Origin of the sequence: uncultured Pseudophaeobacter sp. (assembly GCA_905479575.1) — a bacterium.
Classification (GTDB): domain Bacteria; phylum Pseudomonadota; class Alphaproteobacteria; order Rhodobacterales; family Rhodobacteraceae; genus Pseudophaeobacter.
The window spans coordinates 1-46,914 of record CAJQNB010000022.1; the positions used below are offsets into that span (position 1 = coordinate 1).

Consider the following 46,914-nt stretch of genomic DNA (forward strand, 5'->3'; position numbering starts at 1 on the left):
GTGACACCGGATAGTCACCCGCAGCGATGCTTTCGGTTGTTGGAACAACACCATTCATTGTGGCCACCTGCAGCAGGTTCGTGTTGTTCTCGTAAAAGGACAAACCGAATACGCCGATACCGTTGCTGTCGGCCTCGATGCGGGCCAAAGTTTCGGTGTAATCACCGTCGATATCAAATGACCGGCCATCGGTACGGATCGCCATGCACTTCTGCTCGGCAGTATCTTCGTCAACGCCGCCTGCAAGCATGGCTTCATAGAAACCACCGTCTTCACAGCCCGCAAGGATAACCTGTTCTTCAAACACTTCACGTGTGCCGTGCTTGGTACCGGGGATAAAGGCCTGGATTGGCTGCGCCGGGAAATCGGGGTTTACTTGGTCCCAAGTCTCCAGCGTATTTGGCACCAGCGCGCCATCGATATAGTGCTCGTTTGCGATTGCCATGTACCAGTCTGTTGGCGTGAAAGCGAATGCGCTGCCGTTGATGTCAGAGGCAAAGACGATGCCATCATAGCCGATGCGCACTTCGATGATGTCGGTGACACCAGCCTCGGCGCAGGCTTTGATTTCTTTTTCCTTGATGGCGCGCGACGCGTTGGCGACGTCGATGGTGTTTTCGCCAACACCTTCACAGAACCGTTTCAGACCAGCAGAAGAGCCACCGGATTCAACAACAGGGGTTGGGAAGTCGAAGTTTTCGCCAAAGGCTTCGGCAACGATGGAAGCATAGGGAAGAACGGTCGAGGAGCCAGCAACCTGAACCTGGTCACGCGCAGTGGCAGCCGTCGCAGTGGCGGCAGCAATGGTCAGGGCAGAAGCGGTCAGTTTCACAAAGGACATGAGAGTCTCCACGAGAGATTAAATTGTGTGACCATCCACACGATGATCATGTGCCGGTCCTAAAAGCTGCACATGAGGCTTTTGTGACGTGCATGTAACAGCTGTATGACAAAACCGGATCAGCAGCGATTTTTGTCACAAATCCCGCCCCTGCGTTAATCTTTGGCCCGGAATTTCTGGCAGCTGCGCCAGACAGCACCTATAAAGGCGCGCCCGTTCAGGCCGCGCGCCGGACTGTGCGCGTTGCAAAAGATGGACAAAGCCAAAGAGGATACCCCCAAGAGCAGCGATTTCAGGTCCGCAATAAGGGCCGGGATCAGATCTGAGGTTTCGCCTTCGGATCAAGACGGGGTTCAGGAAAGGGGCAAGGTCACAGAAAAACAGGTTCCCGCGCCAAGATCGCTTTCGACCCGCAACCTGCCACGGTGGCGGTTGACGATGTGTTTGACGATGGCCAGCCCCAATCCGGTGCCCCCCATTTCGCGCGAGCGATGATTGTCAGCGCGGTAAAACCGCTCTGTCAGCCGTGGCAGGTGAATCGGATCAATGCCCGCACCATTGTCAGTGACCTGCACCCGCACCGCCGGAGCGCGCAGCGAAGGATCCCGTTCCAGCAGCTCCAGAGTCACTTCGACCTGATCGCCGCCATATTTAATGGCGTTCTCAACCAGATTGATAAAGACCTGTAGCAATTGATCCGGATCGCCAATGATCATCACCGGCACTTCAGGAGGGCTAAAATTCAGGCTGACATTGCCGGCGTCGGCAAGGGGCTGCATGGTTTTGAGCGTGGAGCAAAGATGTGCCACCAGGTCCATCTGTTCCTTGGGGCGAATGCGCTCTTTGCTCTCGACCCGGTTCAGGGACAACAAATCGCCCACCAGACGGTTCATCCGGCTGGCCTCGCCTTCCATGATGGTCAGAAAACGATCCCGCGCCGCCGGGTCATCACGTGCCGCCCCGCGCAGGGTTTCAATAAACCCCATCAGGGCGGTCAACGGTGTGCGCAATTCGTGGCTGACATTGGCGACAAAATCCCGGCGCATCTGGTTGGCCTGTTCGCGCTCTGTCACATCCTGAAAGGTGATCAGCACCGCGCCACCTTCGACAGCGCCAATGCCGACAATATAGCGCAGGTCAACCTCGTAGGTGGTATCCTGCGCCCCATCGTTTGACAGATGCCGCGCACTGCGATTGCCGCGGTCCTCCAGACATTTTTCAATTGCCGCAGTAACATTGGGTTGCCGCAGGATTGTCGCAAAATGACGTCCCAGGATCTGCTCCCCCAACAGGGTAAGCCCAGGTTTGTTGGATCCGATAAAACGCTCAGTTTGATCCACCAAGACGCAAGGCATTGGAATTGCCTCAAGAAAACTCTCGATTACCTCTTGTTTCATGGCGAACCCCTGTTGCAATCCGCTTCCAATATCAGGCGAATGTAAAGCCTATGTGGCAACGCATCGCTTGCATTGGAACCGGGGGCTTTGGTCAGACTGGACGCATCTCATCCCGGAAGCGGCGCATGTTATCCTGATAATGCAGGGCGCTCTGGGTCAGGGTCTGGGCCAGCTCCGCAGAGACCTCGCGCACCACTTTGCCCGGCGCGCCCATGACCAGAGAATTATCCGGTATAACCTTGTTTTCGGTGATCAGCGCCCCTGCCCCGATCAGGCAGTTCTTGCCAATCTTGGCGCCGTTCAGAACAGTCGCCCCCATGCCGATTAGGCTGTTTTCGCCGATGGTACAGCCATGCAGCATGACCTTGTGGCCAATGGTGCAATTCTTGCCCACGGTCAGCGGGAAGCCCGCGTCGATGTGCATGACCACGTTTTCCTGCACATTTGCGCCCTCGCAGATGCGGATCTCTTCGTGATCGGCGCGAAGGGTGCAGCCAAACCAAACCGAGGCCCCGGCCTCCAGCACCACTTTGCCAATCAGATTGGCATCCGGTGCAACCCAGGTATCGGCATGCAGGTGGGGTTGGTGTTCACCAAGAGCGTATAATGTCATGTCATGTCCTCAAATTCGCTTTGCAACAGGCGCACATGATCCACCAGCTGCGGCTGCTGAATACGGCGCAAACGGGTGGAGGTGATGATGGTTTTCAGCGCTTCTTCGGTGGCATCCAGATCATCATTGATCAACACATTATCATAGCTGCCCCAGTGGCTGATCTCGTCCCAGCTCTTCTCCATCCGCCGTTTGATGGTCTCGGCATCGTCCTGTCCCCGGCTTTCCAACCGGCGCCGCAGCTCGGTGATCGACGGGGGCAACAAAAAGATCGACAATGTGTGCTGGCCCAGCTCAGAGTTGCGGATCTGCTGCGCCCCCTGCCAGTCGATGTCAAACAGCACATCCTGGCCGTCCTCGATGGCGGCGCGTACAGGCCCTTTGGGGGAACCATAAAAATTGCCAAAGACATGGGCATGTTCCAGCATGTCATTTTCTGTAACGGCAGATTTGAAATCATCCACGGAGACAAAATGGTAATCCTGCCCGTGCACCTCACCGGGGCGAGGGTTGCGGGTGGTGGCCGAAACCGAAAACGAAATACTGTCGTCCCAGGCGCGCAACCGCTTTGCCAGAGTGGATTTGCCCGCGCCGGAGGGCGAGGACAGGATGATCAAAAGGCCGCGCCGATCTGCCATCAGGTCTTCTCCTTTGGAGTTATTCTATATTTTGCACTTGTTCGCGCATTTGGTCGATCACTGCTTTCAACTCTAGACCCACGGAGGTCAAGTCACTGTTAAGCGCTTTTGAACACAGTGTATTGGCCTCGCGGTTGAATTCCTGCATCAGGAAGTCAAACTTGCGCCCCACCGCGCCGCCAGTGGCCAGCAGATCCTCAGCGGCGGCCACATGGGCTGCCAGCCGGTCGATTTCTTCGGTGACATCCGATTTTACCGCCAACATCGCCAATTCCTGGGCAACCCGGTTGGCATCGGCCCCGTCCGCGTTTTCCAACACCTTGGCCAGATTGGCCTTAAGCGCCGCAGCCACCAGGGGTTTGCGCGCTTCGGCGCTGTCTGCCGCAAATTGAGTCAGGCGGCTCACCTCGGCCAGTTGGTTGCGCAAGACCTGCTCCAATGCAGCCCCTTCGGTTTCACGCATTTGAACGAATTCAGACACAAGGCTTTCGAATTCCTTTTTCAACTCAGCAACCAATGGCGCCGGGTCATCTTCGATTGCTGTGGTTTCCAGTACCCCGCGAATAGAAAGCAAATCCGCACCAGATGTGACCGACAAATCCACCCCGGCCGACTGCGCCAGCGCCTCTGCCTCTGCCAGGGCGGTGAGCACCGAAGCGAGCAGAGGTTTGTTCAGAGTGAGGGTTCCAGCCGCCTCCTCTCCTCGGCTGATCCGCAGCCCCAGCGAGACATTTCCCCGCGCCAGTGTGTTGCCCATGACCTTGCGCAGGTGCACTTCCAGCCCATCCAGCCAGTCCGGCACCCGCAGGCGCAGATCCAGCCCCTTGGCGTTGACCGACCGCATTTCCCAGCTCCAACTGTGGACCCCAAGACGCCCCTGTCCCGAGGCAAATCCGGTCATGCTTCGAATTTTCATAAACTTGTCCTTATCCAGCCAATCGCCAGCAAAATCAGGCCCAAAACAGTGTCCTCAGCAGTGCCGGCACGCGCAAAAGGATAGGTGGTTATACAAAGGCGTTAACCATTGCTTTAAGTTTTAGTCCAAATTTGAATAATATTATGGCATGTTAACTGCAAGGTAACCATCTAAACGGTACGAATAAGGCAGTCGGCAGATTGTGTTGCGTACAAGATGGCAAATGGACCGGACAACGTAAGGAAAAGCACATGTTTTTTGGCGGCAGCAAAAACTCTAGCCAGGACAAGGGTCACAACAAGGTGGTTCCCATGACGAATTTCCGTAACACCGTTCCGGTTTCCCCCATGCGTCAGGCCGAGGCCTATTGGACCGCGCTGCGTCGCGGCGACGACATTCCCAGCCGGTCACAGATCGATCCGCGCGGGTTGGAAAACATTCTGTCGCAGACATTTATACTGGAGCGTGTTGCCCCAGGTATCGCCCGCTTCCGCCTGGCCGGCCAAAAGGTCAATGAGATGGCAGGCATGGAGGTGCGCGGCATGCCGATTACCGCCTTTTTCACCCCCGATGCCCGCAAACAGATGAGCGCCGCGCTGGAGCACATGTTTGAAGCGCCTGCCATTGTTGAGATTGAGATGCAGACCGAAGGGTCACGCCTGCGTGGTCGCCGTGAGGCCCGCATGTTGCTGCTCCCCTTGCGCAGCGACCTGGGCGATGTGAGCCGTGCACTGGGTGTTTTTGTCTCTGAGGGTAACCCGAACAAAACATCGCAGCGCTTTGCAATCACCTCGATCGAAATGCGGGCCGTTGCCAAAAACACCGATGATACCGAGTTCAAGGCAAAGTCGCGCGACGCGGGTGATGTGAACAAGCCAAACCCTAAGTTTGCAGAGTTGCAAGCGCGCCTTGCTCCTGAGCCATCCATCCTGCAAGAAGCGCGTGATCTGGCCGATCTCAGGTTGAAAAAACCGGCGCGTGACACTGCGCGGACAGATGACAAAAGCAAATCGAAAGGGGCACATTTGCGGCTGGTCTCCAGCCGTGATGAAACGCCCGTTTCCTAAAATTTTAGCCTATTTCTAGTCTATTTGGTCATAGTCTAGCAATGATCGCCCCGCGGAAGAATTCCCGGGGCGTTTCCCTTTTAAACACCCCTTCAACATCGCATCGCAACACATTGTAGTTAAACAAAAACCGCCCCAGTCTCCTGGAGCGGTCTTGATTTTCTACGGGCCATAGAGCGTGGCTCAGCTGGCTTCAGCGCTGCGTGCGCGACGCTTATTGCGCAGGTTTGACAATTCTTCTGCGACCAGAAAGGCCAGTTCCAGGGATTGGCTGGCGTTGAGACGCGGATCACAGGCGGTGTGATAGCGATCGCTCAGGTTTTCGTCCGTTACCGCGCGAACACCGCCGGTGCACTCGGTTACATCCTGACCGGTCATCTCAAAATGTACCCCGCCCGGAATGGTGCCTTCGGCGGAATGGACCGCAAAGAAGTCCTGCACTTCGCGCAACACGCTCTCAAAGGGGCGGGTTTTGTAGCCGGTAGAGGATTTCACGGTATTGCCATGCATCGGATCGCAAACCCAGGTGACATTTGCGCCCTCGTCCTCGACCGCCTTGACCAGTCGCGGCAGATGTTCTGCCACCTTGCCGGCACCAAAGCGCGCGATCAGTGTCAGCCGCCCCTCCTCATTTGAAGGGTTCAGGCGCTGCATCAGCACCTTCAGGTCATCAGCCGATGTTGTGGGGCCACATTTCATGCCGATGGGATTCAGCACTCCACGACAGAATTCCACATGGGCGCCGTCGGGCTGGCGGGTGCGATCCCCGATCCACAGCATATGACCGGAGCCTGCCAGCCAATTGCCAGAGGTCGTATCAAGACGGGTCAGCGCCTCTTCGTATTCCAGCAGCAGGCCTTCGTGGCTGGTGTAGAATTCTACCGTCTGCAACGCATGCGCCGCATCATTGTTCACCCCGGCTGCTTTCATGAAATCCAGCGTGTCGGTGATGCGATTGGCCATTTCGCGGTAGCTTTGGGCTTTTTCACCTTCGGTAAAGCCCAGGGTCCAAGAATGCACCTGGTTCACATCCGCATAGCCGCCGGTGGAAAAGGCCCGCAGCAGGTTGAGGGTTGCCGCCGCCTGGGTGTAGGCCTGCAACATCCGCTTGGGATCGGGAATACGCGCGGCTTCGGTGAAACCAAGATCGTTGATGATGTCGCCGCGATAGCTGGGCAGCTCCACCCCATCCAGGGTTTCAGTAGGCGCGCTGCGCGGTTTGGCGAATTGGCCGGCCATACGGCCCACTTTCACCACAGGAACCTTGGCGCCATAGGTCAACACCATGGCCATCTGCAGCATCACCTTGAAGGTGTCGCGAATGGCATCCGCGCTGAACTGCTCAAAGCTTTCGGCGCAGTCACCGCCCTGCAGCAAAAATGCCTCGCCGCGGCCCGCCGCTGCAAGATGTTGTTTCAAGCGCCGTGCTTCGCCGGCAAAGACCAGTGGAGGATAGCTTGAAAGCTGCGCTTCTACGGCGCCGAGCGCCGGGGCGTCGGTGTAATCGGGCATCTGCACGCGGGGTTTGTTGCGCCAGGATGCTTTTTGCCACTCACTCATAGCTTTTCTCCGCTTAAGAGGTCTTAATAATAGAACGGAAGCCACCTATACAAAAACGCACTCGTGCTGACCAGTTTAGATTTGCCCCTCTTGACCCGGCTTCGAACCTATGGTCACGGTTTTCTGGTCTCACGCGGGGCTGACTTATTAATGGTCTCTCCCGGTGCATTCAAAAATTGCCAAGGATGTGCCCCATGCAAACCCAAAGAAAACCGGTCGAAACATCAAAAGAGGTTTCATCCACAAGACGATATGTATTTGTTTTGCTAGAGAGATTCTCGATGCTCTCTTTTGCCTCAGCGGTTGAATGCCTGCGTATCGCCAACCGTATGGCCGGTCGCGAGGTCTATAGCTGGACTTTGCTTGGCGAGGGTGGCGAACAAGTCACCTGCTCTGCCGGCACCACCTTTGCTGTGGACGGTGATTTTGGTGATTTGCAACGCGATGACAGTATTCTTGTCTGTGCAGGGGTTAACGTTCAGGCCGCAACCAGTAAAAAACTGCTGGCCTGGCTGCGCCGTGAGGCCCGCAAGGGCGTGATGATTGGCGGCCTGTGCACCGCCTCCTATGTTCTGGCGAAGGCTGGATTGCTGGACGGTAAAAAGGCAACCATCCATTGGGAAAACATTGACAGCTTTGCCGAAGAGTTCGAGGAAGTCACCCTCACAAAATCCGTTTTTGTAATTGATAACAATCGCTTGTCTACGGCGGGTGGGACGTCGTCGATTGATTTGTTGTTGAAACTCATTGCCAATGACCACGGCGAGGATCTGGCAAATTCCGTAGCGGACCAGTTGATCTATTCTTCTATCCGCACCGATCAGGACACCCAGCGCCTGTCGGTCCCGACTCGGATCGGCGTGCGTCACCCGAAGCTGTCGATGGTAATCCAAATGATGGAAACCAATATCGAGGAACCCATCAGCCCCTCCGTCTTGGCGCAGAATGTTGGGATGTCGACCCGGCAGCTTGAACGTCTGTTCCGCCGTTATCTGAACCGCAGCCCCAAACGCTATTATATGGAGCTGAGGTTGCAAAAAGCCCGCAACCTGTTGATGCAGACCGATATGAGCGTGATCAATGTGGCGCTGGCCTGTGGGTTTGCCTCGCCGTCGCATTTTTCCAAATGCTACCGGGCGCATTATGACACCACCCCCTACCGTGAGCGCGGCAGCAAATCTGGCGGACAGTGATTCTACCTTGAGCAAAAGCGACTGATTCTCTGGCGAGAACAGACACTTTTGCCACTTGGGGGCCGACCCAGAGGGCTTGGCCTGTCACATTTTTTTGATCATTCTCACAGATCCTGCGCTGTGCCCGGCTTTTTTGGACACAGCAAAAGACACAGGCTTTGGCCGGTCGATTTCATCAACATATTTATTTTAAGCTTCAAGCACTTGCGGAAATCCACCGGCTTTGACCGGCCGCCAAACGGACATTTCCGCCGTCCAACGAAAGCCCGCGAGACAAAATCAACCCCAAAGGGATGCGACGAAATGGCCATTGTTTTCTTTCCCTCTGGCGCAAAAACCTGTAGAGCATCCGCCTCATCAGGCCAGCAAAACGCTGCTGGATAAAAACAGAGCAAGTGGACATCGGGAGGGTGTCGCGAGCCAAGGGGACTTTTCTTTTCAAATCGCCTTGCCTAGGGTTCCTTATGAACAGACTTGTTCCAATAAACTGGGAGAAATATGATGAAAAAATTGATGATGGCCACAGCGGCCCTCGCGCTGACTGCAGGCACCGCCTTTGCAGGCAGCCACGCCAAAGAAGTAAAGCTTGGCGTTCTGATCGGTTTCACCGGCCCCATTGAATCGCTGACCGCTGCCATGGCAGCTGGCTCGGAAATGGCGATGGATGAGGTCACCAAATCCGGCCTGCTGCTTGACGGCGCAACCGTAACCTCTGTGCGGGCCGATACTGGCTGCATCGACAACGGCCTGGCCGTAGCCAACGGTGAAAAACTGATCGCAGAAGGCGTAAACGGTATTGTTGGTGGTGACTGCTCCGGTGTGACCGGCGCGATTCTGCAAAACGTTGCCATTCCAAACGGTATGGTCATGGTGTCCCCTTCGGCGACCTCCCCTGGCCTCTCCTCAATGGAAGACAATGGCCTGTTTTTCCGCACCTCGCCCTCTGACGCCCGTGAAGGTCAGGTAATGGCTGAGATGCTACAGGAAAAAGGCGTTGAATCCATTGCTCTGACCTACACCAACAACGACTATGGCAAAGGCCTGGCCGATGCGATCAAGACCTCCTTTGAGGCTGTTGGCGGTGAAGTGACAATCGTGGCCGCCCATGAAGACGGCAAGGGTGACTATTCTGCTGAAGTGGCTTCGCTGGCCTCTGCTGGCGGCGACATTCTGGTTGTTGCCGGTTACCTTGACCAGGGCGGTCTGGGCATCATTCAGTCCTCGCTCGACTCCGGCGCCTTTGACACCTTCGGTCTGCCTGGCGGCATGATCGGTGACAGCCTGCCGAAAAACGTTGGCTCCGACCTGGACGGTTCTTACGGCCAGATCGCAGGCTCCGACAGCCAAGGTGCGGAGATCTTTGCCGAGCAAGCCAAAGCCCTGGGCTTTGACGGCACCTCTGCCTATGCCTCCGAGTCCTATGATGCGGCGGCTCTGATCCTGCTGGCAATGCAGGCGGCCAATTCGACCGACCCTGCTGAGTACGGCGCCAAGATCATGGATGTTGCCAATGCACCCGGTGAAGTGATCAACCCCGGCGAGCTGGGCAAGGCACTGGAACTGATTGCCGCTGGCAAAGACGTTGATTTCCAGGGCGCCACCGGCGTTGAGCTGATTGGCCCCGGTGAGAGCGCAGGCTCCTACCGTGAGATCCTGGTCAAAGACGGTGTGAACACCACTGTAAAGTTCCGCTGATCTCTTTTGTAGGATCATAAAGTCAAAGAGCAGCCCGGGAATTTCCCGGGCTGTTCCAAATTTAGTAAGCCGAAAAAAATAGCGGCAGGGGATAGAATGATATGATCGTCGTCGAGGACTTGCACAAGCACTTCGGCGGGTTCCACGCGGTTGACGGCGCCTCGCTTGAAATCGCCAAGGGCTCCATAACCGGTTTAATCGGGCCAAATGGCGCGGGAAAGACCACTCTTTTCAACGTAATAGCTGGCGTTCTTGAGCCCACATCCGGTCGCGTGACCATGGATGGGGAAGATATTACCGGCCTGCCGCCGCATGAGCTGTTTCATAAGGGGCTGTTGCGCACCTTTCAGATCGCACATGAGTTTTCCTCGATGACCTGCCGCGAGAACCTGATGATGGTGCCCGGCGCGCAATCGGGTGAAAGCCTGTGGAACACCTGGTTTGGCCGTAAGCGCATCGCTGATGAAGAGCGCGCCCTGCGGGCCAAGGCGGATGAAGTACTTGAGTTTCTCACCATCAGCCATATCGCCGATCTGCGCGCCGGCGAGGTTTCGGGCGGCCAGAAGAAGCTGTTGGAACTGGGCCGCACCATGATGGTGGATGCCAAGATCGTTTTCCTCGACGAGGTTGGCGCCGGGGTGAACCGCACCCTGCTCTATACAATTGCGGATGCCATCAAGCGTCTCAATGAAGAGCGTGGCTATACCTTTGTGGTGATCGAGCACGACATGGAGTTTATCGACCGCCTGTGTGACCCGGTGATCTGCATGGCCGAGGGCAAGAAGCTGGCCGAGGGCACTTTGGCCGAGATCAAAGCCAATGAGCAGGTGATCGAGGCCTATCTGGGTACCGGGCTGAAGAACAAAGACAAGTTGGAGAAGGCCTGATGGGGAATTGCAAAGAAAACCGGGGCTCTGCCCCCGCCGCTTCGCGGCTCCCCCGAGGTATTTTTGGCAAGATGAATAGGGGCGCCGCCCATGTCTGAACCCTTTTTGATTGGTGACAGCATGACTGGGGGATACGGCAAGGGGCCGGATATCCTGCATGATTGTACCATTGCTGTGAACCCCGGTGAAATTGCCGTGATTGTTGGCCCCAATGGGGCGGGCAAATCGACCGCGATGAAGGCGGTTTTTGGCATGCTGAATGTGCGCGCGGGCGCGGTGCGGTTGGGTGGTGAGGATATCACCAGTCTGAGCCCACAGGACCGGGTGATCAAGGGCATGGGTTTTGTGCCGCAAACCAGCAATATCTTTACCTCGATGACGGTGGAAGAGAACCTGGAGATGGGGGCGTTTATTCGCACCGATGACATCACTGGCACCATGGAGCAGGTCTATGATCTGTTCCCGATCCTACGCGACAAGCGCAACCAGCCCGCCGGTGAGCTGTCTGGTGGGCAACGTCAGCAGGTGGCCGTGGGGCGCGCGCTGATGACCCAGCCCAAGGTTTTGATGCTGGATGAGCCCACCGCCGGGGTGTCGCCCATCGTGATGGACGAGCTGTTTGACCGTATCATTGAGGTGGCCCGCACCGGTCTGCCGATCCTGATGGTGGAACAAAACGCCAAGCAAGCGCTTGAGATCGCGGACAAAGGCTATGTTTTGGTGCAGGGGCGCAATGCCTATACCGGCACCGGCCAAGAGCTGCTGGCCGATCCCGAAGTACGCAAATCGTTTCTGGGGGGGTGAAGATGGAACCGACCTATTACTGGAAACGAAATCTGACACTTGCTTTGGCGTCCTTTCTGTTCTCAGCTCAAACGGCGACAGCCCTAGAGTGCCAAGTCCAGAAAACATGCTCGATCTCACTTGAGTGCTCACCGTTTAAGGTCGAGTTTGAACTAATCGAGCTGGAGACCTCAGAATCTGAAAACCTTGTGCTTATTGCAAAGGTACCAAACCGAGAACGAACAGCCGTTATTCTCTCACCAGTAGATAGCTCTTCTCGATGGCTCAAAGGCGAAGTCAACGGTGAACCTATGGCGCTCTGGATAGATGAAACCCATGAGAATTTTCAGTTATTGCCAGTTGGAGAGAGTGAAGCAGAATTCGCTGCAGGGAAATGTGGTGTTGGTCTCACAAGGAATGAAAACCTGACGAACTCAAATGAAGGCTCCGGTTCCCCAAAACAACGTGCTCCCATCGACGGTGAGAGTTTGCTGCCACCGCCAAGCAGCAATTCACAGAATTCAGACTAGAGAGATACAACATGGATCTTCTCAACGCCCTTGTGGCATTCACGAACTTCGTTGGCGTACCCGCCATCGCCTATGGCAGCCAGCTGGCGCTGGGGGCGCTGGGGGTCACGCTGATCTACAGTATCCTGCGGTTTTCCAACTTTGCCCATGGGGACACCATGGCCTTTGGCACAATGATGACCATTCTGGTGACCTGGTTGCTGCAATCCTGGGGGGTTAGCTTTGGCCCACTGCCTACGGCGCTGCTCGCCCTGCCCTTTGGCATTTTTGCAACCATGGTGTTGGTGCTGGTCACGGATCGCACCGTCTATCGGTTCTACCGCGCCCAAAAGGCCAAGCCTGTGGTTTTTGTCATGGTCTCGCTGGGGGTGATGTTCATGATGAACGGCCTTGTGCGTTTTGTCATTGGGCCCGGCGATCAGCGTTTTGCCGATGGCGAGCGCTTTATCATCAAGGCGCGCGCCTTTAAGGAAATTACGGGCCTGCGTGAAGGGTTGGCGATCAAGACTTCTCAGGGCATCACTGTGGTGGCCGCCATTGTGGTTGTGGCGCTGCTGTTTTGGTTCCTCAACAAGACCCGCACCGGTAAATCCATGCGCGCCTATTCCGACAATGAAGATCTGGCGCTGTTGTCCGGCATCGATCCGGACCGGGTGGTGATGTATACTTGGCTGATCGTGGCCTCCCTGGCGACCATCGCCGGTGTGCTCTATGGCCTCGACAAGAGCTTTAAGCCCTTCACCTATTTCCAGCTGCTGCTGCCGATCTTTGCCTCGGCCATTGTTGGTGGTCTGGGCAGCCCCCAGGGTGCGATTGCGGGTGGGTTCATCATCGCCTTTTCCGAGGTCACTATTACCTATGCCTGGAAAAAGGTGTTGGGCTATCTGATGCCGGAACACCTAGAACCCGATGGTTTGGTACAACTTCTGAGTACCGACTATAAGTTTGCGGTCTCCTTTGCGATCCTGATCATCGTCCTTCTGTTCAAGCCAACAGGGCTCTTCAAAGGGAAATCGGTATGACTGATACTCTGAAACACAGTCTTTTGTTTGCGGTCGTGGCCGTGCTGATCCTGCTGGAAGGCCTCACCAACTGGAGCTTTTTCTCAGGCTCCTGGAACTCCTCACTGGTGATCCTCAACATGGGGCTGATTTCGGCCATCATGGCGCTGGGGGTAAACCTGCAGTGGGGCTTTGCCGGCTTGTTCAATGTGGGCATCATGGGGTTCACTGCTCTGGGCGGTCTCGCTGTGGTGCTGACCTCAACGCCGCCATCTCCAGGTGCCTGGAGCGCCGGAGGCCCGGGCGTTGTCATGGCACTGGTGATGGGGGCGCTGACGGTGATCTCGGCAGTTGCCGCAACCCGTTTGCTGCCCAAAGGTGGCCTGCGTACTGCGCTGATTGTGGCCATCCTGATTGTTGGATTTATCATCTATCGCGCCCTGTTTGACCCGTCGATTGAAGCGATCGAAGACATCAATCCGGCATTGGCGGGCAATATCGGTGGGCTTGGCTGGCCGGTGCTCTTGTCCTGGCCCATGGGGGGGCTGCTGGCGGCCGGAGCGGCCTGGCTGATCGGCAAAACGGCCCTGGGGCTGCGGTCGGACTATCTGGCGATTGCCACCCTTGGCATTGCCGAAATCATCATTGCCATCCTCAAAAACGAAGACTGGCTGTCGCGCGGCGTGAAAAACGTCGTCGGCCTGCCCCGGCCCGTGCCTTACGAGGTCGATCTGCAAAACGATCCCGCCTATGTGGACTGGTTTGCCAGTCTTGGAATGGATCCGGTTTTGGGGTCAACGCTCTACGTCAAGCTGGGCTATGCGGCGCTGTTTTCCCTGGTGCTGATCGCCTTGCTGTGGATGGCGCAGATGGCGCTCAAAAGCCCCTGGGGGCGGATGATGCGCGCCATTCGCGACAATGAGGTAGCGGCGCAGGCCATGGGGAAAAACGTCACCAAACGCCACCTGCAGATTTTTGTGCTTGGCTCGGCCATTTGCGGCATTGCGGGTGCGATGATGACCACCCTGGACGGGCAGTTGACTCCGGGCACCTATAATCCCTTGCGCTTTACCTTCCTGATCTGGGTGATGGTCATCGTTGGTGGCTCCGGCAACAACTTTGGCTCGGTGCTGGGCGGCTTCCTGATCTGGTTCCTCTGGATCAAGGTGGAACCGATGAGCCTGGAGCTGATCACCCTGCTGACCTCAGGCATGGATGAAACCAACATGCTGCGGGAACACCTGCTGGAAAACGCCGCCCATATGCGGCTGTTCACCATGGGATTGATCCTGCTTTTGGTGCTCCGCTTCAGCCCGCGCGGCTTGATCCCGGAGAAATAGCACAACAAAAAAGGGCCGCCCAGACACCAGGGGCGGCCCTTCGTTTTGGCCCATATTTCATGTGGCCCTAAATACTCCCGCCAAAGGCGGACCCTTAGGGGGCTGGCAGTTGCCGGCCCCCTTTTCACTTATCGTCCTTTGAACAAACCACCCAGTATGCCGCGCACCAAACGGCGGCCTGTGGTGCCTTTCAACTCTTTGATCACCGCTTCTGACATGGCAGAGGCAAAGGTATCTTTTGGTCTATGCCTGCGCGCAGACGAGCGCGGAACGCGGGCGCCAGAAAACCGCCGTGCTGCATTGAATTCCCGGGCCATCGGCTCTGGCGCCGCTTCGGCCTGAACCTCTGCTGCCTCAGCCTCTTGTGCTGCCTTGGCAGTGCGTGCCAGCAGAATTTCATAGGCAGAATGGCGATCTATGGGTTTGTCGTATTTCCCCGCCATATCCGATTGCTTGAGCACCTCTGCGCGCTCCGCTTTTGTCAGCGGCCCCAACTGGCTGCTGGGTGGCCGGATCAGGGTGCGCTCAACAATGCCCGGCACGCCCTTCTTTTGCAGCATCGAGGTCACCGCTTCCCCGACGCCGACTTCGCGAATGGCATCCTCGGTCGAGAACCGCGGGTTCTCCCGATAGGTCTCTGCGGCCAGTTTCAGGTTTTTGCGATCCCGCGCGGTAAAGGCGCGCAGCGCGTGCTGGATGCGATTGCCAAGCTGTCCCAGAATGTCCTCTGGAACGTCGCCCGGGCTCTGGGTGATGAAATAGATGCCAACCCCCTTGGAGCGGATCAGCCGCGCCACCTGTTCCACCTTGTCGACCAAGGCCTTGGGCGCGTCGTCAAACAACAGATGCGCCTCATCAAAGAAGAACACCAACCGGGGCTTGTCAGGATCGCCCACCTCGGGCAGCTCTTCAAACAGCTCGCTCAGCAGCCACAGCAGGAAGGTGGCATAAAGCTTGGGCGCAGACATCAGTTTGTCAGAGGCAAGGATATTGACCATGCCGCGCCCGGCGCTGTCTTGTCGCATTAGATCGCTCAGCGCCAGCGCAGGCTCACCAAACAGATCCGCGCCGCCCTGGTTTTCCAGGACCAACAGACGCCGCTGGATGGCCCCCACCGAGGCCGGAGAAACATTGCCATAGCGCAGTGATAGCTCGCCCCGGTTTTCACCAATCCAAACCAACAGCGCCTGTAGGTCCTTCAGATCCAGCAGCGGCAGGGCCTGTTCGTCCGCTAGCCGAAAGGCGATATTCAAAATCCCTTCCTGGGCTTCGCTCAGCTCCAGCAGTTGCGCCAACAGCAAAGGCCCCATCTCCGCCACCGTGGTACGCACGGGATGGCCCTGTTCGCCAAACAGATCCCAGAAGGTGACCGGACAGTCGTGGTATGTATAGGAGGAAAAACCGATTTTTTCAGCGCGGCCCACAAAGGCCGCATGGAGCTTATGGCTTGCTGTTCCCGCCTTGGCCAACCCGGAGAGATCGCCCTTTACATCCGCCAGGATTACCGGAACGCCGGCCTGGGAGAAGCTTTCAGCCAGGATTTGCAGGGTTACCGTCTTACCGGTGCCCGTGGCCCCGGCGATCAACCCGTGGCGGTTGGCATATTTGAAACGCATCTCTTGCGGCTCAGCGTAGCCTTCGCCACCGCCACCAATAAAAATCTTGTCCGTCATAGTCTTCCTTTGCCCGCCAATAGACGCCTCCAACCGGCCCCATGAAGGTACAGCCGGGAATCACCCCGGGCATGTGGACTTCAAGCAAGGCCCCTTGAAAACCGATTATTAACTTTTATATGCGATGAATGTCATGCTCGTCCTCTCTAATCGAGACCGCGACGGGCATTTCCTCCCTGTCAGACTGGCCGTGCCCTGGGCACGGCCTTTTTTTGTTGTCGCCTTTGAAGGCTGAGGGGCTGGCTTGTTGTTGCTGATCAATTTCTCACCGGTTTTGCCCTCTATTTGAGCGGCCAGAGCGGGGAAAACCTCCAGGTTTGGCGGCTTTGGGCAGAAATACCGGGTAAAGCAGCCAGGTGTCACATTTTTTTGCTATTCCATGTTGACCCGAGCACAGGCCTTTCGTAACGTCCTACTCAATAACTAAGTCGGCCAGTCCGACGGGGAGAACTAAACAAAAAGGGAAGCCGGAGAGCTTCCTTTTTTGCTTTTGTAGCAAACGCTTCACTTGTTATTAAACTGTTTTACAAATCCTTGCCGATTTCTTACCCGTGGCGGGATTGAGACCTGACACCCCAGTTGCAACATGGTAAAGGCTCTGCAAACGACCTGAGAATAATGAGGCATTCATGATCAAGTCCCTTACGCCAATGACCCTGGCCGCCCTGCTGGCGGTAACGAGCGCCGTGTCCGCCCAGGACAGTGAAACAACCACCACAGACACATCCGAACCGGTTGCGCAGGCCAACGAAGCAACTGCAGACCAGGTGCTGGATCTTGGTCAGCCTGTTGATGATGGCACCCCAAAGCTTGGAGATCGCTACGCCAAAGAAACCCATGGCGATTGGGATCTGGCCTGCATCAAGACCGAAGCTGAAACAGATCCCTGTTCTTTGCTGCAAATTCTGACGGATCCAAACGGCAATCCCATGGCCGAAGTCTCGCTGTTCCGGATTGATCAACCCGGTGGCCAGGCCGTTGCCGGTGCCACAATCATTGTTCCGCTGGAAACCATGCTGCCCGCCGGGCTGACCATTTCGGTCGATGGCGCCCCTGGCAAGCGCTATAACTACTCTTTCTGTAACCCGCTTGGCTGCGTCGCCCAAATTGGGTTGACCCAATCGGATATCGACACCTTCAAAGCAGGCGGCGAAGCCACCCTGTCACTGCGCCCCGCTCCTGCACCAGATCAGCTGGTTGAGATGAAAATGTCGCTCAAAGGCTTTACCGCGGGCTACAATGTTGTGGACGTGGTGCAGCAGTAAGCTGCGCTCTTAGGCGCGTATGGCGGTTTTTGCCCCGCGCCTATTCCAACCTCTGAACAAATAAAAACCACCGCAGGTCATTCGCCTGCGGTGGTTTTTTTCACGACAGATCTGCGCCTTTTGGATCTGGCGTGTTAAACACGCCCCAAGGCCAGGACAGCATTCAGGCCGCCAAAGGCAAAGGCATTGGAGAGCGCCACATCAATCCGCGCTTCGCGGGCCTGGTTTGGCACCACATCCAGAGCACATTCCGGGTCTGGTTCTTCATAACCAATTGTCGGTGCAATCACCCCGTCCTTCAGCGCCATGATACAGGCCAACAGCTCAACAGCGCCGGTGCCGCCGATCAGATGCCCATGCATGGATTTGGTTGAAGACATCATCAGCCGATCCGCATGGGGTCCAAAGACATCCGCCACCGCAGCGCATTCGGTTTGTCATTGGCCACGGTTCCGGTGCCATGGGCGTTGATATAGCCAACGCGCTCGCGGTCCACGCCGGCATCCTGAAGCGCGCCAGCGATGGCCCGCGCCGCCCCCTGTTTGCTGGGCATGACGATATCTGAAGCATCCGAAGACATGGCAAAGCCCAGAACCTCGCACAGGATTTCTGCCCCGCGTGCCTGTGCGTGTTCATATTCTTCAAACACAAAAATCCCGGCACCTTCGCCCTGAACCATGCCATTGCGATTGGCACTAAAGGGACGGCAGGCCTTTTTCGACATCACCCGCAGCCCTTCCCAGGCTTTGACACCGCCAAAGCACAGCATGGATTCCGACCCACCGGTGATCATCGCCGGGCTCATGCCGCTGCGCACCATCTGAAAGGCCTGGGCCATGGCGTGGTTGGAGGAGGCACAGGCGGTCGAGACGGTAAAGCTGGGGCCTTTGAGATTGAATTCCATCGAGACATGGCTGGCCGCTGCGTTATTCATCAGCTTGGGCACCACAAAGGGATGCACCCGGTTCTTGCCATCCTCATAGACCGAACGGTAATTGTCATCCCAGGTGGAGACCCCGCCGCCAGCGGTGCCGAGAACCACGCCGGATTTGGCAGACAGTTCACCATGGAATTCGAGCCCGGATTGCAAAATGGCTTCCTTGGCAGCGATCAGCGTAAACTGGGTGAACCGGTCATAGAGGCTCATTTGTTGCCGGTTGAACCGCCCCTCGGCCTCAAACCCGCGCACCTGGCCGCCGATCCGAATCGAGAGCCGCTCCACGTCGCGAAATTCAAGCTTGCCAATACCGCAACGGCCCTCGCGCATGGCTTCAAAGGTGGAGGCAACCGAATGCCCCAAGGCATTGATGGTCCCGGCTCCGGTAATGACAACGCGCTTCATGTCGTATTCCCCTAGGATTCAAGCGCTGATATCACGAGGGTTGTGACACTAACTTGTCAATCCCAGCGATGATGGCCGCGACATTTGAGATATCAAAATCGCTGTCTTCAGGTGTATTGGAGTTGAAGGGGATTGAGATATCAAATTCCTCTTCAATGGCAAAAATGCACTCCACCAGCCCCATGCTGTCGATCCCAAGATCCTCCAACGTGCTGGTAAGGGTTACATCCGATGGTTCAAGCAGCGCCTGTTCGGCGACAATTGCGATGACCTTGTCCTGAGTGCTCATTCCGGCCCCCTGATCTGTGATGTCGAGGCAGATGTAGCTGCTTCAATCCTATTTGAAAACAGCCTTTTTCAGGTTTTCGATATCCCGCATCAGCCGTGGCAAACGCCGCTGTGCCTTGTAGATTTCAGTATGGGTTTCCATTTTGACCGCCGGGTAGCCCATGACGACCCGCCCCGCAGGCACATTGGAGATGATTTTGGTAGCACCGCCGGCAATCACCCCATCGCCAATAAAGATATTGTCCGCAGCGCCACATTGCCCGCCCATGACAACATTATTGCCCACCTCAACCGAGCCGGACAGGCCACATTGGCCACAGATCAGGCAATCCCGGCCAATCCGGGTGTTGTGCCCCACATGCACCTGGTTATCCAACTTGCTGCCAGAGCCAATCTGAGTGTCGCGAATGGTGCCATTGTCGATGGTGCAATTGGCGCCAAGCTCCACATCGTCGCCGATCGTCACCGCCCCTAGGGAGTGTATGCGCAGCCAGCTTTGGGATTGCGCACCGCCCTGATCGCCAACGGTTTTGCGGACGTTTTCCACCCCCGAAACCTCTGGGGTGACATAGGAAAATCCGTCACTGCCAATACGGGCACCGGGTTGGGCGCGAAAGCGATCCCCAATGCGGGCGCGCGCCCCAATCGAGACCATCTCGCGCAGCTGTGCCTGAGCGCCGATTTCGACCTCGGCACCAATATAGCAATGCGGCCCGATGATTGAGCCAGCGCCGATTTTGGCGCCCGCAGCGATAATGCTCAGCGGGCCAACGGAAACATCTGCGCCCAGGGTGGCGCTGGGGTCGATCACCGCCGTGGGATGAATGCCGGGGGCAAATCCCTGCCCCTTATCCATCAACACTGAAACCCCACCCAAAGCCATGCGTGGACGGGTGGCGAACAGCGCCGCCTTCAGCCCCAGGGTCTGCCAGTCGGCCCCATCCCACAGCAAAGCCACCTGAGCTGCGCCGCGCGCCAAGCCTTCGGCATATTTGGCAGAGGTGGCCATGGCAAGATCTTGAGGGCCGGCATCCTGGGGCTCTGCCGCGCGGGCAATAACCAGATCCAGGTCACCCTGTGCCTCTACACCAATGGCCTCTGCGATCTCGCGAACTGTGTACATATCTAGGGGCCCTTTCCGGCTCAAGCTCCTGATCGGGCCCCAGATTTACCCCTGAACGTCTGACAGTGACACCCCAGCCCGCTCCAGTGCAGACCAGACCTTGGCATCACGCCCATAAACATCCCGGCGGAACTCGGCCCGGCCTTTGTTGGACACATATGCGGTTCGGTAGATAATGTGAACAGGCACCTGCTGATCCAGCTCCACCTTGGTTTCCTTACCGGATTTCAAAATGCGGTGGAAAAAGTCGATTGGGTCTTCGGTTTGTTTGGCCAGCAGCGCATAGGCAAATTCAAAAGGTTGCGCCAAACGAATACAGCCATGCGAAAAGGCGCGGACTTCGCGTTTGAACAGGCTCTTTTGTGGCGTGTCATGTAGGTAGATGTTGTATTTGTTCGGAAACATGAACTTGACCAGGCCAAGCGCGTTGCTCCGGCTGGGCGGCTGGCGCATCGCATAGGGAAAGTTGCGCGCAGTAAACTGAGAAAAATCCGTATTGGCGCGGTTGACCACCCGGCCACGGTTGTCGGTGATCTGAATATGTCCAACCGCATTGGGATTGTTGCGCAGTTTTGGCAGATATTCCTGGGTGATAATCGACCGCGGCACATACCAGCTGGGATTGATCACCATATGCTCCATCACATCGGAGAACTCGGGCGAGCGGCGACCAGATTGGTTTTTGCCGATGACGGAACGGGTTTCAAAGGTGATATCGCCATTGTCGATAATCTTGGCGGTAAAGTCGGTCTGGTTCACCAGAACGTGGCGCGCCCCCCGGTCCGGTGTCAGCCAGCGTTCCCGCTCCATGGCGATGATCACCGATTTCAGGCGGTCGCGCACCGGACGGTTGATTTCCTTTAGGGTGCCGCCGCCGGCAACACCGTCTACCTCCAGCCCATGGTCGGACTGAAAGCTCTCAACAGCGCGTTCAATGTTATGGTCGTAATTGGCCGTGGCGCTGCGCTCCATGTAGCCCAAAGCGATAAGCCGATTGCGCAGAGCAACAACGTTGCGCCCGGTATCGCCGGGTTCCAGTTTGCTGCCTGAAACGGTTGGCCCCCAGCCACCCGCCGCCTGCACTTGCTCCAGACGCAGCTTTTCCCGCATCAAGGCGCGATACTGTGGCGAAGCCGGAACCAGGGTACGCATATAGGCAAAGGGTTGATTGTCCCGCATCCCCGCCAGCGCCGCCGCGCCGTCGTGATCGCGCCGCTCGCGGACCATGTCGCTGTCGATGGCAGAAGGTTTCAGCAAACCTGTCTGGACCATGGCTGCATAGTTAACAAATGCAGTGCTGAGTGCGGCCTCAACCTGGCCAAAATCACGGGCCGTACGGGCATTCCGCATCTGCTCTACCAGGGATGCGGCAGTGCCAGATTGGTCAGGGAGCCCATGGGCAGAGGCCTCCTCCAGCGCCCGCAACAGCGCCGCGCGCCGCTGGTTTGATGCCGCGTCACCGCCGGTCCAGAGGGCCGAATAGGTATTTTCCCGATAAAACTGCGCAACATCATCGTTAACAGACGCAGTAGAGGCGACAGCTTGACGAAAAGCCGTGGACTGCGCGGTTGCCATGGTGCCAAAACCAAAACTGCTGATGCTGCCCAAGGCCAGGGCAAAAAGCCCATATTTAAGACGTGCAGCGCGCCTCGGGGAATTGATTTTGGTCATATTTTTAAGTCCTCAACAGCGATGAACAGTAACAATGGTAGCAGCTCTATGAATTATTGGTGAAAGACAGTCCAGAATGTCCATTCACGTTTCCGAAACCACGCTATGTCAGTGTGATTGTGGTGCGATGCTGTCGCATAAATAGGGGTAATCGACGTTACTCTTAGGGGAAATATTTACCACACGTCCCCTTTTGCGCAATTTTTTGCCGAAAATCCTCATCAAAGAGGCGGCGGGCAAAACGGACCTTGGTAAATGATTCTCACTGTGGCATACCGACCACAGGAAAAAAACGCAGTCGGCTCGTAACATCGGGCATAGGCAGGATTAATCACGTTCGGGATGGCGTAGTTAAGATATGGCAGAACTTACTAAGACGGGCATGACCCGGCGGGCACTTCTTGGGGCATTTGCAGCAACAACCGTGGCGGCAGCACCAACGTTTTCTAAGGCAGCAGGTTTTCTACGTGGTGGCGGTGATATCCGCCGCATTCGGATGTTTTCCGGGCGTACTGGTGAACGGCTGGATATGATCTACTGGATTGATGGCGACTACATCAAAGACGCCGTGAAAGAGATCAACTACTTCATGCGCGACTGGCGGACCGATCAGGTTAAATCCATGGATCTGCGTACCATCGACATCATGGCAGCTTCACATAACCTGCTCGATATCTCCGAACCCTATTTGATGTTGTCCGGGTATCGTAGCCCGCAGACCAACGCGATGCTCCGTCGGCGCTCACGCGGGGTGGCTAAGAACTCGCTGCATATGCGTGGACAGGCCGCCGATCTGCGTCTGGCTTCGCGCTCTGTCACCCAAATGGCAAATGCCGCCAAGGCCTGTCAAGCTGGTGGCGTTGGCAAATACCGCGGCTCGAACTTTGTCCATATGGACTGTGGTGTCGTGCGCAGCTGGAACGGCTAACACGGCGCTTTTCGTCGTTGGTTGCGATCGATGGCTGCGTCGGCTTTAGGCAGCCTTTGGCTTTGGGATGGTTTTTTTCTACGCAGGCCGTTTTGCCATTGCAGCTCAATCTCTTGGCGGTTATACCGCCGCTATTGTTAGCACCTGTAGCTCAGCTGGATAGAGCGCTGCCCTCCGAAGGCAGAGGCCAGAGGTTCGAATCCTCTCAGGTGCGCCAGAATTCATAAGGCTCGACGTGTTTTTCGTCGGGCCTTTTCACTTTTATTGATATAGTTTCAATCACATAACCGGTCTCCCTAGGCTTTGCTGCGCAAATCGTCTGAAGGACAGCCTCCCCCTTTCCCCGGACGGAGTTATCCTTCGGGCTCTGTGACAGGTTTGCCAAGAGCGGTGTAGCGGTTCAAGACGGCGATCCGGATTTGGATCTCAGCGACCTGTCGGTCGAAGTCTCGGACCATCAAGGATTGGCCCAATTGCTTCACACTGTCCATCTTGGTCTCGACGCGGCTCCTGCGGTGATATCCGCTGCATCGCTTCCAAATGGTTCGACCGAAGTAGCGCGAGTCATCCACTGCATCGTTCCGAGCGATGGCTCCGGCCGGGATGCGTTTCCACGGCTTGGCGTTCTTGCGTGGCGGTAGGACAGCATGGGCACCACGAGCGGCAATCGCGTCATGGCATTTGCGGGTGTCATATGCCCCGTCTGCGGTCACTGACCCCACGTCCGGATCGGGTTGGATTTGGTTGAGAAGATCAGGCAGCATTGGAGCGTCGCCGATACTGCTGGTCGTGACCTCCACGGCTCGCACTTCCAGCGTTTCTTCGTCAATTCCGATATCTATCTTGCGCCAGAGCAGACGTTTTGGACCACGATGCTTGCGAGCATTCCACTCGCCTTCGCCTTCGGCCTTGATCCCCGTGCTGTCAACAGGGAGGTTCAGTGGGCCCTTGCTACCACAATAAGGCCGGTTCACGTTCAGTGTCTTTTGACGTGGGCTCAATGTGCTGAAATCCAGCGCAGACCAATCCAGACCCGCCAAACGCAACAGGCTCTGAACGTCCCCCCCTCCCCCCCGTTCGCCAGTGGGCTCGAACCAGTGGTGCCTTCTCATCGTTGCAAACAGAACTGCCTTGAATGAATTTGAAAACCAAGTAGGGTCGATCACGGTTCGCACAGGTACAAGTCTGCCCGACCGCATTTCGAGAACAGTTGGAAGTGAGAGTGCAGTTGTATCTGGCGCAGGGTGAAAACGTGCCCCTGATCGTGCATGTACCGGCAGATCGTGGGAAGCGGTGGGGGAAGCAGCAAGCAGGACAGTCGTGCGGTACCTTGGCTATTGCCTAGTACTGAGGCCGCAGAACAAGTCCCTTCAGAGAAATGGGAGATGTCTCAGGTACTGATTTGTGCAACAAGGCCGTATGCTCGGCGCATTTATGCAGGAGAATCTATTAATTTTGGCCTCCAGCCTTGTCAGCTCAGATCCGCGCAGTGAAGTCACTGGTAAGGGTACTCTCAAGAGCACGATTGTAGCCAAACTTGTGATGTCGCACCGTCAAATCACGTCAAAAAGACCCCCAGGGTAATGGAAGTAACTCGAAACCTAATTCAATGCCGTTTAAAGAAATAATAAAGTCTCAAACTCTGTCGGCACGTTTTTTGCGCAGCTCGGCTTGGTCGATAATAGGGTATGGCGGTGGTCAAGTTATCCGCTTCGCATCCAATCTCGTATTGACGAGGATCCTGTTCCCAGAAGATTTTGGTCTTATGGCGCTGGTGACCGTGTTCCTGGTCGGCCTCATGATGATCTCAGATGTGGGATTGTCTCCCTCTATTCAGCAGAGTTCTCGCGGCGATGACCCGGTATTTCTGGATACCGCTTGGACAATTCAAATTTTGCGCGGCCTATTGCTTTGGGGAGCATCTTTTGTAATTGCCCCATTGGGAGCAAGGTTTTACGATTCAGAACATCTTTCTTTGATGTTACCTGTCGCTGGAATATCCTTACTTGTCGCTGGTTTCACTCCAACTCGAGTTGAGACTGCAAACAGGCATCTGAAAATTGGCGTGGTGACATCCTTAGATATAACAGCGCAATTCCTTGCGTTCGTTGCCAATGTGGCGTTGGCATTAATACTGCAATCTGTTTGGGCACTGGTCATTGGTACGGTTATTGGTGCAGGTGTGAGGCTGTTCTTCATGGTGGCTTTCCTGCCGGGCCACAAGAACAGAATTAGATGGGAATCAAGCACTGCCACTGAGATTGTTACTTTTGGTCGATGGATTTTTCTCAGTACGGTATGTGGTTTTTTGCTGGTGCAGTCGGATAAAGCCATACTTGGGAAGTACATCGATTTGTCTCAGCTCGGAATTTATAATATTGGATTTTTTCTAGCTTCCGTGCCACAGGCCATGGCTGCAAGTTTGATGTCGCGCATCTTGATTCCTATTCATCGCGAGTGGAATCCACTTTTTTCTCATGAAAATTACACGCGGCTTAGAAAGACCCGTTTTGCCCTCACTTTTGTAACTTTGTCTCTCCAATGCGTGTTGGCCTGGTCTGGCATCTGGGTCGTGGATATATTGTATTCAGATCAATACTCTGCTGCCGGAGGTGTTCTCGTTGCAATCGCATGCATGAATACCCCTTACCTTACAGGTATGACATACGATTACGCCGCACTTGCTGCGGGCGACTCTAAAGGAATGTTCTTTCTACAGTTAATGAAAACAATCCTTCAGCTAACTCTCTTTTCAATTGGGTTTTTCTCATTTGGTCTTGTTGGCGCGCTAGCTGGCGTGTGGCTGTCGCAGCTCTTTTCACATATTTTTGTTGTCCGGCTGGCACGCAAGCATGGGGTCTGGGATTGGAGCCATGATCTTGTTTTCGGCCTTGTCGCTACATGCGTATGCGCTATGGCGATTTATGTGCAAAGGGATGAGTTGCTGTTGCTTTTAGATTTTAAATAATTTGGTGCTGATGCTGGTAGATTAGAGCGCAGCAGGCGTCGTCACGATGTGGTGACTCTGTTGTCGCAAATTGCCGAAAAGGATTGCAGCACACCTCTCTTGAATTCCTCTTCCGAATATTTTTCTAATATATTTTGGGAAGCCTTTCTCCTCATGGCGTCAAAACTCTTGCGATTTTCTTGGTATCCCCCGATAATTCGAATTGCGCCTTCGTAGAAGCGCATTAGGTTGTCTTCGGGCACCTTGTAGCCATTGTCTTCGTTGAAATACTCGTCTCCACCTACACCCGAGTACCCGATAACGATAGAGCCAGTGGCCATTGCTTCAGCGGCAGGAAGTCCAAACCCTTCGCGCTCTGAAAAGGACAAGAAAAACAGGGATTCCCCTATTTTTTTGGCTGCATCTGTATTGGACAACCCATCGATGGGAACAAATGAGATATCCTTCATTTCTGGGCTAGCCCTCAAACATTTTATCAGAGCCAAGGAATCGTTTTCTCGTTTTCTGGGCATGTAAGCCACCTGAAAGGACTTATCCTCTACATATCCAAAAATTTCCTTTGAAATACAAAGAGGGAAGAAGTGTCCTTCATCCCCCATGACCATTCTATTTGCAGCTGAACATGCATCCGAAATGGAGAGAGAGGTGTGGAAATTTCGTTTATCGAAACCGTCTTTGGTTGAGGAATTAAGGAGAGCGAATGGGTTTTGGTTGAATAGTACTTTTCTAACGTACTGGGGAACACGGTCAGGCATCCAAGCTGAAACGTATTCAGGAACGATCAGTACGTCACCCGGTCTGGCATCCCATTTTGGGCATGGCTTGGCATTTCCTTCTGGCCTAACTTTACGTCCCAACGCGTAGTCGAGCAAAGTTTTCTTTTTAGTTCTAAAGTCGGGTTCACGTACAACCGGAGACCATATCCGGGGAGCTGTCTTTATATAGCTCTGATACTCGAAATCGGGTCGGCTATATAGCGCAACTGCTTCAATGTTGTTTTCGTTTAGGACATTGATCGTATCTAGTATTACGGATATTCCTCCGCGTACAACGGCGACATCTGGAACGAAAAACAAAAACCTCATTTGGAACTTCCCAACTAGTGTAATATAGAAATAGTTCTGACCGTGTTTGCGCCGTTTTTCAAGCTGAGGCTTTGGAATCATTAGTAAAAGGTCACAGTTGCGGCATGCGCGATGGCAGACAGGAAGACCATGGGGCTTCGGTCATAGCGCGTGGCGACGCGTCGCCAGTCCTTTGAACGTCCAAACATGATTTCGATCCGGTTGCGCCTTCTGTAGCGGCGCTTGCCGTATTTGACGGGCTTGTAGCGTGACTTTCGACCGGGGTTGCAGGGCGTTATCTTCTTGTCTATGGGGCCTTCGCGGAACCAATCCGCATCATACCCCCGCCCCCCAGGAGCCAATCCTAGGTCGGAAGACTGCTCAATAATGCCATCGCTCCAGTGTAGTCGCTGACCTGACCAGCCGTCATGAAGAACCGTATGGACCCGCCCACGCACCTCGCGGCCCTGTTGTGCCCCTAGATTTGTTGACGCTTTTCTTGGTAATTTTGGAAGCAAAGGAGGATACAAATGTCAGGGCAAATTTGCTACTCAGTTGAGTTCAAGATCGACGCGGTGGCGCAGATCATCGAGCGCGGATTTTCGGTCAAGGAGGTGGCCGAACGGTTTGGTATCAGCACCAAATCACTCTACACGTAGAACCTCCAGCTGCATCATGTTGTGTCTGACATTACGGGTATGACGGGGATGAAAACCATCAGAGCGGTTATTGCGGGCGAGCGGGATCTGAATGTGTTGGCGGCCTTCCGTGACGTGCGATGCAAGGCCCATGTCGAGACGATCAAGTCTGCGCTCCATGGGATGGGGCTGTCTCTGTCCCTAAAATTGGTTGGCGAATGCGGTACTGATCTGCGCGCTTGGCCGAGTGCTAAGCACTGCACGTCGTGGCTCTGCCTGGCAACAGGGAACAAGATATCTGGCGGTAAGGTGCTGTCATCGCGTACGAGACGATCTTCCAGCCGTGCGGCGGCCCTGCTGCGTTTGGCTCCGGTCACTATCGGGCGTAGCGATACCGCTCTTGGGGCTTTCTACCGCCGACTGGCAGCAAGGGCGGGCAAGTCCAAAGCGGTCAAAGAAACAGCGCGCAAGATTGCCGCTCTGTTCTATAACACCCTCCGCCACGGCATGCAAAAGTGCCCCACTTAAGTGGGTTATGTGAAACGCCCCGAGTTTGTCGGAGACCATCAACTTAAGTAAGGATGATGGTTCTGACAAAAAGAAAAATGGAAAATCGCTACGCCTGTGCATCCGCGCCCGCGCTCCAAGATGGCCCCTAAGAAGCGCGTAGCAGCTGACTTTCATGTGATTTCAACGTCGTTCGCGCCGTCGGGCCGTAGTGTCCAAAATCCGCCATAAGAGCGAGTACTTCAGCCTGTGTTTCGGCATCAAAGGAGCCCAGGGTTTCAGCGCCTGGATGATAGCTTTCACTTTCCAGGCCATTGCCGCACAGGATTTCATGCTGATCAAACAGCAGGTGCACATAGGTCACCAACTGACCATCCGCCACCACGCGGATCGTTGTGTCGTTTACAAGATGTTTGGCTTTGACCAGGACTTCGAACTGTCCAAAGAGCAGCTCTGCCAGATCTGAAGAGATCAACACCCGGTGATTTGGCGAGACCGCGATGCAGTCGTGACGGCCAAGCGCGTTTTCTGCAAAAACCACCGGTGCATTTCGCCCTGAAGCACAGCGGGTACTGCGCCCAATCCAGCGCAGCGGCTGTAGCCCATGATCTCGGGTCACAATTCGGTCTCCGACCTCAAGCGCTTCAACAGCCTCCAAGCCAAATTCGGTTTTGATCAGCGTGCCTGCCACAAAACAGGGCGCGGTGCTGACGACAGTTTTGACCTGAACTGATCCAGTGTCGGTGTGGCCCTCATCATCCGCCACCGTATAAGAAAAGCTGCTGGTCTCATCGACGGTGCTGTCATTGCTGATCGAAAGCGTCCCGTCAGCATTCAGGGTCACCACCTCGCCGCTGCCCAGGGTGACGGTGTCCCCAGCTGAGACCGCCTGCCCCTCGATATGGGTGATCGTCAGACTGCTGCCGTCGCTGTGAAGGTCATTGTCCAGAACATTTAGGACCTCGGAGCCGTCACCGGAAATTTCAAACACGTCACTGGTGGCAGTCAGACCGTCTTCAAAAGGGCCGGTCAATGTGTCGATATCGGAATTCCACACCAGATCGCCAAGCAATCCACCCTCTGGGAGGCCAGAAAAGTCGATGATCATGGTGGTATAAAGATCGCCTACGGCCTCGCTTCCGGTAATGTTGACAATACCGGTATAGGTGGCGGAAATGGTGCCCGTCAGGTCTTCGTATTCCGGGGAGAGCTTGAACGGATAGCCATTTTTGGATGTGGGCGTCGATCCCCCCAGAGGGTCTTCGTCCGTGGCAAATTTTGTATCAAACACCGAACTTGCCGGAGCCAGGTCAATCTGCAACGAGGTCAATAGTTTGGTTGTCGTCAGATCATGCCAGTCATAGCCAAAGTACATATCGATATCGGTCCCTGACGCACCACCAGCGGTGTAGGGATCCAATGCCTTCCAGGTCAGGACTTCGGTTGTGCCATCCGCGAAGGTTGCGGTGATTTGGGCGCCATCCAGATCCACCCCGCGAGAAGATGTGTCGGTGCGCACGCCATGGGCGCTTTCATGCGGGTCTTCATCTAGCCGGATAATGTCGACTGTGGGCATGACTGTTGACTACTTTCGAATGGACGCCGCCGACGCCAGTTCGAGTGCTGTGCCGATCGCATGTGCCTGAATTAAGTGCCGGTTTGAATTCTATGCCCCCAAAGTGCGCGGCCACAGTGGCAAAAACGCAGCCGAAATTAGGCATTCTTTTCCCTTTTTTGCGAATTGACAGGCCTACCGTCTCCTGCGGAATCCAGCCAATCAGACCAAAAATCGCCTTGCGAGCGTTCCCCCAGCCTATGATCTGGAGCCTTGGGCGCGGAACATCGGCCTGCCTGTCAGCTCTGCGCTGGATCGTTGATCATTTGCAGCGCTCAGGAAACTTTGCAACCGGACGCCATCCTCAGATGGCCTGCAACAGGTCGGCAGCTGGGAGAGCCTCGGACCAGAGGCGGATGTCTTTGAGTGTGGCGTTGCCCACTGGGAAGAGCTTCGTTGGCGCAGACAACAGGTCAGCCATGCCACCATGGGCTATCTGTCCGGTTGACACCCCGTTGCAAAAGCCCTCGATAGCCGTGGCGGTCACGATCAAAGCAATGGAAAAGTGAACCTCGGTTCCAGGGGAATAAGCATCAGGGGCAGACTGCGCACCCGTAAAAACCCCACCCAAATTACTTTTGAAATTCACCTCTCCAGTTTCTGCACCAGAAGTGTCCAAAGAGATTTCAAGATAATCATCGCTGGAAACGCGCCATTCAATTAGCTTTACAGTGTTGAAGCTGTCCTCATCAGCATAGGTCACAGTGCCATTAATGAGCAGGGTCAGCTCCTCGGGCATGGCGCCATCAAAGGCAGAAGATAAAGCTGGCGTGTCGATCTGTAAGCTTTCAGCGGCGACAGAGACCGGTGATCCAGTTGAAACTATTGGAGATGTTGAGACACCTCCGCTTTCGACCTGTGGCAGGCCAATACGAAGAACAATATTTATGCTGTTTCCATCAGGCACACGGACAAACAAGCCCTTAGCAGCAATGTTAGTAGTTCCCGCAGGTGCTGCCTGCCCACCACCACTCAGGCGCTGTAAATCCCCAGTAATGTCAGACGTGACATCTCTATTGGCCTGGCCGATAAGAGCGTTCCCAGCGTCTCGGTAATGGCCGTAAAGTTGAACCGTGCCAGTGGAAGCTCCGAGCGAACCAGAAATAAGCTTAAGATAAGCGCTGATCGTGTAAGTGTCGCCTGGACTAGTCACAACCGGTCGGTTGTCAGTGATGTTATAAAACTGAGTGGTCCCTGCGTTGTTGGTTCCGCTAATACTCCAATCAATGTAGGGGATGCCATTTTCTGTCCCGGTCGCCACGACTTCAGTAACGATGTCAGTTGAGCCGCCTTGAATGGTCACATCTGAACCAAGTGTTTGGAACGTACTGCCGAGGCTCGCATCGTCAAGCTTGCTGTAGCTGAATTCCTGCGTTCGGGTCGCACTCTCCACCAGCTGGCCAGCAGGCACCAGCTTGCCATCTTTCCAGATGTGATGCCCGGTGCGCGGCTCGCCTGCCAGCGCCTTGACCCAGTGACCCAGGGCGTTAAGTTTCCAGGCGGCGGATAGCCGGGAAAAGCTGAACAGCCCGTTGAAGACCCCAGGCGTACCGTTGAGACCATAGATCCCAGAAGAATAGTCCGCGACCACAGCCGGGGCCTTGCCGCCGATACTGTAGCGCCTCAGTGGCGCGGTTTGCGCCACGCCGATCCCCAACCCCAGCCCCAACATCAGAGCCAACCCACAACAGTGGCCGTGGTCCCGGTGGACTCGACGCCGACGGCCGAAAACTGCAGGGTTTCACCGGCATAGACAGCATAGGTGATCACCTGGCCCTCGCAATCGCGCATAGCAAGATCGCCCGAGCTCACAACTCGCAGCACACGCGGGCGCACTGGCAGATCAACGCCATCGGCCGGCGCGATGGAAAAATGCACGGTGGCGGGGCTGGTCAAGCTGCGGCTCATATCAGCAAAAGGATCAGTCTGGAGCATGTGGTTTGGCCTCATGGTTTCAAGTGAAATACGGCCCCTATTTGGGGTCGAACGGGCTCGGGATCGCTGTCACTCCCATTTGCACCAGACCGCTCCTGCCGCTGGGGAAACAAAAGCTTCCGAGATCCGCCCTTCATTCAGTGTCGCGAGACCAAAATAGGCCAATTGAGGTTGTAAAAGATAATCGACGGCGCCCGATGCCCAGGCAACAGGATCAATTTTGCCCTATGTGGCCGAAGTTTGGCACCCAGAGTTGGGACAGTTTGGCGTCAATAGAGGAACGGCACGAACTTGGCAGTTTTGCGGGAATAGACATGGAACTGGGCGCCATATCGGTCGGCAAGATACCGATCCAGCGCCGGGATGTGGTAAAAGACAAACAGCGCGGTCATCAGCAAGGGAATGGAGAACGCCCAGACAGAGGCTGCCAGAATGGCCCATCCCGTGAACATCAGGCTGTCGCCGAAATAGTTGATATGCATGGAATAAGAGAACAGCCCCCCCGTGTAGCAGCGCCCCTGTGAGCCGGGCAGTTTTTTCCAGGCACGTCGTTGCAGTTCAGAGCCGGTGTTCAGGGAGGATCCGATCACCAGCAAAGCCCCCCCCAGCCAATCCCAAAGACCAAAAGGTGTAGCAATACCGGACAAAGCCCCTGCCCCCAGCAGCAAAAACCCAACTTCAACGAGGCCAATAAACACGGTCAGTCCCAGCCCTTCGGAGAGTTCAACCCGGCGCTGCAGGATCACAAAAAGCGTCACTCCGTGCCGCCCCCAATACAGCACAGCGCATAGCGCCAGGACTTTGGCCCGGGTTGGATCAGCCCACTCAAAACCGCCAAAGGCCAGCCACAGGCAAATCACCACTAGACAAAGGTGCAAAACTGCAAAGGTCAGTTTTGGCCCAAATGACCGGGCATGGGCGCGATCAACACCGCCGTATCTGGTCGCCATTGGCGTTTCCTTTCTTGCTGCCGGTTCAGGGAAAAACCCTTTTTCGTCCACTCGGTCTATAAAACTGCTCTAGACCTCGCCCTTGCTTCATGTCAACAGTATTTGGACCAATCGGACGAAAACAGATGCCAAAAATTGTCGACCACCAGGCTCACAGTCAGCACCTGGCGCAACGCGCTGCGGGGTATTTTTCGGATCATGGCTATGCCGGCACCAGTATGCGCGCGGTGGCGCAGCATCTGGGCCTGTCAAAAAGCGCGCTGTATCACTACTTTCCAAGCAAGGAAGATCTGTTTTTAGCCTGCACCAAACAGGTTATGGGCGCATTTGACGCCGATGTTGTCGACCCAGCGGCGACAGAGCAGCAAAACCTTCACCGCCTGACAGAGGCCCTGCGCCAGGATTTTGCCCGCGAAATGGCGCTGATTTTTGACTACCTGCGGGGCAAGACCCAAAACGAGATTGCCCAGGATGAGGCCATGCAGGTGGCCATGAGCGCTTATCGCAGGGTTGTCACAAGTATTGTCGGAGAAAAACGGGCCGAGGCGGTCCTGGCCCGTTTGTTGGGAGAACTGATGTTAGACTATTTTTCTGGGACATGACGCCCAGAAAGCAGAATGACGCCCCATCTGGGGGCGCAATCTGTGCCAGTACAGACTGACGGCCCATGCCAGCCTGCCAACAGCCTGGGTGACCAGAAGGTGGCAGAGCGAGCACCAAAGCGGCGTCAGGAAAAAGACGGCGTTCGTTTTTGCATCATGGCAGAGACAACCTCGGCGAACTCCGGAGATTTCAACTGCGCCACAAACAGGTCGGACTCGCGCTGCATGTGCACTGCAACCTGATCGCGCTGATGACGGATCAGGGATTTTGACAGTTTAATCGCCTCAGGCGCCGATGCGGCGACGTGTTTGGCAATCTCTGCCACCTGCCCCTGCAGCTCGCCGTCATCAAATACCCGGGAAACCAGGCCGTAGCTATGCGCCTCTTCGGCGGACAGGCTTCGCCCGGCCAGCAGGATGTCATTGGCCACTGCCATCCCTACCGAGGCCGACAACAACATTGACGAGGCAGCTTCTGGCACCAGACCTAGTTTGACAAAGGGCGCGGTGAAGGTTGCGCTGGCAGCGGCATAGACCAGATCACAATGCAGCAGCATCGTTAGCCCGATGCCAATTGCGGGGCCATTCACGGCGGCAATCACCGGCTTTGTGCAAGTAGAGATCGCTTCGAGAAACCGGGCGACAGGTGGCAAATCCTCTGTGTGATCCGCCGTGGAAAAATCCTGCAGGTCATTGCCAGCGGTGAAATAATCCTCCGCTCCGGTAATGACAAAGGCGCGCTGTGTGTCAGAGGCCTCATAGGCTTTGAGCGCATCCGCCATGACCCCATACATCTGTTGGGTGATCGCATTGCGTTTTTGCGGCCGATTGATGGTCAGAAGGGTAACCCGGCCATCGGTCTCTAGTGTAATTGTGTCGGTCATAACAGCAGTCCTAACATGTGAAGTCGTAGAGGCAATTCTGCCAATTCAATCGGTTACCTGATCTTGTGAAAGCCAATTCCAGCATTCCAACCAAAGCGCTTCGCGGCCTGGTCGAAAGGCACCCTCGTGACCAATTCGCTTAACACCAATGTCAGCGGGGGTTCGAATTTGCAATGATTTCGCTGCGTTGGGATAGTACGCCAGCAGATCGCGCGCCGCCCGCGGGGTCGCAATTGGATCATCGGAAAAGACCCAGGATCGGATGGGGGCCGTCACATCGCCGTAGTGCTGTGGCTTTAGCAGCCCCTCATAATCGGTGCGAAAATAGCTGCGACGTTGGCTCCATTTGCGCCAGGTTCTGAACACGCGCGGTGGCAAGGCCTCGCCCTGCCAGCCGCCCACAGGTTTGATATAGCCCCAGCGCAGCAAGGAATAGCTGCCCAAAATCCACCAGAAATAAAACTCAAGCGGCCAGTTCTTGATTTGGTGGCCGCCAAAATACCCAGTTCCAACAGAAACAAATGCATGGCGATCAATGGCTTGGTGATTGGACATAACGCCAATGAAATGGCCGCCAACGCTATGGGCCAGATGGGTGATGCGCAGACCCGGCGCCGCCTGGGACAGGTGCTCCACGGCGGCAACCATATCGTATCGGCCCCAATCAGGATACTCGATCTCAGATTGGGCCAGATCCCCCTGGCACGACCCTGCAATGCCGCGATAATCATAGGTCAGCACAATGGCGCCACGTTCGGCCATAAACTGCGCAATCGCATGATAAAACTGGCGCGGAAACCCGGTGCCTGCGGAGATCAGAACCGCCAGTTTAGGGCTGTCGCAGCTGGTCAAATCGCCTTGCAGCGTGACACCGTCACTGGTGGTAAAACGTGTTGGTTCACGCTGTGTCGATTGCGTCATGGTCATCTCCGCCAGGGGGTGAAACAGGGTTGATAATCTCATCCGCGTGATCGACGAGATGCGTTAAGAACCTCTGGATAACCAGCTGTTCTTTATCATTAAAAGGTGCAAGCAAAGCCGCGTTGAAATGGGAGGTCTCTTCCTTGACATGGGCCAGCATTTTGGCACCGTTTTGGGCAAGATGCACATTGATAACCCGGCGATCACTGGTAGAGGCAATGCGGGCAACAAGGCCACGATCAACCATGCGATCCACCAGCCCCGTCAGACTGGATTTCCCCATCGAGAGCCGTTTGGCAATTTCAGAAATGGGCTGCGCATCTGACTGGGACAAGACAAATAACACTGCAATTTGGCTTGTGGTCAGCCCCACGCTCTGGCGCGTACGCTGGTCAGCCGCGCGAAACAACGCATTATGAGCCACCTGCAATTGATGAAAGACACGCAGTTTTACCGACACAACAGGACTCCAAAACAAACTTATATTTAGTTCGTATATGGACTAACCAGACCTGGCAATACCTGCTCCAACAGCATGACGCGAAGTCACAGAGGATCAAAATCAAAGCTGTTCAGGCACAGGGGATTTTGATCACAGAGGGTTCCCACCAGACCAAGAGCAATGATGCTAAATTTATTTTGCATTATTTCAAAGCCCTACAGGACACTCTTGAGTTCAACTCCTGCCCTTGCATTTTCTTACAAAATCACTTGGGTATATCCAAAAAGTTCATTACAACCCCGACTCACACGATCAACACACTGGAGACGCTTATGTCCTATGCGACATCAATGGGCGGTTTCCTTGGTGCTGTTACAGCCAGTGCACTCTTGATTGCACAAGCCAGTGAAGCTCAAGCGGACGCCCTCACTGTTACAGATATTGCCGGCCGACAGGTCACGTTCACGGAACTGCCTGACAAGATTGTTCTGGGCGAAGGCCGCATGATCTATTCGATTGCACCGATCACCACCGGCAATCCGTTTGAAAAAATCATTGGCTGGAAAGACGATCTGATCAACTACGATCCAGATGCTTTCCGCAAATACGAAAATGCCTTCCCAGACGACACCGCCCGCCTGATCAACTTTGGCAACCCCTATGCTGGCGATTTCAGCATCGAAGCCGTATTGGAGGCAGAGACAGATCTCTTGTTGCTCGACGTGGGCAACCTGTTCAAAGCCAAAGAAACCGGCCTGATCGAAAAAATGGAAACCGCAGGCGTCAACGTGGCCTTTGTTGATTTCCGCCGCAACGCAACCGAAAACACCGTGCCATCGCTGTTGATGATGGGCCGTATCCTGGGCGAGGAAAAGCGGGCTGCGGAGTTTATTGATTTCTATATCGGCCAGATGCGCAAGGTCACAAACGTTGTTGATCAGATCCCGGCGGACGCGCGCCCGCTGGTGGCGATAGAAAACGCCGCCGGCTGGCAAGCTGATTTTTGCTGTTGGTCCTTTGGTCCCTACAACTTTGGCCGCTTTGTCGAACTGGCCGGCGGGGTCAACTATGGCTCGACCCTGGCCAATGCCTATTCTGTCGATATCAGTCTGGAAGGGCTGATTGAGGCGGATCCTGATCACATCATCGCCACCGGTGCCAACTGGAAAGAGACGCGCCCAGAGGTCACCTCGATTTTGCTGGGCTATGACGGCGACCCGGTGGAAAATCAGGCCAAGCTACAGGCGCTGGCAGAGCGCACCGGGTTTGCCCAGATGCGGGCGGTGAAAGAGAGCAATATGCACGCGATCTACCACCAGTTTTACAATTCACCCTATCACTTCGTTGCGGTGCAACAGATTGCCAAATGGCTCCACCCAGAGGAGTTTGCGGATCTGGATCCGCAGGCCTCCTTTGAAGAACTGCACGATCAGTTTCTGCCGTTTGAAGCCTCCGGCCAGTTCTGGGCATCGCTCAAATAACACTCACCAGGTTCGCACTGCGGCTGTGCTCTGCGAACCTGACACTTGGAAATCCTAAAATGACAGATCAAACGACCTCTGCTGGTTTGAACGCAGCTGCTCTGGTGATGGCTTACAAACGGCGCAGTCTGCGCGGCGTTGGGCTGGTTGCAGGCGCGGTAATCGTAATGATGTGCCTTGTTGTTCTGGACATCATCACCGGGCCTGCAAACCTGAGCTTTGGACGCACGTTTGCGGTGATCCTGGATCCATCGCTGGCATCGCCAAAGGAACAGGTAATCATCTGGCAGCTGCGGTTGCCCGTGGCCCTGATGGCGGTGACGGTTGGCGCCATGCTGGGCGTTGCCGGTGCGGAAATGCAGACCATTTTGAACAACCCGCTTGCAGATCCCTTTACCCTCGGTCTGTCATCAGCCGCCAGCTTTGGCGCCGCGCTGGCCATCGTGCTGGGCTGGTCGGTTGTGCCGGGTGTTGGCGGGCTGTTTGTCACCGCCAATGCCTTTGTTCTGGCGATGCTCACCTCTGGCTGTTTGTTTCTTTTCACCCGACTGCGCGGCGTCACACCTGAGGCGATGATCCTTGTCGGGATCGCAATGCTGTTTACATTCAACGCCTTGCTGGCCTTTCTTCAATACGGCGCATCCGAACTGCAATTGGCGCAGCTGATTTTCTGGCAACTCGGCTCACTCGCCCGTGCCTCCTGGGCCAAAGTTGGCGTTTGCATCGCCGTTTTGCTGATTGTGCTGCCCTATTTCATGTCCCGGTCCTGGGCCTTGACGGCCCTGCGCATGGGCGAGGAAAAAGCCGCAGCGCTTGGGGTCAATGTTTCGCTGTTGCGCATGTCGGTCCTGGCTGGGGTGTCGCTGCTCTCTGCGGTTGCGGTGTCCTTTGTCGGAGCTGTGGCCTTTGTCGGGCTTGTAGGTCCCCATATTGCCCGCATGATCGTCGGCGAAGATCAACGGGGCTTTCTGCCGCTTTCGGCGCTTTGCGGTGCGCTGATCATGTCCGGCACCTCAATCGCCTCCAAGGCAATCACACCGGGCATTGTCTATCCAATTGGCATGATCACATCGCTGATCGGCATCCCGTTTTTCATCCTGTTGATCCTTGGACAACGTAAGAGGCATTGGCAATGACCAAACTAAGCGCTGAAAACCTGTCCTTTTCCTATGGGGCGCGGCCCGTTCTGAAGGGGCTGGAGTTTGATCCATTGCCCTCGGGCAAGCTGACGGCTTTGATCGGGCCAAATGCGGCGGGGAAATCCACCTTGTTTCGCCTGATCTCAGGTCTGGCCAAGCCTGCAGCGGGTCACGTCATCCTGAATGACACGGATCTGGCCTCTCTGGGGGCTCGGGACCGGCTCAAACGCATCTGCTTTATGCCGCAGTACTTTGCCGCAAACGCAGCCCTGACCGTTTTTGATGTGGTGATGATGGCGCATAAGCAATTGCGCGGCTGGCGGGTCTCCGGGGCAGATATGGCGGCCGTGGCCCAGGCCCTGGAAGAGGCCGGGATCGGGCATTTGTCACAAGCCTATGTGAGCGATCTGTCCGGCGGCCAATCCCAGATGGTTTCGGTGGCCCAGGCACTGATCCGCCACTCTGATGTCTACCTGTTTGATGAGCCCACCTCGGCGCTGGATCTGCGTCATCAGCTAGAGGTGCTGACCCGTATTCGCGCCACCATGATGGCGCGCGACAGTATTGGCGTTGTTGCCTTGCATGATCTGAACCTCGCAGCGCGATTTGCCGATCACCTTATCCTATTGGGCCAGGGGCGCATTCTTGCCCAGGGCAGTGCAGAAACCGTTCTGCGCTCACCGGCGATATCCGAAACCTACAAGGTGGAGGTCGAAACCAGCACCGGCCCCAGACAGGATCTGACCGTCCATGCCTATGCGTCGTAAATATATCCTGTTGCTCTGACGGGCTGCTCGACACAGGAAACCGCGAAATAACAAAACCCGCGCCACATCTGGCGCGGGTTTTATAATGTTAAGTCAAGACCTTGCTACAAAGAGTTACATCTAAACAGCCTGACCCTATAAACAACGTCTCCCCCAAGGGCTTAGGAACAGCCAGAGGTGGAGCCGCAGGTGTTGCACTTCATACAGGTACCATTACGCACCAGCGTGTAGTTGCCGCATTCGCCGCAGGCCTCGCCCTCATAGCCCTGCATCTTGGCCTTGGTGCGCGCATCCATGCCCGTGACTGGGGCTGCGGTGGTTTCTGGCACCAGGGATTGCAGATCGGAAACCGGATCCGCCGCCGAGACACCTGCGTTCATCAGACCCGTTTCACCGGTTTGCCCGCCCTGAAGCACCACAAGATCCTGTGGCAGACGCTTGCGCAGATACCCAGTGGAAGAGATCTGTTTCAGCACTTCGAGCGACCGGGTTGCGGCGCTTTCGCTGATTTCCGACAGGTTGGATACGCCTTCTTCCTCGCCGCGACCAATATCGTCAAAGGCTGGGCCCTGGGGTTTGACATGCGCCAAATCCGTCCGATCCAGATAGCTCACCGCCAGTTCGCGGAACACATAGTCAAGGATCGAGGTGGCATTTTTGATCGAGTCATTGCCCTGGACCATGCCAGCGGGTTCGAACTTGGTGAAGGTAAAGGCATCGACGAACTCTTCCAGGGGCACGCCGTATTGCAGACCAACCGAGACCGCGATGGCAAAGTTGTTCATCATCGCCCGGAACCCTGCACCCTCTTTGTGCATGTCGATGAAGATCTCACCCAGGGTGCCGCTCTCATATTCGCCGGTCCGCAGGTAGACTTTGTGACCGCCAACAACCGCTTTTTGCGTATAACCCTTGCGCCGGTGCGGCATCTTGGTGCGGTGGGATTTGATCACTTCCTTGATGACGATCTTCTCGACAATTTTCTCTGCCAGAACAACGGCTTTTTCCTGATTGTTGCCGGTTTCCAGCAGCTCTGCTGCCTCATCGTCATCCTCAACCAGCGCCGCTGCCAGCGGCTGGCTCAGCTTGGAGCCATCACGGTACAACGCATTGGCCTTGACGCCCAGGGACCAGCTCAGCTCATAGGCTTTCTGGCACTCTTCGATGGCGGCATCATTGGGCATGTTGATGGTTTTTGAAATCGCACCGGAGATAAAGCTTTGGGCTGCAGCCATCATGCGGATATGGCTTTCAACGCCAAGAAAACGCTTACCTTTTTTGCCACAAGGGTTGGCGCAGTCAAAGATCTGATAATGCTCTTCTTTCAGATGTGGCGCCCCTTCCAGCGTCATGGTGCCACAGACATGGTCATTGGCGGCGTCGATGTCGGCCTTGCTAAAGCCGAGGTGGCGTAGCAAATCAAAGGTGGGATCATTCAGCTTTTTCGCCGGAATGCCCAGTACGCCGGTGCAGAAATCCTCGCCCAGGGTCCACTGGTTGAACACAAAGCGAATGTCAAAAGCTGCTTCCAAGGCACTGTCGATCTTGGACAATTCATTGGGGCCAAAGCCGTGGCCAGCCAGCGAGGTGTGGTTGATACCCGGCGCATTGCCGAGGGACGCATGACCCACCGCGTAAGAGACGATCTCTTCAATCTGCGAGGAGCTATATCCGAGCCCTTCGAGAGCGGAGGGCACCGACCGGTTGATAATTTTGAAGTAGCCGCCACCAGCCAGTTTCTTGAATTTCACCAGGGCAAAATCCGGCTCAATTCCGGTGGTGTCACAGTCCATTACCAGGCCAATGGTGCCGGTGGGGGCGATGACGGTGGTTTGGGCATTGCGGTAGCCGTGCTTTTCACCCAGCTCCAATGCCTCGTCCCAGGCCCCCATGGCCAGATCCGCAAGCCGTGCATCTGGGCAGCCGGAAATATCCAGCGGCACCGGCGGAACCGAAAGCCCCTCATAGCCCGTAATCTTGCCCATTGCCGCGGTGCGGTGGTTGCGAATGACCTTGAGCATGGCGTCGGCATTGCGGGCATAGCCAGAAAATGCGCCCAGTTCCCCCGCCATCTCAGCCGAGGTGGCATAGGCAACACCGGTCATCAGCGCGGTCAGCGAACCGCAAAGCGCCCGGCCTTCCTCGCTATCGTAGCCATAGCCCATGTTCATCAGCAAACCGCCGATATTGGCATAGCCCAGGCCCAGGGTTCTGAAGTCATAAGACCGCTGAGCGATCTCTTTGGAGGGGAACTGCGCCATGGTGACCGAGATTTCCAGTGTCACAGTCCACAGACGGCAGGCATGCATGTAGTCCTCAGCCTGGAACTTGCCATCCTTGTAGAAGGTCAACAGGTTCAAAGATGCCAGGTTACAGGCGGTGTCATCCAGGAACATATATTCCGAACACGGGTTTGAGCCGCGAATTTCCCCATCCGCCGGACAGGTATGCCACTCGTTCACGGTGTCGTGGAACTGAATGCCAGGATCGGCACAGGCCCAGGCCGCATGGCCGACTTTTTCCCACAGGTCCCGCGCCTTGACGGTTTTGGCAACCTTGCCATCCGTGCGGTTGATCAGCTGCCAATCGGCATCTTTTTTCACCGCATGCAAAAACGCATTGGTGACCCGGATCGAGTTGTTGGAGTTCTGACCAGAGACAGAATTATAGGCCTCGGAATCCCAGTCGGTATCATAGATCGGGAATTCAATGCTGTCATAGCCCTGCTTGGCGTAGTCCAGCACACGTTTGATATAGGTCTCGGGGATCGCAACCTTCTTGGCCTCGCGGACCGCCGTTTTCAGTGCCGGGTTGTTTGCAGGCTCATAGGCATCCACAGAGGCGCCATCCCAGGACCGGATGGCGGCAAAAATGCTGTTCAGCATTTTCTCATGCATCTTGGAACCGGCCACAATCGAGGCAACTTTCTGCTCTTCGATGACCTTCCATTCGATGAAATCTTCGATATCGGGATGGTCCGCATCCACAATAACCATCTTGGCCGCGCGCCGGGTGGTGCCACCAGATTTGATCGCCCCCGCAGCGCGGTCGCCAATACGCAAGAAGCCCATCAGACCAGAGGATTTGCCGCCGCCCGACAGGGCCTCACCTTCGCCGCGCAGGTGGCTGAAATTGGTGCCGGTGCCAGAGCCATATTTGAACAGGCGCGCCTCGCGCACCCAAAGATCCATAATGCCGCCCTCGTTGACCAGGTCATCCGCCACGGACTGGATAAAGCAGGCATGGGGCTGCGGGTGCTCATAGGAGCTGGTGGATTTTGTCAGCTTGCCGGTTTTGTAATCAACATAGTGGTGGCCCTGGGCCGGACCATCAATGCCATAGGCCCAGTGCAGACCGGTGTTGAACCACTGCGGACTATTGGGCGCGGCGCGCTGGGTCGCCAGCATGTGGCGCATTTCGTCAAAATAGGCGCGGGCGTCTTCTTCGCTGGTAAAATAGCCGCCTTTCCAGCCCCAATAGGTCCAGGCCCCGGCCAGACGATCAAACACCTGCTTAGAGGAGGTTTCGCCCCCGGTGGGCACATCCTTACCAGCGGGAACAGAGCGCCACAGGAACTCAGGAACGCCCTCTTCTTTGACCTTTTTCAGCCGTTCGGGCACGCCGGCTTTGCGAAAATACTTCTGCGCAATGACATCGCTGGCAACCTGGCTCCAGCTGGAGGGCACCTCGATATTCTCCTGACGGAACACAATGGTGCCATCCGGGTTTCGAATTTCTGATGTGGCAGAAATGAAATCCAGAGATTTATAGGCGTCCTGCCCTGACTTGGTGAATTTGCGCTCGATCTTCATGCTCTGCCCCTTGAGATGTTCGTCTCATAACTTCATTGCCGCCACAGCAGCCGCTGTGACCTACCCGGTCGGAAAGCACATCACAGCTGGCAGGCCTGTTTACGGGCCAACTACACAAGACCTTCGCCGGCCATTTATTGTGGATATGTCTAGTGTTTTCCCATCGTCCCGGCGCTGCAAATCTCACTAGATCTAGTAGCGCCAACTCGAATTCCCACAATTTGACGTATAGACCCCAAGAGGGTCAACGGATATTTTACCAATTTTAAACCATCTTTACTGTTGACGAAAATTCCCCAAACGCGGCGCTTGCAGTTGCGAGTGATTCACCCACAGGCTACGGCATCGCAGGGGGCAAAAGTTACCAATCCAGCAGCTGGGAAAATTCGGGTAACAGCAACGACTTGTCCCTAGAAGTTGAAAGCGCACCGCACTCCCTTCGCAAAGCCCTGCCAAAAATACCACCAGCGCACGGTCAGCAAAGGCAAGCATGCGCCGTCCAGCATCGGCCAACAGGCTCGCGGTGGACCTGTGATATCCTTGCACAGATTTTGAGCAACCGATCACGGACTTGGCGGACAGGCCATTAACACTTTTTAAACCTATTGCCACGCTTTCGCGTCACTTCCTTAAGGAAGGGTTAAGAGCGGCCGCAGGGATATTCCAAACTGTTTCAGCGCCGCGCTGTGATTCTATGCAGTCGCACCAGAAAGATTGGCAAAGCCTATTAGATCCCAACCAGAATGCGCGCCACCCGGGCAGCTGCAACCTTGAGCCAAAAGAAATTGATATGAGGTCTGAAGAGAGGTGCTGGAAAAGAAAACGGGCAGTCGCATCTGAATGCGAACTGCCCGTTTTAGGTCCGACCCAATAGGGTCTTCTCTTACAAACACCACCGAAAAGCACAATGCTTTCAAGTGATTATGGTCGGGGCGGCGAGATTCGAACTCACGACCCCCTGTACCCAAAACAGGTGCGCTACCAGACTGCGCCACGCCCCGGACCGTGCGCTGTTCCTAACGCCAGTGGATTGATTTGAAAACCCCTAACAAGGCCAAATTGGTGCAGTTTTTGAAAAAACTTTGTGGCGCATCTCGGTGCCGATCGAAATTCCATATCTAGCGGCCAAACCACCATTGATTTCGAGCACAGCAAAGACGTTACTGCCGCCCGGCAGCGGCGTCAGATCACCGGGAACCGCATCCGCCTGCACCCGAATGACCCGACCGGTCTGATCGAGAAAAATGATATCAAGTGGAATGAGGGTATTCTTCATCCAAAAGGCCACGCGCTGCGGCTTTGAATAGACAAAAAGCATACCCGCGCCCCGCGCCATGCTTTCGCGGAACATCAGCCCCTGGGCGCGTTCGGCTTCGTCATCAGCAATTTCAACGGAAAAGGATGTTTGCCCCCAGCTGCCACGCAGCTCCACCCGATCGGGACGACAGTCCGCTGCGAGAACTGGGGCAGAAAGGCCCAGGCCACAGATAAGGGCCAAGGCCGGTGCGGCGAGAGAGGCTCTCAACCGCGCCATGAGATCAGCTGTCCTGATTGCTATCAAGCAGGGCGGCTTCCCAGGCTTGAACTTCGGCAGCCATTTGACCGCGTTTGCCGTCAATCACCCGCACGGCCAGGGCTTCGCCAGGCTGCAGATCCGCCAGGCCAGATTGGCGCAGCACCTCTACATGCAGAAAGACATCTTCGCTGCGGCCAAAGATATTGGCAAAACCAAATCCCTTGCCTTTGTTGAACCACTTCACCCGCGCAGGTACCAGCGGTTTGGAGGTCAAATCACTGAGGTCAAAATCGGCAAAATCGCTCAGAACCGGAGACTCCTCGCGCTCCGGCGGATGGATTGCCAGGACTTCGACCGCCTGCACCCCCCGATCGGTGCGATGGGTCACTATTTCGACACGGGTACCATCTGCAACGGAACTCTGTCCGAAATTACGAAGTACATTTACGTGCAACAAAATATCAGGGCCGCCCAGATCGGACACAACAAAACCAAATCCCTTGGTGGGATCAAACCATTTAACGAGGCCTTGGATTTGCTGCAGGCTGCTCAGATCTTCTGCCACTTATCTCATCCACTGCGTATTTTTCATTTTGGTAGTGACGTGATGCGCGATTTCACTGCCTAATTTCAAGCAAAAACCCTCCCATTTGTTAGGAAAGTGCTATTTTCCTTGATAAACCTTAAGGATTAAGTCGCGAAACAGACCATTTGTCCTGTTCGGCATCATAAATCCAAGTAAAACGGTCGTGTAAACGAAAGGCCCCATCCGCCCAAAACTCAATTTCGACAGGTGAAATTCGATATCCACCCCAAAACGGCGGTCTTGGGGGATTCGGCCCCTTGGTGGCTGTCACCTTCGCCACCTCAGCCATCAGGCTGGCACGGCTGTCCAGCGGCCGGGACTGTTTTGAGGCCCAGGCGCCAAGGCGGCTTTTGAGCGAGCGAGAGGCATAATATTCATCCGCCTTTGGCCCCTCCTCGCGGCTGATATTGCCGCGCACGCGGATTTGCCGCCGCAGGGATTTCCAATGCATGACAAAGGAGGCCTTGCCAGCCTGGTCCAGCTCCTGGGCCTTGGCGCTTTCGTAATTTGTATAAAAGACAAAGGCGTCCGCTTCGATCTCTTTCAGCAAGACCATGCGCGAATTGGGCAACCCATTGGAATCAACCGTCGCCAACGCAATCGCATTGGGATCATTGATTTCGGTCTTTTCCGCCTCTGTCAGCCAGGTGCGGGCAATTTCAAATGGGTCATCGCCGGCAAAGATCCCTGAACGTTCGCTCATAAGAGCCTCCTGTCTGTTTTCGTCGGTACACTAGGCAGCACATTTCAGAACAGCAAGGGCTGCGCGACACGGATCTGGCCTGGACAGCCACTGGGTCAGTTGCAGGAACAATCAAGGTGGCCCCTTGAAGCAGGCGCACCAACATATTAAACGTGTTTAACTTTACGGAACACAGGCGGAGAACCTGAATGTCTAATCAACTGCTGACCGGCAAGCGCGGTCTGATCATGGGCCTGGCCAATGACAAATCGATTGCCTGGGGAATAGCCAAAGCCTGTGCCGATGCGGGTGCTGAGCTGGCCTTTTCCTTTCAGGGCGACGCTCTGAAAAAACGCGTCGTGCCGCTGGCCGAACAGCTGGGGAGCGATATCGTTCTGCCCTGCGATGTATCGGACGAAGCCTCGATGGATGCGCTGTTTGCCTCCTTGCAAGAAAAATGGGGTAAGCTGGACTTTGTGGTTCATGCCATCGGTTTCTCGGACAAGAGCGAGCTGCGCGGCCGCTACGTCGACACCAGCCGCGACAATTTCCAGATGACCATGGATATTTCAGTCTATTCCTTTACCGCCATCGCCAAACGCGCGGAAAAGATGATGGCTGAGGGCGGCTCGATGCTGACGCTCACCTATTATGGCGCCGAGCAGGTGATGCCGCACTATAATGTCATGGGTGTTGCCAAGGCCGCGCTAGAAGCCTCCGTCAAATATCTGGCCGAAGATCTGGGCAAAGACGGCATTCGCGTCAACGCCATCTCGGCTGGTCCGATCAAAACCCTGGCCGCCTCGGGTATTGGTGATTTCCGCTACATCATGAAGTGGAACGAATACAACTCGCCGCTGCGTCGCAATGTGACCACGGATGATGTGGGCAAATCTGCCCTGTACCTGCTGTCTGATCTCAGCTCCGGCGTGACCGGTGAGAACCTGCACGTGGATGCGGGCTACCACGTGGTTGGCATGAAAGCTGTCGACGCGCCTGACATTACAAAATAACCTCTGCTAGATTCCCCTCCTGTTCACCCTGCCCCATTTCCTTCACGGGGCGGAGTGATCAGGAGGTACCACCTTTGACTAGACTGCTTTTTTGATCACTGCGCCCACAGGCCTCCTTCGCGAAGCTCGGCCAGGATCGGATCAGCACCCCCACGCAGCCACTGCCGGAGCCATAAAGATGACAGACCGCCTGCCGCATGAAAAAGGCTTTCATATCAGCTGGGACCAGATCCACCGAGACAGCCGGGCGCTGGCCTGGCGTTTGGATGGACAGGGGCCCGACAATAATGCCTGGCGCGCCGTGGTGGCAATCACCCGTGGCGGCATGGCCCCTGCAATGATCATCGCCCGCGAGCTGGACATCCGCACGGTCGATACCATCAGCGTGAAATCCTATCATTCCGGCGGCGGCAAGGCCGATCAACAGCGCGAAGCCGAAGTGCTGAAAAGCCCCGACCCCGCACTGATGGGCGATGGCGAAGGTATTCTGATCATCGACGATCTGGTGGACAGTGGCAAAACTCTGGAACTGGTGCGGGCCATGTACCCCAAGGCGCATGTTGCCACCGTCTATGCCAAACCCAAAGGCCGCCCCATGGTGGATACCTTTATCACCGAGGTCAGCCAGGACACCTGGATCT

General features: G+C 55.6%; 39 protein-coding genes, 2 tRNA genes and 4 pseudogenes. 19 read left to right on the top strand and 26 right to left on the bottom strand.

The window, feature by feature from the left end; all coding sequences use genetic code 11:
* From QZ268_RS08265 to QZ268_RS08285, 5 genes are all read right to left on the bottom strand, one after another.
* Positions 1 to 841: substrate-binding domain-containing protein (locus QZ268_RS08265; protein WP_295450828.1), on the bottom strand; the 841-nt coding region annotated here is incomplete at its 3' end.
* 353 nt (positions 842 to 1,194) lie between these two features.
* Positions 1,195 to 2,238 (bottom strand): ATP-binding protein, encoded by a 1,044-nt coding sequence (locus QZ268_RS08270; protein ID WP_295450830.1) that lies wholly within the window; start codon positions 2,236 to 2,238, stop codon positions 1,195 to 1,197.
* Positions 2,239 to 2,329: 91 nt separating this feature from the next.
* On the bottom strand, positions 2,330 to 2,851 hold the full coding sequence (locus QZ268_RS08275) for a gamma carbonic anhydrase family protein (protein WP_295450833.1): 522 nt from the start codon (positions 2,849 to 2,851) through the stop codon (positions 2,330 to 2,332).
* Entirely contained in the window at positions 2,848 to 3,489 is a 642-nt protein-coding gene (gene gmk, locus QZ268_RS08280) for a guanylate kinase (protein ID WP_295450836.1), read from the bottom strand. The genes QZ268_RS08275 and gmk overlap by 4 nt, the downstream gene beginning before the upstream one ends.
* A gap of 19 nt (positions 3,490 to 3,508) precedes the next feature.
* The gene (locus QZ268_RS08285) at positions 3,509 to 4,405 is read right to left on the bottom strand and encodes a YicC/YloC family endoribonuclease (RefSeq protein WP_295450839.1); all 897 of its coding nucleotides are present in this window, start codon (positions 4,403 to 4,405) and stop codon (positions 3,509 to 3,511) included.
* A gap of 251 nt (positions 4,406 to 4,656) precedes the next feature.
* Here QZ268_RS08285 and QZ268_RS08290 point away from each other — a divergent pair, with 251 nt between their 5' ends.
* The gene (locus QZ268_RS08290) at positions 4,657 to 5,472 is read left to right on the top strand and encodes a PAS domain-containing protein (RefSeq protein ID WP_295450842.1); all 816 of its coding nucleotides are present in this window, start codon (positions 4,657 to 4,659) and stop codon (positions 5,470 to 5,472) included.
* Between the two features lie 183 nt (positions 5,473 to 5,655).
* Here QZ268_RS08290 and QZ268_RS08295 read toward each other — a convergent pair whose 3' ends face one another.
* Positions 5,656 to 7,032 carry a class II 3-deoxy-7-phosphoheptulonate synthase gene (locus QZ268_RS08295; RefSeq protein WP_295450845.1) on the bottom strand — a complete coding sequence of 459 codons (1,377 nt, stop codon included), beginning with the start codon at positions 7,030 to 7,032 and terminating at the stop codon, positions 5,656 to 5,658.
* A gap of 194 nt (positions 7,033 to 7,226) precedes the next feature.
* Between QZ268_RS08295 and QZ268_RS08300 the strand changes: the two genes are divergently transcribed.
* From QZ268_RS08300 to QZ268_RS08330, 7 genes are all read left to right on the top strand, one after another.
* Positions 7,227 to 8,225, top strand: coding sequence for a GlxA family transcriptional regulator (locus QZ268_RS08300; RefSeq protein ID WP_295450849.1), 999 nt, complete (start codon positions 7,227 to 7,229; stop codon positions 8,223 to 8,225).
* Positions 8,226 to 8,726: 501 nt separating this feature from the next.
* Positions 8,727 to 9,920: an ABC transporter substrate-binding protein gene (locus QZ268_RS08305; protein ID WP_295450852.1), complete on the top strand. Its 1,194-nt coding sequence runs from the start codon at positions 8,727 to 8,729 to the stop codon at positions 9,918 to 9,920.
* A gap of 101 nt (positions 9,921 to 10,021) precedes the next feature.
* Positions 10,022 to 10,807 carry an ABC transporter ATP-binding protein gene (locus QZ268_RS08310; RefSeq protein WP_027240346.1) on the top strand — a complete coding sequence of 262 codons (786 nt, stop codon included), beginning with the start codon at positions 10,022 to 10,024 and terminating at the stop codon, positions 10,805 to 10,807.
* Between the two features lie 90 nt (positions 10,808 to 10,897).
* On the top strand, positions 10,898 to 11,611 hold the full coding sequence (locus QZ268_RS08315; protein WP_295450857.1) for an ABC transporter ATP-binding protein: 714 nt from the start codon (positions 10,898 to 10,900) through the stop codon (positions 11,609 to 11,611).
* Positions 11,612 to 11,613: 2 nt separating this feature from the next.
* On the top strand, positions 11,614 to 12,120 hold the full coding sequence (locus QZ268_RS08320) for a hypothetical protein (protein ID WP_295450860.1): 507 nt from the start codon (positions 11,614 to 11,616) through the stop codon (positions 12,118 to 12,120).
* An 11-nt stretch (positions 12,121 to 12,131) separates the two neighbouring features.
* Positions 12,132 to 13,142 (top strand): branched-chain amino acid ABC transporter permease, encoded by a 1,011-nt coding sequence (locus tag QZ268_RS08325; protein WP_295450864.1) that lies wholly within the window; start codon positions 12,132 to 12,134, stop codon positions 13,140 to 13,142.
* Positions 13,139 to 14,461, top strand: coding sequence for a branched-chain amino acid ABC transporter permease (locus QZ268_RS08330; RefSeq protein WP_295450867.1), 1,323 nt, complete (start codon positions 13,139 to 13,141; stop codon positions 14,459 to 14,461). The genes QZ268_RS08325 and QZ268_RS08330 overlap by 4 nt, the downstream gene beginning before the upstream one ends.
* A 128-nt stretch (positions 14,462 to 14,589) precedes the next feature.
* On the opposite strand, the gene QZ268_RS08335 is transcribed toward QZ268_RS08330, so the two are convergent.
* A complete protein-coding gene (locus tag QZ268_RS08335) occupies positions 14,590 to 16,134 on the bottom strand; it encodes a helicase HerA-like domain-containing protein (RefSeq protein WP_295450870.1) in 1,545 nt (514 codons plus the stop codon).
* Between the two features lie 629 nt (positions 16,135 to 16,763).
* Between QZ268_RS08335 and QZ268_RS08340 the strand changes: the two genes are divergently transcribed.
* Positions 16,764 to 17,399: an invasion associated locus B family protein gene (locus QZ268_RS08340; RefSeq protein WP_295450873.1), complete on the top strand. Its 636-nt coding sequence runs from the start codon at positions 16,764 to 16,766 to the stop codon at positions 17,397 to 17,399.
* Positions 17,400 to 17,533: 134 nt separating this feature from the next.
* Here the strand turns inward: QZ268_RS08340 and QZ268_RS08345 are convergent.
* From QZ268_RS08345 to QZ268_RS08360, 4 genes and pseudogenes are all read right to left on the bottom strand, one after another.
* Positions 17,534 to 18,741 (bottom strand): annotated as a pseudogene (locus QZ268_RS08345) (beta-ketoacyl-[acyl-carrier-protein] synthase family protein).
* A 31-nt stretch (positions 18,742 to 18,772) separates the two neighbouring features.
* A complete protein-coding gene (locus tag QZ268_RS08350) occupies positions 18,773 to 19,030 on the bottom strand; it encodes an acyl carrier protein (protein ID WP_295450876.1) in 258 nt (85 codons plus the stop codon).
* A gap of 48 nt (positions 19,031 to 19,078) precedes the next feature.
* Positions 19,079 to 20,152 carry a UDP-3-O-(3-hydroxymyristoyl)glucosamine N-acyltransferase gene (gene lpxD, locus QZ268_RS08355; RefSeq protein WP_295450879.1) on the bottom strand — a complete coding sequence of 358 codons (1,074 nt, stop codon included), beginning with the start codon at positions 20,150 to 20,152 and terminating at the stop codon, positions 19,079 to 19,081.
* Positions 20,153 to 20,197: 45 nt separating this feature from the next.
* Positions 20,198 to 21,823 carry a L,D-transpeptidase family protein gene (locus QZ268_RS08360; protein WP_295450882.1) on the bottom strand — a complete coding sequence of 542 codons (1,626 nt, stop codon included), beginning with the start codon at positions 21,821 to 21,823 and terminating at the stop codon, positions 20,198 to 20,200.
* 358 nt (positions 21,824 to 22,181) lie between these two features.
* Here QZ268_RS08360 and QZ268_RS08365 point away from each other — a divergent pair, with 358 nt between their 5' ends.
* Positions 22,182 to 22,751, top strand: a complete 570-nt coding sequence (locus tag QZ268_RS08365) for a DUF882 domain-containing protein (protein WP_295450885.1) — start codon at positions 22,182 to 22,184, stop codon at positions 22,749 to 22,751.
* Positions 22,752 to 22,891: 140 nt separating this feature from the next.
* Positions 22,892 to 22,968 (top strand) — tRNA-Arg (locus QZ268_RS08370).
* Between the two features lie 136 nt (positions 22,969 to 23,104).
* Here QZ268_RS08370 and QZ268_RS08375 read toward each other — a convergent pair.
* Positions 23,105 to 23,815, bottom strand: a pseudogene (locus QZ268_RS08375) (IS5 family transposase); the annotation flags it as partial.
* A 545-nt stretch (positions 23,816 to 24,360) separates the two neighbouring features.
* Between QZ268_RS08375 and QZ268_RS08380 the strand changes: the two are divergent.
* Positions 24,361 to 25,719, top strand: coding sequence for an oligosaccharide flippase family protein (locus QZ268_RS08380; protein WP_295450888.1), 1,359 nt, complete (start codon positions 24,361 to 24,363; stop codon positions 25,717 to 25,719).
* 41 nt (positions 25,720 to 25,760) lie between these two features.
* On the opposite strand, the gene QZ268_RS08385 is transcribed toward QZ268_RS08380, so the two are convergent.
* Both QZ268_RS08385 and QZ268_RS08390 read right to left on the bottom strand, forming a co-directional pair.
* Positions 25,761 to 26,804 carry a glycosyltransferase gene (locus tag QZ268_RS08385; RefSeq protein ID WP_295450892.1) on the bottom strand — a complete coding sequence of 348 codons (1,044 nt, stop codon included), beginning with the start codon at positions 26,802 to 26,804 and terminating at the stop codon, positions 25,761 to 25,763.
* 80 nt (positions 26,805 to 26,884) lie between these two features.
* Positions 26,885 to 27,225 (bottom strand): annotated as a pseudogene (locus QZ268_RS08390) (transposase); the annotation flags it as partial.
* 88 nt (positions 27,226 to 27,313) lie between these two features.
* Here QZ268_RS08390 and QZ268_RS08395 point away from each other — a divergent pair.
* Positions 27,314 to 27,931 (top strand): annotated as a pseudogene (locus tag QZ268_RS08395) (transposase); the annotation flags it as partial.
* A gap of 145 nt (positions 27,932 to 28,076) precedes the next feature.
* Here QZ268_RS08395 and QZ268_RS08400 read toward each other — a convergent pair.
* From QZ268_RS08400 to QZ268_RS08415, 4 genes are all read right to left on the bottom strand, one after another.
* Positions 28,077 to 29,504 (bottom strand): Hint domain-containing protein, encoded by a 1,428-nt coding sequence (locus tag QZ268_RS08400; RefSeq protein ID WP_295450896.1) that lies wholly within the window; start codon positions 29,502 to 29,504, stop codon positions 28,077 to 28,079.
* 343 nt (positions 29,505 to 29,847) lie between these two features.
* Positions 29,848 to 31,188, bottom strand: coding sequence for a hypothetical protein (locus tag QZ268_RS08405; RefSeq protein WP_295450898.1), 1,341 nt, complete (start codon positions 31,186 to 31,188; stop codon positions 29,848 to 29,850).
* Positions 31,189 to 31,214: 26 nt separating this feature from the next.
* The gene (locus QZ268_RS08410; protein ID WP_295450902.1) at positions 31,215 to 31,478 is read right to left on the bottom strand and encodes a hypothetical protein; all 264 of its coding nucleotides are present in this window, start codon (positions 31,476 to 31,478) and stop codon (positions 31,215 to 31,217) included.
* Between the two features lie 269 nt (positions 31,479 to 31,747).
* Positions 31,748 to 32,428 (bottom strand): DUF1295 domain-containing protein, encoded by a 681-nt coding sequence (locus QZ268_RS08415; RefSeq protein ID WP_295450905.1) that lies wholly within the window; start codon positions 32,426 to 32,428, stop codon positions 31,748 to 31,750.
* Positions 32,429 to 32,553: 125 nt separating this feature from the next.
* Here QZ268_RS08415 and QZ268_RS08420 point away from each other — a divergent pair, with 125 nt between their 5' ends.
* Positions 32,554 to 33,030, top strand: a complete 477-nt coding sequence (locus tag QZ268_RS08420) for a TetR/AcrR family transcriptional regulator (protein ID WP_295450909.1) — start codon at positions 32,554 to 32,556, stop codon at positions 33,028 to 33,030.
* 125 nt (positions 33,031 to 33,155) lie between these two features.
* Here QZ268_RS08420 and QZ268_RS08425 read toward each other — a convergent pair whose 3' ends face one another.
* Genes QZ268_RS08425 through QZ268_RS08435 form a run of 3 tightly spaced genes read right to left on the bottom strand, consistent with a single transcriptional unit; the run spans position 33,156 to position 35,295 of the window.
* Positions 33,156 to 33,914, bottom strand: coding sequence for an enoyl-CoA hydratase-related protein (locus tag QZ268_RS08425; protein WP_295450911.1), 759 nt, complete (start codon positions 33,912 to 33,914; stop codon positions 33,156 to 33,158).
* 45 nt (positions 33,915 to 33,959) lie between these two features.
* A complete protein-coding gene (locus QZ268_RS08430) occupies positions 33,960 to 34,835 on the bottom strand; it encodes an alpha/beta hydrolase (protein ID WP_295450914.1) in 876 nt (291 codons plus the stop codon).
* The gene (locus tag QZ268_RS08435; RefSeq protein WP_295450917.1) at positions 34,813 to 35,295 is read right to left on the bottom strand and encodes a MarR family transcriptional regulator; all 483 of its coding nucleotides are present in this window, start codon (positions 35,293 to 35,295) and stop codon (positions 34,813 to 34,815) included. Before QZ268_RS08435 ends, QZ268_RS08430 begins: the two co-directional genes overlap by 23 nt.
* Positions 35,296 to 35,609: 314 nt before the next feature.
* On the opposite strand from QZ268_RS08435, the gene QZ268_RS08440 reads away from it, so the two are divergent.
* Genes QZ268_RS08440 through QZ268_RS08450 form a run of 3 tightly spaced genes read left to right on the top strand, consistent with a single transcriptional unit; the run spans position 35,610 to position 38,664 of the window.
* Entirely contained in the window at positions 35,610 to 36,758 is a 1,149-nt protein-coding gene (locus QZ268_RS08440) for an ABC transporter substrate-binding protein (protein ID WP_295450920.1), read from the top strand.
* 59 nt (positions 36,759 to 36,817) lie between these two features.
* A complete protein-coding gene (locus QZ268_RS08445; RefSeq protein ID WP_295450923.1) occupies positions 36,818 to 37,894 on the top strand; it encodes an iron ABC transporter permease in 1,077 nt (358 codons plus the stop codon).
* The gene (locus QZ268_RS08450; RefSeq protein WP_295450926.1) at positions 37,891 to 38,664 is read left to right on the top strand and encodes an ABC transporter ATP-binding protein; all 774 of its coding nucleotides are present in this window, start codon (positions 37,891 to 37,893) and stop codon (positions 38,662 to 38,664) included. Before QZ268_RS08445 ends, QZ268_RS08450 begins: the two co-directional genes overlap by 4 nt.
* A gap of 161 nt (positions 38,665 to 38,825) precedes the next feature.
* Here QZ268_RS08450 and QZ268_RS08455 read toward each other — a convergent pair whose 3' ends face one another.
* The 5 genes from QZ268_RS08455 to pdxH all read right to left on the bottom strand — a co-directional run bounded on the left by QZ268_RS08455 (position 38,826) and on the right by pdxH (position 45,281).
* On the bottom strand, positions 38,826 to 42,476 hold the full coding sequence (locus QZ268_RS08455) for a vitamin B12-dependent ribonucleotide reductase (protein ID WP_295450931.1): 3,651 nt from the start codon (positions 42,474 to 42,476) through the stop codon (positions 38,826 to 38,828).
* A gap of 924 nt (positions 42,477 to 43,400) precedes the next feature.
* Positions 43,401 to 43,477 (bottom strand) — tRNA-Pro (locus tag QZ268_RS08460).
* Positions 43,478 to 43,521: 44 nt separating this feature from the next.
* Positions 43,522 to 44,010 (bottom strand): DUF192 domain-containing protein, encoded by a 489-nt coding sequence (locus QZ268_RS08465; RefSeq protein WP_295450932.1) that lies wholly within the window; start codon positions 44,008 to 44,010, stop codon positions 43,522 to 43,524.
* 4 nt (positions 44,011 to 44,014) lie between these two features.
* The gene (locus QZ268_RS08470) at positions 44,015 to 44,557 is read right to left on the bottom strand and encodes a cold shock protein (protein WP_295450935.1); all 543 of its coding nucleotides are present in this window, start codon (positions 44,555 to 44,557) and stop codon (positions 44,015 to 44,017) included.
* 118 nt (positions 44,558 to 44,675) lie between these two features.
* On the bottom strand, positions 44,676 to 45,281 hold the full coding sequence (gene pdxH / locus QZ268_RS08475; protein WP_295450937.1) for a pyridoxamine 5'-phosphate oxidase: 606 nt from the start codon (positions 45,279 to 45,281) through the stop codon (positions 44,676 to 44,678).
* Between the two features lie 188 nt (positions 45,282 to 45,469).
* Here pdxH and fabI point away from each other — a divergent pair, with 188 nt between their 5' ends.
* Entirely contained in the window at positions 45,470 to 46,273 is an 804-nt protein-coding gene (fabI, locus tag QZ268_RS08480) for an enoyl-ACP reductase FabI (protein WP_295450940.1), read from the top strand.
* A gap of 178 nt (positions 46,274 to 46,451) precedes the next feature.
* Positions 46,452 to 46,914: xanthine phosphoribosyltransferase (gene gpt / locus QZ268_RS08485; RefSeq protein ID WP_295450943.1), on the top strand; the 463-nt coding region annotated here is incomplete at its 3' end.

What these genes read in the sequence shown, in the direction of transcription:
- QZ268_RS08270 (WP_295450830.1), bottom strand. Translation starts at nt 2,238, where the DNA reads ATGAAACAAGAGGTAATCGAGAGTTTTCTTGAGGCAATTCCAATGCCT.
- QZ268_RS08275 (WP_295450833.1), bottom strand. Translation starts at nt 2,851, where the DNA reads ATGACATTATACGCTCTTGGTGAACACCAACCCCACCTGCATGCCGAT.
- gmk (WP_295450836.1), bottom strand. Translation starts at nt 3,489, where the DNA reads ATGGCAGATCGGCGCGGCCTTTTGATCATCCTGTCCTCGCCCTCCGGC.
- QZ268_RS08285 (WP_295450839.1), bottom strand. Translation starts at nt 4,405, where the DNA reads ATGAAAATTCGAAGCATGACCGGATTTGCCTCGGGACAGGGGCGTCTT.
- QZ268_RS08290 (WP_295450842.1), top strand. Translation starts at nt 4,657, where the DNA reads ATGTTTTTTGGCGGCAGCAAAAACTCTAGCCAGGACAAGGGTCACAAC.
- QZ268_RS08295 (WP_295450845.1), bottom strand. Translation starts at nt 7,032, where the DNA reads ATGAGTGAGTGGCAAAAAGCATCCTGGCGCAACAAACCCCGCGTGCAG.
- QZ268_RS08300 (WP_295450849.1), top strand. Translation starts at nt 7,227, where the DNA reads ATGCAAACCCAAAGAAAACCGGTCGAAACATCAAAAGAGGTTTCATCC.
- QZ268_RS08305 (WP_295450852.1), top strand. Translation starts at nt 8,727, where the DNA reads ATGAAAAAATTGATGATGGCCACAGCGGCCCTCGCGCTGACTGCAGGC.
- QZ268_RS08310 (WP_027240346.1), top strand. Translation starts at nt 10,022, where the DNA reads ATGATCGTCGTCGAGGACTTGCACAAGCACTTCGGCGGGTTCCACGCG.
- QZ268_RS08315 (WP_295450857.1), top strand. Translation starts at nt 10,898, where the DNA reads ATGTCTGAACCCTTTTTGATTGGTGACAGCATGACTGGGGGATACGGC.
- QZ268_RS08320 (WP_295450860.1), top strand. Translation starts at nt 11,614, where the DNA reads ATGGAACCGACCTATTACTGGAAACGAAATCTGACACTTGCTTTGGCG.
- QZ268_RS08325 (WP_295450864.1), top strand. Translation starts at nt 12,132, where the DNA reads ATGGATCTTCTCAACGCCCTTGTGGCATTCACGAACTTCGTTGGCGTA.
- QZ268_RS08330 (WP_295450867.1), top strand. Translation starts at nt 13,139, where the DNA reads ATGACTGATACTCTGAAACACAGTCTTTTGTTTGCGGTCGTGGCCGTG.
- QZ268_RS08335 (WP_295450870.1), bottom strand. Translation starts at nt 16,134, where the DNA reads ATGACGGACAAGATTTTTATTGGTGGCGGTGGCGAAGGCTACGCTGAG.
- QZ268_RS08340 (WP_295450873.1), top strand. Translation starts at nt 16,764, where the DNA reads ATGATCAAGTCCCTTACGCCAATGACCCTGGCCGCCCTGCTGGCGGTA.
- QZ268_RS08350 (WP_295450876.1), bottom strand. Translation starts at nt 19,030, where the DNA reads ATGAGCACTCAGGACAAGGTCATCGCAATTGTCGCCGAACAGGCGCTG.
- lpxD (WP_295450879.1), bottom strand. Translation starts at nt 20,152, where the DNA reads ATGTACACAGTTCGCGAGATCGCAGAGGCCATTGGTGTAGAGGCACAG.
- QZ268_RS08360 (WP_295450882.1), bottom strand. Translation starts at nt 21,823, where the DNA reads ATGACCAAAATCAATTCCCCGAGGCGCGCTGCACGTCTTAAATATGGG.
- QZ268_RS08365 (WP_295450885.1), top strand. Translation starts at nt 22,182, where the DNA reads ATGGCAGAACTTACTAAGACGGGCATGACCCGGCGGGCACTTCTTGGG.
- QZ268_RS08380 (WP_295450888.1), top strand. Translation starts at nt 24,361, where the DNA reads ATGCCGTTTAAAGAAATAATAAAGTCTCAAACTCTGTCGGCACGTTTT.
- QZ268_RS08385 (WP_295450892.1), bottom strand. Translation starts at nt 26,804, where the DNA reads ATGAGGTTTTTGTTTTTCGTTCCAGATGTCGCCGTTGTACGCGGAGGA.
- QZ268_RS08400 (WP_295450896.1), bottom strand. Translation starts at nt 29,504, where the DNA reads ATGCCCACAGTCGACATTATCCGGCTAGATGAAGACCCGCATGAAAGC.
- QZ268_RS08410 (WP_295450902.1), bottom strand. Translation starts at nt 31,478, where the DNA reads ATGCTCCAGACTGATCCTTTTGCTGATATGAGCCGCAGCTTGACCAGC.
- QZ268_RS08415 (WP_295450905.1), bottom strand. Translation starts at nt 32,428, where the DNA reads ATGGCGACCAGATACGGCGGTGTTGATCGCGCCCATGCCCGGTCATTT.
- QZ268_RS08420 (WP_295450909.1), top strand. Translation starts at nt 32,554, where the DNA reads ATGCCAAAAATTGTCGACCACCAGGCTCACAGTCAGCACCTGGCGCAA.
- QZ268_RS08425 (WP_295450911.1), bottom strand. Translation starts at nt 33,914, where the DNA reads ATGACCGACACAATTACACTAGAGACCGATGGCCGGGTTACCCTTCTG.
- QZ268_RS08430 (WP_295450914.1), bottom strand. Translation starts at nt 34,835, where the DNA reads ATGACGCAATCGACACAGCGTGAACCAACACGTTTTACCACCAGTGAC.
- QZ268_RS08440 (WP_295450920.1), top strand. Translation starts at nt 35,610, where the DNA reads ATGTCCTATGCGACATCAATGGGCGGTTTCCTTGGTGCTGTTACAGCC.
- QZ268_RS08445 (WP_295450923.1), top strand. Translation starts at nt 36,818, where the DNA reads ATGACAGATCAAACGACCTCTGCTGGTTTGAACGCAGCTGCTCTGGTG.
- QZ268_RS08450 (WP_295450926.1), top strand. Translation starts at nt 37,891, where the DNA reads ATGACCAAACTAAGCGCTGAAAACCTGTCCTTTTCCTATGGGGCGCGG.
- QZ268_RS08455 (WP_295450931.1), bottom strand. Translation starts at nt 42,476, where the DNA reads ATGAAGATCGAGCGCAAATTCACCAAGTCAGGGCAGGACGCCTATAAA.
- QZ268_RS08465 (WP_295450932.1), bottom strand. Translation starts at nt 44,010, where the DNA reads ATGGCGCGGTTGAGAGCCTCTCTCGCCGCACCGGCCTTGGCCCTTATC.
- pdxH (WP_295450937.1), bottom strand. Translation starts at nt 45,281, where the DNA reads ATGAGCGAACGTTCAGGGATCTTTGCCGGCGATGACCCATTTGAAATT.
- fabI (WP_295450940.1), top strand. Translation starts at nt 45,470, where the DNA reads ATGTCTAATCAACTGCTGACCGGCAAGCGCGGTCTGATCATGGGCCTG.